This is a genomic window from Pedobacter alluvionis (assembly GCF_003664035.1).
Classification (GTDB): Bacteria; Bacteroidota; Bacteroidia; order Sphingobacteriales; family Sphingobacteriaceae; genus Pedobacter; species Pedobacter alluvionis.
In genome coordinates this window covers 1,095,761-1,152,254 of sequence record NZ_RCCK01000011.1, presented here as the reverse complement: position 1 = coordinate 1,152,254, position 56,494 = coordinate 1,095,761, and the positions used below count along the sequence as shown (strand labels likewise).

Sequence of the window (56,494 nt, the reverse complement as noted above, 5' to 3'; positions counted from 1 at the left end):
TAACAGCTACTGTCGATTTTCCTTTAGCAGGCATTACTTTGGCAATCGCTAAATCAAGATAATTGTTGGTAAAGAACCAGTTTTGGAAAAACCAGTTTAAATCCTGCCCGGAACCTGCATTCATCGAATTAAAATAATCCCATGGAATTGGGTGCTTTCCATTCCAGTTGCTCATATAAGTATGTAATGCTTTTTTGAATAAGTCGTTCCCTAACATATCTTTAAGTGCCAAATATGATAAAGACGCTTTTCCGTAAGAGTTATTTCCATAACCAGCTCCCGAAACCTGGTCTGACATTGAAATTACCGGTTGGTCTTCTTCTGTAGATTTATCGTTAATGTAGTTATCTACCCTAAATTTCTTGTAAAAATCATCAGCAGCTTGCTTGCCATGCTCGGCAATACCAATTAAATATTCGAAGGTAGTGGCCCAGCCTTCATCCATATAGGCGTAACGGGTTTCGTTAATACCCATATAGAAGGGAAAGTAAGTATGTGCCACTTCGTGGTCTTGAACCAACTGGGCAAAAACAGGATCGCCAAATTGAGAATCGTTTACCATCATTGGGTATTCCATATCGGCAAAACCCTGAAAAGCAATCGTTTTTACATAAGGGTAGGGGATGCCCGGCCAATTATTTGAGAACCAGTCTAAAGCATTCAAATTGTATTTAACCGAGTTAACAAAGTCTTTACCGGTGGTAGGATTATATGCTGCCTGAGCGCTCGATCTGCGGTTAGTTTTTTTATCTACAATTACACTCGCGCCATCCCAAACATAGTGGTTGCTTAAGGCAAAAGTAACATCGGTAATGTGGTTAACCGCAAATTTCCAGGTATTCCAGTCTTTTTGCTGTGTTACTTTACCATCTTTCATTTCCTGTTCGGTAGCAATATGGATGACCTCATCGCCGTTATACGATTTCTTTAAACGCGCAGAAATTTCGGGTTGTAACACCTCATCCGGGTTAAGGAAATCGCCTGTGGCATATACGACATAGTTTTTAGGTGCTTTGATCGAGAATTCGTAATCGTTAAAATCGTTGTAAAACTCGGCTCTATCGGTGTGAGGAATGCGGTCCCAACCATTATAATCATCATATACCGATATGCGCGGATAGCTATAAGCTACAAAAAACGAGTTGGGATCAATCTGCCCCTCGCGGCCACTTTCTTTTGATAACGGGTAATCCCACTCTATTTTAACTGTAATTTTCGATTTTGGCAATAAAGGTTTCCTTAGCGGTACATTACCAACTGTTCCCCAGCTTTTGCTATCCACTTTATAGGTTTCGCCATTTATCGAAAAAGCGATAATATTTAGACCCGAACTCAAAAAGTCTTCATTTACAGCGCCACTTCTTGGCGAAGTTGGTTTATGCAGGTTGTTCACAAAGCGGATGGCCAGGTTTTTTAAGGTATCGGAGCTGTTGTTGCTATATAAAATTTCTTCTTTACCGCTAACCACTTTGGTTTCAGCATCTACCTTAATATCCATGTTGTATTTACCATGGTTCTGCCAGTAATTTTGACCAGGTTTTCCATTCATTGAGCGTGTGCCTTTGGCGTATGCCGCTTTGATATTCCGGGGCATATAGAGCTCCTGGGCCGAAGCCATATACCCGCCCAGACTGAGGAGCAGAGCGATAGAAAATAACTTTTTCATTTTTTAAGAATAATTTAAGCTAAATTAAAACTAATGATTGGATTTTAAATGGGTTTATAATTAATGTTACGTTTTTAGTGGTTAAGTCTTAAGGGTAGGTACTGATTCGTATCTGTTCTCAACTGTCCTATTTTGGGTATATTAAGTCCTATTAATCCTTAAATCGTAAAAATCATGATTATTTATTTGCTTTTGTAATTTCCACATTTTATCTTCGTTATAATTGAAGCAAGACTATGTAGCAAACCAACTATATAGTCTTGTTTGTTTTTTATAGCGTTTGAATAAATTAATAGAGCAATGACAGAGGTAACATACTACACCCAAGAGGGGTTAGATAAATTAAAAGAGGAAGTTCATTATTTAACAACCACCGGTCGTCAGCTTATATCTAAAGCAATTGCAGAAGCAAGGGATAAAGGTGATTTATCGGAGAATGCAGAATACGATGCTGCTAAAGAGGCGCAAGGTTTGCATGAAGCTAAAATTTCAAAATTAAAAAATACGCTGGCAAATGCACGTTTAATTGATGAGTCTAAATTGGACTTATCAAAAGTATTGGCATTGTCTATCGTAAAAATAAAAAATGTTAAAAACGGTGCAACCATGACTTACCAGTTGGTGGCAGAAACAGAGGCTGATTTAAAAACCGGAAAAATTTCTGTTAAATCGCCAATTGCGCAAGGTTTATTGGGTAAATCGGTAGGCGAATTTGCCGAAATTGAAGTACCTGCAGGTAAAATGCAGTTCGAAGTGCTCGAAATTTCGAGATAAGCGAATAGCGTTTGGCGGTAAGCGGTTATTAAAACGCCTGTCGCCAAACGCTTAACCCTATACCTTCCACCTTTTAACCTTCCACCTTATGACTATCTTTTCAAAAATCGTTGCAGGCGAAATCCCTGCACATGTTGTAGCCGAAACTGTAGAATATTTAGCCTTTTTAGATGTTCAGCCATTAACTGCAGGGCATGTATTGGTGATTCCTAAAATTGAAACCGACTATATCTTCGATATGGATGAGGATTTATATGTTGGTTTGTGGATGTTCGCTAAGATTGTAGCCAAAGGAGTAAAAATTGCGTTCCCTTGTAAAAAGGTAGGTGTTTCGGTAATCGGACTGGAAGTTCCGCACACACATATCCATTTAATACCGATGAATAGTGTAAGCGATATGAACTTTAGCAAAGAAAAATTAAAGCCAGCCAATGAAGAATTGGCTGAGGCTGCTGAGAAAATTAAGCAGGCTTTATTAGCTGTATAAAAAAGGCCGGCTGTGAAAACATCAGCCGACCATTCTACCCACCTAACTCAATTATTTTTTATTGTGCCGGGGCAACAGTAGCGTTTAGCTGCAACACTGGCCAAACTGAGCCAACTGCGGCATTTGCCGGTTTTATGGTAATACCATTGTTATCGCCTCTTTTTACATCTGATATCCAGTAGTATAAAGGCCATCCTTTATATGTTAACTGTTTTTTGCTAATTGTAGCTACAGTAATTACACCAACATCGGTTTTTGTTATCGCAGAAGGTACATTAAGCACTTCAGATTCATATACTGGCCAAATACCTTCTTGTGTTGCACTCTTGGTGTATGTATTTACACCATTTTTGTCTGGTGCAAAAGCATACAAAGTACGTCCTTTGCTATCGGTTAAATAAATGGTTTTTCCATCACCAACAGCATAAGTACTGGTGTAATTGATATTGTTCCCGGTTAATTGTGCATTAGCCAGCATTAATGAATAATCGGGCTTGGCTACAAACCAGATGCCACCAACACCATCACCTTTAATCTCGCCTTTTGCAGCATCACCAGCGTAATAATAAAGTGGGTAACCACGGTAAGTGCTTTGTTTACGGCCGTCAGCGCGGGTAACCTCGCCAACTTCTGCTTTGTTCAGGTTTAAATCGGTACTGGCATCTGCTGAGTAATAAAGTGGCCAGGCGGTTTCACAACCATCAGTACAGGTTGGCGTACCTGCAGCATCGTTTGCAAAAAAGTATAAGGTTTTGCCGTCTTTGTCGGTTAATACTGATCCGAATTTCGCATCTGTTGCCAGTTGGATACCTTTTTTGTTATTACCCGCGGGTGTAGGGTCTTCTGAATTATTTTTTTTGCAGGACACAAATACCATGGCTACACATACAACAGCCAATAGGTTTCTTTTTAAGTAGATTAGCATAACATTTCGTTTTTAGTTTTAACTTTAATAAAAATTGATATGCTGCTATTACGCCCCCAAGTTGTAAATGGTTGCTTGCATAATGGAGATTTTTAGACCAAAATGAATAATATTAAATATTTTAAAAAAAGTAATTTTTGAAGCAACCTTTCGTTGTTCCTCATCGTAATATATTTTGAAAGGAGAACTTGTGACCGCTAGCCGCGATAGTGAAGGAATTATACAAAAGTACATTCAGGGCTGCATTAGGAATGAAAGAGATAGTCAGAAAGCACTATATAAACATTTCTATAGCTTTGCTATGGGCATTTGTTTGCGTTATACAAACGATCGGTTAGATGCCGCAGGTATATTGAATGATGGATTTTTTAAAGCTTTTAAAAATATAACCAAGTATGAGCCTTCTAAGGCTTTTTTGCCCTGGCTTGGGCGCATAATAACCAATACTGCCATTGATTATTATCGTGCCAATTTAAAATTTGCCGATCACGTAGATATTGAGGATCATGAAAATATTGTGCAGGTAAGTTCTATATACGATAAGCTTGCCTACAATGATTTATTAACCTTAGTTCAAAAGCTCAGTCCGGCATACCGTACCGTTTTTAACCTTTTTGCAATAGATGGTTACAGCCATGAAGAAATTGCAGAAATGCTTGGGATATCGGTAGGTACATCAAAATCTAACCTGTTTAAGGCAAGGCAAAAATTACAGGAAATGTTAAAAGCTACAGATGCGAAAACTTACCAGGTAAGGAATTCGGAAGTAGATAGAAACCTTTTACAGGTAAGGTTAAACACAAATATGCAATGAAAGAGGGAAAAGATATAGATAAATTATTTAAGGATGCATTGGAAAACCCCGACCTGCCTTTTAATGATTTAGATTGGGATAATCTGGAGGAGAGATTGCATCCAACACCAAAAAGGAGGGTTGTGCCCCTAATTTGGTTAACTGCTGTGGCTGGGATAGCCGCAGTTTTGCTGCTGGTGTTTTTATTGGTTAAACCGAAAGCTGATCAGTCTGAGGAGAAGCCACTGGTTAAAACAAAAAGAGAAACAAACAAAAAAGGTGATAAGCCTTTAAATGATAAAGACAATTTAATTAATATGCCAGCAGATGAAACCACTTCTAACGAAAATGGTGGAATAAATTTATTGGCTGAAAATAACAATCAAAACAATGCGGAGAATGCCCAAAAAGGAGCCGAAATAGGATTTAAGAATCAAATTTCGATTAAATCTGTAGAAATGGGTACTAGTAATGCTGTCAACTATTTAGCCAATGTTATTTATAATCCTGAAATAAGTGCTGAAACAAAACCAGTAGAATTTGAAAAACAAAATCTTACAATTGAACCAGTCAAAGGAAAAATACCAAGGATTAAAGATCCAATTTTTAAGAAAAAATCACGGTTTGTGTTGAGCATTCTGGCTGCGCCAGATTTAACCAGCGTGCAGAAATCCGGGCAAAGTAGCTTAAGTGGTGGTTTCGGCATAGAAGCGACTGTAATCCTGACGAAAAAATTAAGTGTTACTACCGGGGCTTCTTACGCAAAGAAAATTTACGATTCGGATTTTAGCTTATATAATCCCAATACAGACTATGTATTCAGCATAAAACCAACAAATATTCATGCCAATTGCGATGTCATTGATATCCCGATCAATTTAAACTATAAAGTTTTTAATGGACGTAGAAATTCTATTTCTGTAAGTACAGGTTTATCCAGTTATTTAATGTTAAAAGAGAAATACAGCTATTCTTATAATGGCGCTTATCAAGGTCCTGAAAATTTCGAAGTAAGAAATCAGAACCAGCATTATTTAGGTATAGCCAATGTAGGTGTGGAGTTTCAGCATAAAATAAATAATAATTTAAGCATAAGCGCTAAACCATTTATGAAAATCCCTTTAACGGATATTGGCTATGGAAACTCTAAATTATCATCAACTGGTGTTGCCGTTTCGGTAAATATGAACCTGTTTAAACGGAACTAATGTTTAATATTTTTAATAGGATCTGGTAAAGGCACAAAACCTGTTTCACCAGGAACGGGTTTGAAACTTTGCTCCAGCCATTTAATTTTGGCTTTTTCAATTAATTCCCTATCCGAGGCAACAAAGTTCCAGTAGATAAAACGTTCTTCAGGAAAAGGTTCGCCTCCGAAAATGTAAACAGTAGTGTTTTCGTGCATGGTAAATTCGCACAGTTTGGCGTCGCTTGCAATTAAAATTAAACGCGGTTCAAAAATATTTCCCTCACTTTCAATAGCACCCTCTAAAATATAAAGCGCACTTTCGCCAAAAAGGTAATTGCCAATGTTTACCTTTTGCTGCCTGGTGCTTTTTAACTCTAAAAAATAGAGCGGACTGTACACCGGAACCGGAGATTTATGACCAAAAGCTTCTCCCGCGATTAATTTAAAACTAACGCCATCTTGGGTCCAGCTTGGAATGTCCGCCCCTTCTACGTGGCAAAACTCAGGTTCCATTTGTTCTAAATCTTTAGGTAAAGCCACCCAAATTTGTAAGCCATGGAGCATTTTATCGGTATGGCGAAGGTATTCAGGGGTTCTTTCCGAATGTACAATGCCACTGCCCGAGGTCATCCAGTTTACCTGTCCGGGTTTAATCACAATATCTGAACCCAAACTATCCTTATGTGTAATCTCGCCCTCAAACAGGAAAGTTAAGGTAGATAAGCCGATATGTGGGTGAGGTGGAACGTCGAGGTTTTCGTGATCGCTCATTGCAGCCGGCCCCATGTGGTCGATAAAAGAAAAAGGACCAACCATGCGTTTCTCTCTGAAAGGCAAAAGCCTGCCAACCATAAAATTGCCAATATTTGCGGGTCTTTCTTCAATAATGAGTTTAATGTTCGACATGTGATGATCAATTTTAAAGAGGTGAATTTAAGGAAAAAGGATGGGATTTAAATTGAAATTCTATTCGTCACATCATTTCAAGCGAACTCGATACCGGATGCAACAGAGTCGATAAATCTGCCTATATAGATCTCTCCATTCCGCGATGCTCCAGTCGAGATGACGAAACTTAAATTATCAAGAAGTGGAATTGTTTTGTAAAGCAATTGCAGAAGCTTTTTGGGGTGTTTTAGTCCCGCTCCCGCTTCTGCCAATTTTGAAGGAAATTGTCATCCCGCTTTGATCGGGTTTAGGTGGCTACTGCATTGCTACTGTCAGAGGTGAAATAAACCCGACCGACAGCGTTATTCCGACTTTTTCAGTCGGGATTAAGCAAAGGGCGGGGCTGGAGCAACCGAAGTATTGCAGGCACTGCTTTTCAAATTATCAAGAAAATTTCCGTGCCCTCTGTATTTTCCGTGGCAAAAAATGCTAATGTCAGATGGTAACATCTGACATCACAAACAAAAAAGCATCTCGAAAGAGATGCTTTTAAAATAAAAAGAAAAATAGGGATATTTATTATACCAATTCCATTAAAGCTTCTTTACTAAAGCCTTTCAGTTCTTCCATGCGGTTATGTTTAATTTTTTCTACCCAGTTTGGATCTGCTAAAAGCGGGCGACCAACGGCTACTAAATCGAAATCGCCACGATCCATTCTGCGTACCAGTTCGTCTAATGAGCTAGGCTGTGAACTCTGCCCTGCGAAAGCACCAAAGAAATCGCCATCCAAACCAACTGAGCCTACTGAGATTGTGGCTTTTCCGGTTACTTTTTTCGCCCAACCTGCAAAATTTAAATCAGAACCTTCAAATTCCGGCTCCCAGAAACGGCGTTGAGAACAATGGAAAATATCAATTCCGGCTTCAGCCAGTGGGGTTAACCATTGTTCCATTTCCTGCTCGTTTTTAGCCAGTTTAAAATCGTAGGCAGCAGGTTTAAATTGTGATAGACGGATAATTAAAGCAAAATCTTCACCAACCCTTTTCCGTACCTCTTTAATTACTTCAACGGCAAAACGGGTACGCTCGGCTAAGGTTTTGCCACCATAAATATCGGTGCGGTTATTTGTACCATCCCAAAAAAACTGATCGATCAGATATTGGTGTGCACCATGTATTTCAACGGTATCAAAACCTAAAGCTTTGGCATCAGCTGCTGCCTGACCAAAAGCTGCAATGGTATCGGCAATAGCCGCATCTGTCATCGGTACACCGTTTTCGAAACCTGGACTGTTAAAAGATGACGGGCCTTCAAATGGAGCACTTGGCAACCAGCCAGACGCATGGTTTGCATGAATACCCTGGTGCCAGATCTGCGGACCCATCTGTCCGCCTGCCTGGTGAACTTCGTTAATTACATGTTGCCAGCCTGCTAAAGCTTCGGTACCGTAAAAATGTGGAATGTTAGGATCGGCGGAAGAAGATGGACGGTTAATTACGGTTCCTTCTGATAAAATTAATCCCACTTCGCCGGCTGCTCTTTTTGCATAATAGCTGGCAACATCGGCCGTTGGTACGCCACCCGGAGAAAATGACCGCGTCATTGGGGCCATTACTATTCTGTTTTTAATATTTAATGTTTTAAGGCTAAAAGGCCTGAATAAACTATCTGTGTTCATATATTTCTAAATTATAATTCGGTATTGATGATTTCGCTTAATTTTTTTAAGCCTTCTTTATTGCGTTTGTAATAAGTCCATTGGCCCAGGCGTGTAGAACTGATTAAATCAGCACGCTGCAAAATAGACAGGTATTCGGAAATGGTACTTTGTGATAAACCACTTTTAAGTTGAATCTGCCCGACACAAACCCCTATATTTTCAAAATCAGCATTTGGCTGTTCCGGAAAATTAAGCTCGGGCTCTTTTAGCCAGCCTAAAATTTGTAAACGTGTTTTGTTCGAAAGGGCTTTGAATATTTCTACCTGATCCATGGTACAAATGTATATCGACTTTTCCCGATATGCCAATTAAAAGAACAAAGTTTACAATTGGATGTAAAACATAGTTATTGCTGAGAAAGAACGATGAAATAATCTTTCCTATTGCAAATTTGCATTAGAGATTGATTCTGCCGATTAAATATCAGTCTAGGGATAAGCTCTGGTGGAGATTTCGAGGTTGTTATGTATGCAGAGCTAATGCTAAAGATTCTTCTTTGCTACCATTGATGTTATTTTACAAATTATTATTAATCAACACTTTAATTACTATAGTATTTCCACCCAGCTAGGCCATAGCACGATATCTCCGTTCTATTTAAATCCGGCCTAACAAATTTTTCGGGCTGCACTGTCCAAGCCAGGCTACTAGCTTCGAAAGAAAAATTTTCAGCCGGCAGTTTTTGTTTCTTTTTGATGCCAAAAAGAAAGAGCCCTTCGGCGGCGGCGAGCCGAGGCAAGACCGAGCCCTGGGACAAGAGAAGACAATTATACGTCACTTATATTGATTTTAAACAATTAATTATCCCTCAGAATGACAAAGATGTATGCAAGGGCAAAAAAACTGCTAAAAAAGAACGGGGATAAATCATACCGACCTATCCCCGTCATCTAAATTAACGCTCTCATATATATAAACAACCAAAAAGGTGATTTATTATATTTGATGTAAAATATTTTTTATTTTTTTGCTGCCGGCTTTTTTGCCGCTGCTTTTACTTTCTTTTCAACTACTGGAGTCTCTTCAACTGCTTCCGCTTTTTTCTTTGCAGGCGCCTTAGCTTTTTTAACTTCTACAATAGGCTCTTCAATTGCTTCCGCTTTCTTTTTAGCAGGTGCTTTTGCTTTTTTAACCTCGGCAGGCGCTTCTTCAGTTACAGCTTCTTTCTTCTTAGCTGGAGCCTTCGCTTTTTTAACTTCGGTAACTGGTATTTCAACAACAGGTTCTTCTTTAACCTCTACTGCTTTCGGAGCATGATCTTGTTGTAGATAGTTTGCCAGGATCTGCCGTAAATATACCTCCGGTTTTGGCATATTGATGATAGTTCCAGGTTCTTTATCCTGAGATTGTTTAATATAAGCTGATTTTATTTTGCCCCAATCTTTAGAGTAGAGTCTGATAAACATCTCTACAAATTGTTCGTCTGTATATTTTTTAGGCAACCTACCCAGCACTGCCTGAATTTTTTCTTCTTTTTTATGTAATACCGCCATCGATTTTATTTTGTACAAAGATAGCCGAATTTTATCATTATCAGTTTTTTGCTTTTTTTGATAGAATGGATGACCCGTAAGGTTAAATTTAACCACTAAAGAGAAGCGGTTATCTCTGCTACGGCCGATTCGATTTTTCTATTCTTAACTAATCGTTCACGATGTTTTAGTCCCCAATCTCTTAATTCATTAATTACTTTATCTAATGATTCGCTGTATGGGGTAAGTTCGTAAGTTACGGTAACCGGAGTGGTAGAGTATACTTTGCGGATCACAAATTCATTTAATTCCAGATCTTTAAGTTCTTTCGATAATATTTTGGGTGTAATTTCTCCAAGCGATTTTTGGATCTCATTAAAACGCTGCGGTCCTTCTTGCAAGGAAATAATCAGGGGAAGTTTCCACTTGCCATTTAACACATAGAGTGCGTCTTTTACGGCATTTAAACTTGCAGTACAGGTTTCTTTACTATGGTATTCTCTTCTTGGTCCCATAATACAAAGATATAAGCTTTCATAAAGGATAGCACTATCCTTAGGGATACCACTATCTTTTAGGTAGTAAAACTACATAAGTTTGCACAAAAAAATAATATGAAAACAAAAACAATCAAAATTATCTACTGGATATCAACCGCTTTAGTTTCGTTAATGATGACTTTCTCAGCCTATTCTTATCTCACTAATGAAACCATTAAACAGGCTTTTCATCACTTGGGCTTTCCTGATTACTTCAGGGTAGAATTAGCCATAGCCAAAATTTTAGGTGCTGTTTTATTACTGTTACCGATAAAAGGGCAATGGAAAGAATGGGTATATGCTGGTTTCGCATTTACATTTGTTTCGGCATTTATTGCACATACGGCATCAGGCGATCCAATCAATAACCGCGTTGGTCCGATTGTATTTTTAGTGGTGTTATTGCTATCCTATTTTACTTATCACAAAGCTAAGGTCAAGTCTGCTTAAATTGAGTGCTGAGAAAATGATTCAGTTTTAAAAGATGTCATTCTTTCTTACTAAAAAAAACATAATGAGCTTTTTAACAAAGTAAATTGAGCCTTAAAGCAAAGCTTTGCCTTGATTATCGACCTACCTTTGATTCATAAAATATAGAAAAATGAGAAAAGTTTGGTTTATAACCGGTAGTTCCCGCGGATTAGGACGTGACCTAACCGCACAGATACTGGCAAAAGGTGATTTGATTGCTGCAACAGCAAGAAATACTGATGCTTTAAAAGGCTTTGTAGAAAAATATAATGATCAGATTCTGCCAATTACATTAGATGTTACCGATTACGATCAGGTTCACTTGGCAGTTGAATCGGCCATAGCACACTTTGGTAAAATAGATGTTTTAGTCAACAATGCCGGTTTTGGTATTGTAGGCGCTGCCGAAGCTTTTACCGAAGATCAGGTTCGCCGCCAGCTCGAAACAAATTTATATGCACCGATAGAAATTACCAGGGCAGTATTGCCATTTATGCGCAAACAACGTTCGGGCAGAATTCTTCAGATCAGCTCAATAGGTGGACGTGTAGGGAATGCCGGGGTGAGTATTTATCAGGCAGCAAAATTTGGCCTTAGTGGTTTTAGTGAAGCGCTGGCGAAAGAAGTAATTGAGTTGGGGATTTATGTAACCAGTGTAGAACCTGGTGGTTTCCGTACTGATTGGGCAGGCGCTTCTATGTCTTATGCACCACATATCGAAGGGTATGAAAATACAGTAGGGAAAAGAGCTGATTTTTTTCAGAGCGGTAATTTTGTGCCGATGGGTGATCCGGAAAAGGCGGCCGGAGCAATGCTGGATCTTGTAGAAAATCCTGAACCACCGGTACACCTGGTATTTGGAAGTGAAGCCATTGGTATGCTTAAACATGCTGATGCTGCCAGAGCTGCGGAAATGGAAAAATGGATGCAGGTAAGTTTATCAACAGATCATGATGAGGCCGAGAATTTTTTATCTACTGATCTGGGTAAATCATTTATAAAGAAATAACTGGTTGTAGCATCATTATAAGCGGAGTGCTACGCAGTCGGGAAATTTATTAAAGATTTATTTGTATTTGTAGTCAATTCATTGTTAGTGAGATAGTTATATTTGTGGTTGTGGATATAAATGCCATTACCAGGACTTATTTGCATTAAGATCCCCGTCTACGGGGATGACGATGTCTCACTATAAAACCTTAAATTTGATCAACATGCCAAATCAAACCAAACGTCCTGAGATCCTGTATTCCTGCTATTCACAAAAAAGTAGCGAGGGCGAACAGTTTATTCCCAATCATTCGGTAGGATTAGTTATTGCAGGTACTTCTGAGATTTTTATCGGTGGTGAGAAATTTGTATTTTCTGATGGCGATTTTAGATTTTTCAGGCGTAACCAACTGGCAAGGTATACTAAGTATCCGCCTGCAGGTGGGGAGTTTAAATCCATCAGCATCAATATTAATCAGGATATTTTGCATAGCATTAGCAACGAATATGATTTACACATGCAAAAGCCTAATCATGATGTTAAGGGTTTAGCACTCGAGGCGAATAGCTTGCTGAAGAATTATATCGATTCGATATGGCCGTATTTAGACGGAAATAACGGGTTTAACCAGGTTTTGGTTGATTTAAAGGTTAAGGAAGTGGTCATAATCTTATTGCAGACCAATCCGGCGCTTAAAGATGTGCTTTTTGATTTCTCGGAGCCTGGAAAAATCGATCTGGAAGCTTATATGAATGCCAATTATAAGTTCAATGTAGATATTAACCGGTTTGCTTATTTAACGGGAAGAAGTTTAGCCACATTTAAAAGAGACTTTGAAAAGATTTTTAACCTTTCGCCGAACCGCTGGCTACAGAAAAAGCGTTTAAATGATGCCTATTATCTTATTACAGAAAAGGGCTGGAAATCATCAGATGTTTACCTCGAGGTCGGTTTTAAAGATTTATCGCATTTCTCTTTTGCATTTAAAAAGGCTTATGGCAGGTCACCATCACAGATTGGTAATTAATTTTCTTCGTTGTACCTGAAGCAAAAAGCACCAACCTTGGAAGATCGATGCTTTTAAATGATTTTTATTAAACCTTTTTTGGAGGAAGATCAAAGGCTATTGCCTCATGCTCAAAATGGCCATTGTGTGCGCCATCGCAAAAAGGTTTATTTTTGGATAAACCACAACGGCAGATCGAAAGAACTTCTCTGCCCTGTAGGCCATAAACGTTTCCGTTTCTATCTACAATTTCGAAATCGCCCTCAATTTTAACAGAGCCGTTATTGTTAATGGTAAGTTTTGTTTTAGACATGTTTTGTTATTTGTCTGGCAAAACTAAGCCATAAAAACCGTAATTTTTTTACTGATTTCTATTTAGAAACATTCTCTCTTGAACCTATAAAGCCTCTTTTTTGATCACGTAGGCAATCATATCGGTCCTGATTTCGAAACCCAGTTTCTGATAAAGCTTGATAGCAGCCTCATTATCGTTCCTCACGTGCAGAAAAGGGATTTCGTTGCGGAGCAATATGCGTTTGATCTGCTCTTGCAGGATCTTAAAGGAATAACCTTTCCCTAAATGATCGGGATGAGTACAAACCGCGCTTACCTCGCGGTAAGGGCTTGGGAAAAAGCGGTGACCAGCCATTGAAGCCAGTTTTCCATCCACGAATATGCCGGTATAATTGCTCAATTCTATGGTTTTGGACAGGAAAGGTCCTGGTTTAGTCAATTCCACAAGATCAATCATCTCGGCAACATGTTCCTGATCAAGATCTGTGAGCTCCGCTCCATCTGTATCAGGAACTTTTACTCCACGGAAAATAAACTGATACATATCAATATGCGTCAATAATTTCCACTGTTCTGGAATTTCGACCGGTGTTTTTGCGAAAAAAACAAAAAGGCTTTCGGGTGGGCTGATCTGGTAAAGAGTATTTAAATTCTCTTGGGAATTATTTTTTAAGCCGGCAAATGCAGTAACATCTTCGGTGTAATACTTTACTGTTTCTACACCTTTTGCCAGGTGCTTATGGCCAGAAGTTAAGGCATGATAAATGGGATTATCCAATACATATTCCATCTGGCAAAGATATTAAATGCTAAATCAGGGGGAGGTAATTTTATTTAAAGGAGTTGAGCCTGACTCATAATTTCTTAGAAATTTCAGTCTCTGTGCGAATTAATCTTTCATAAATAAATAATCATTTTGAGAAAGGCTGAAGTCTTTCGCGATTTCCGAATTTAAACTATATTTAGACAGGTCCTCCAACAAGCTACGATTGATGTTGTTTTGCAAATTATATTAATCAGCACTTTAGCCGCTTTAGTATTTCCCCACAGCTAGGCCATAGCACGATATCTCCGTTATGCTTAAATCCGGCCTAACAAATTTTTCGGGTTGCACTGCCTAAGCCAACCTACTAGCTTCGAAAGAAAAATTTTCAGCCGGCAGTTTTTGTTTCTTTTTGCTGCCAAAAAGAAAGAGCCCTTCGGCGGCGGCGAGCCGAGGCAAGACCGAGCCGTAGGCAAGGGAAACGATTGTAGGTCACTCATTGATTTTTATACAATAAACTACCCCTCATGATGACAACTATATTTATGAGACGGCCTCTTTTAAATGATATAAAAATCTACTAAAGTAACTTTACATCTCAATAGCAATCACACTTACCATGGACTAATTCCCGTTTCAGGCGCATTGTCATCACTAAAAAATTGACCTGTTGGCCCATCTGGTCCTAATGTTGCCGCTTTTACTACTCTTGCTGCTGCATCAGGCACCGTTCCCGGACCAGAGTGATGATTAAAATCTGTAGCAGTATAGCCAGGATCAACCGCATTCACCTTAAAAGGGGTATTGAGCAGGTTATTGGCTAATAGAATGGTATACGCATTAAGTGCAGCTTTCGAAGAAACATAACTGGCTGGCTTTACGCCATAGTATTTCCAGTTCGGATCATTGTGTAGCGTAAGTGAACCTAAACCAGATGTAACGTTCACGATTCTTGGTGCTGCCGATTGCTTTAATAAATCCATAAAAGTTTGGGTGACCGTAATTACGCCAAAAAAATTAGTTTCAAATACCTGCCTGAAGACATTAATATCTGTTTCCAAAGCTGGGTGCATAGTGCCACTAATACCTGCATTATTGATCAATACATCAAGGGCTTTAATTTTCTTTGTGAGTAGCACTCCGGCAGCCTGTATAGATTCGATGTTATCTACATCAATTTCTATAGGCGCTACGTTGTTTAAGCCTTCCAATTTTAACTGGCTTACGGCCTCTTCGCCTTTTTTAATATCTCGGGAGCCTAGATATACGTAATATCCTTGTTGTAATAATTGTCTGGCCGTTTCAAAGCCTATGCTTTTATTTGCTCCTGTAATCAGTGCTGTTTTCATAATTTCAAATGTTTATGGTACAAATGTAGGCGCATTGGTTAGCCCGGATGGAACACATCCAACGGTATTAATGGTACATTTCGCGGATGCTGGCCCTGTAGTCTGCAGGTGTAATGCCCGTTTCGCGTTTAAAGAAGCGGTTAAAATAGGAAGTATCCGAGAAACCCAAATCAAAGGCAATTTCTTTCAAAGGATTTTGAGTATGAAACAACAAACGCTGGGCCTCGAGGATCAATCGTTCGTGGATATGTTTAATTGCAGGTTTCCCACTTTGTATTTTCACCACTTCGCTTAAATGTCCGGCAGAAATATTCAATTTCGAGGCATATTCGCCCACTTCGCGCAGTTCGCGATAACATTCATTTATTTTGGCCTGAAAACTTTTCAATAAAAGTTTATCTGCGGAATGATCACCTCCTTTAAACTGTTCAGTATATAGCCGGCTTAAATAGGTAAGCAGCACAGTAAGGTAGGCGGTAAGCATACGCTGTTGCCATTCGCCGGGCTTTTGATATTCGACATTGATTTTGGCGAGGACGTCCTCAACAAAATTAAGGTCAGCTTCGGTTAGGGCTAATTCATGTCCGTTGTGTAGGTTTTCAATAATCGGTAGTTTACTTAATGAAGCATTTTCCTGGAGGGAAAGAAACTCTTTTGTAAAAGCAATGCCGGTGCTCCACAACTGCTTAAAACCTTCTTTTACAATAATGTGGCTTGGGCCAGAAAAGTAAACGGTGTTATTTTTAAGGATATAAGGCGTCATATCAATCCATTGCCGACTATCTGCATGCCTGATCAAAACAACAAGATAATGATCTTTTCGATGAGGGATAAGCAACTCCGATTGGTTAGGTAAAGTTCCTTCAAATTGATATAGCCTGAAGTTTTTATTGCCCGAAATTTCATCGGCTTCCAGCGTGTAAATAGGTAGTTGTTGATTTTGGTTGAATGTCTGCATGGCTTAATACAAATTGAAAGAAAAATCTAATAGGCACATAAAAATATACGTTGATTTTTTGTAAAACTTCAGGCATTATTTTTTTAGAATGTCGCATTAAAAAAATGATCATACTAATCAAATAATTGGTATGATATGTAATACTAAATTGTAATTGTAGATGTGTTTATGTGTAATTTAAAGATTTATTTGTCATGTCTATTTTTTATTAAAAATAAAGTTCGTATCTATGTGTAAACAAAATCTACCTCAATCGTCCCAAACCTTAAAACCGCTCATCAAAATGGAACACGCACTTTCATCAGTTATTCCAATTATTAGATTTTAATTTAATTTTTAACTGTAAATATCTGTATATCAGTTATTTGATTTGTATTTGCTTAATTATCGTATCTGAAATTTTAATGTGGTGATAACAGGCTAACTCCTCCTATAGGCTTCGGATTTAAACCAAATAAGAATATTTTTATCTGTATTAATTTACATTTTTAATAAACCATAAACTAAACAATTGTGAAAAATTTATTGTCAGTTATTATTCCTGTGCTCGAAGGGATGGAAGAGTCTCCATTGAAGCACCAACTCCTGGCCTATTTCCCTCAACAGGCTGAACATTTTACAACAATCGAAGACAGTTTTGTGAAACTTACGGCAATTCTGCATGATAGGGATCACCTTAAACCTTTTTTTCATAGCTGGAGCCAAACCAATAATAGTGCGGTTACTGTTGCCGGATTGAGTAACCGCATGACGATGCTGATCCATAAAAACATACCTGTGCCAGATGAAGCCCAGCTTTTCAGATCGGTAGCAAGCCTGAACAGGATTGTTGATGAAGACCTGGCTGTTGTTGGCAAAGTATTACATTCCGATCTGTTCTATACCATGGCCACAAATACCTGCGGCGATGATGGATGGTTGTTGAGGCAATACCTTGATCCAAGTGCCCGTGCTTTTAAATATTGGAAAGACCAGAATTCGTTGCGCAATAAAGATTTATTGGTTGGCCTTTTAACCACACTGGTACACGAAATTTATACTCATGGCGAAGTGGAATTTATATTGCCAAAGTTTACGCGTTGGCTGGAAGATGATTTTGGCTTTGACAAAGATACCCTAAAACATACTTTGGCCTGGATAACCGTACACTGTGGGCCAACGGAGAAAAACCATTTCTTTTATGCCGTAAATGCCGTTAATTATTATGTTAAGGCGATGGATGTTAATTTGGCTGATTACGACTTACGCGAAATTGTTGCCGATTATTTGAGTAAAAAAGCAGCAGTAATGGAAACCATTAGCGCTAGTTTAGAACCGGTGATGTCTGATGAAGAAATGGCATAAATTATGACGGGGGAACTTATAGAAGAACAGACGATCTGTAGCAGGGAAACACTGAATGAATTACTGATGAAACACCTCGGCGAAATACCCTGTAATGGTGCCGATTCATTTTCTTCAGTGCCGGTTGCTGTAAACCGTGACGAAATTGTGCGGATGGAGGAACTGTGTCAGGTTTTAAACAAAGCATTAACCGGTGTTGTAAAGGCTTATTTTTCCGATGAAAGGATACGTGTAATCTATAATTTTGATGAGCGCCTGGACAATATTTTGAGCATCGCAAACGCACAGCCTTACGAAGTAGGCATGTACCGCCCCGATTTTTTGCAGGCAGAAGATGGCAGTATTAAAATCTGCGAAATAGGAGCAAGGTATCCAATTAATGGGTGGATGTTGAGTTATTACCTTAACGTGATTTCTGAAGATAGTAGTTTGCCTTTATTGGAGGCTGTTCCTCATCAGCGCGACTTTATTAACACCATTTTTGACCGGTTTAACAATAATGAACCTATCGTGCTGGTGCACGAGAAAGAAAAAGGTACAGAGGTATTTTACCTGTTAAATGAATTCAGTAAACAAGGCTTGAATTATATTTCTGCAAGCCCCGCTCAGCTAAGCTGCCAAAATGGTGAATTAATGCTGCAAGGCAAAGCTGTTAACCAGTTTATATTGGAAATGGACCGGGAAGAACTGCGAAATTTTGATCCTGAAGTATTGAAATTGATCATCAGCAAGGGAAATTATTTTAACGATGTGCGTACGCTGATCTTGGTGCACGATAAGCGTATACTTGCTGTTCTGTATAATGAAGAGATTATGAGAGATTACCTTTCTGAAGAAGAATACCCCTTTTTACGCTCTTTTTTAATCCCTACTTATGCCTTGCATACCGCCGAAAAACGGATGGAGGTAAGCAATTCTTCATTAAACTGGGTATTAAAGCGCAACAGTGGTGGCCGCGGTATCGATATGTATGTGAAAAGTGATTGTGAAGCCGCAGTTTGGGCTGATATTATCGCCAAACAATGGCCTGAATACATGATCCAGCAATACGTGCCCCAACGTTGGTTTAAATACGATACTGGTTCTGAGAAAAGCCTGATCAATTTAGTAGGGATGCTGCTGTGTTACAATAACAGGTCTTTTGGCCCTGGTTTGTTCCGCGGTTCGGCAGAAAGTGTGGTTAATGTTCACCAGGGCAGGGGAGTTATTTTTCCCGCAATGATGTCGACATCATAAAACATGACACATGCCATCGTTTTACCCCTGTTTAATAAAGCTGATTATGTTAGTCAAACGTTAAATTCACTCATCCGGCAAAGTAAACTGCCGGATGAGTTGATTATTGTCGACGACTTAAGTACAGATAATAGTCTTTCTATAGTTCATGATTTTTTGCGTAATCATATTTCCCGCTTCGGTAATTGCAGGATACAGGTGATAGAACTCACCGAGAATAAAGGTCCGGGTAATGCGCGGAATATTGGTTTTGCCGCTACCAATTGTGAGTTAGTCAGTTTTTTAGATGCTGATGACGAATATCATCCAAAGCTGTTGGAAATAGCCTCAAATGCATTTAAAGTGCGTCAGCTCGATTTTATGGTGCTTAATATCGCTTTTATGCCAGGTAATGAGATATATCCAGATCTGGAACCATTAAAAAAGTATCTGGAGCCGCTTGATAAAGAGCTATACCTGATTAAAGATCCTTTGACGGCAGTTAGCGATCCGCATTTTATAATGGGGGTTGGCAGTAACGTAATCGTAAAAAGTAAATGGATCGCCAATACCCAATACCATGCCGAAGCGAAATTAAATGAAGGTATCGATTTTTGGTACCGGGTATTAAAAGGCATACTGAACAAGTTGCCAGGTAAAATAGCCTTGCAAACCGGTGGCTATCTCTATGTTAACGAGGTTCCGGGGAGCCTTTCGCGGAAAAAATATAGCCATTTTAAACAAATCGAATTGCCGCCGGTAATTTCGAGGTATGTAAACAGTAAAGATAAGCACGACCGCCTGTTGATGGGCATGATTGGTGAACGCTGGTACAAACACGCCTTACAAAATTTGCCATCCAATACCCAAAAAGCACGCTTTTTATGGCATTACCGAAGTTTATTACCGAAATATATTGGCTATCTGCTCATCAAAAGATAAATTTTAAAAATGATCTATTCCCTCCTTAATCAATACTATCAGATTGTCAGGCAGTCTGAGCTTTTCAAATCCTATTATCTTAACCACGAAAATTATCAAAATGCCCCCTTAATAGGTAAAAAGGAATTGATTAATCTGTTAAATGATCATTTTGACCTGCATAGCCAGAAAGAAGGTGTTTATTTGGTTCGTTCTGGCGGATCTACCCAAAAACCGTTAGTTTTTCCGGTTGATATTGCAGAAAATCTGGAACAGCGTGCAGCACTTGCCGCCGCATTAAAACAAGCCGGGGTATTTACCCCAAAAACCATTGCACTCAATATGTTTGGTTACATGGATATGTACCGCACAGCTGCTATTATGGACGATCTTTTGGAGCGCTGCAGTGCAACCACACTAGTAGCAAGTGCCAGTTTACCCTACGAAGATGCCTACCAGATGGCTTTAAATTTTAAACCCGATTTATTACTGGGTACACCTTCAAAATTATTCCTTTTTGCGCAATACCTTAAAAAGCATCAGTTTAGTTTGTCCATCACCAATCTTGTGTTTGGTGGCGAGTTTTTGCCGCCCTCACACATCAAACTTTTCGAGGAGGTTTTCGGAACCCGGCAGATCTATTCCTTATACGGTTCTGCAGAAACAGGGATCTGGGCCTGGTGCGATTATAGCCGATCGCCATCTTTGTTCAGGGTAATTGATGGTTTGATTGTTGAAATCCATGCCCCAGATGCTGATGGTTTTGGCAATTTGCTGGTAAGCAATTTGTTCCGGAAGCGTTTCCCCGTTTTTAGATACAATACCGGCGATACCGGTAAATGGCTTGATATTGACGGGCAACTTTACCTGGAGTTAAAAGGGCGTGAACATCGGTCGTTTATGTTTAATGAATGCAATTACGAACTGGATGATTTTAATATTGTTTTGGCAGATGTGGAAAGGTTTCAGATCCAGATTGTTCCTGGAGAAGGACATACAGGGATAAAATTTTTGCTGGTAACCGATTTCATGGATAAGGTCAAAGAACAATATGTTGAACTAAAACTTCGGCAGCTCTATGAAATATTTGGTTACCAGGTGAAAAACTTAGAAGTATTAGCAGGTAGTGATTTAAATCTTTATACCAATGCTACCACGGGTAAAACACCTGTGATTGTAGATCACAGGGTTTGATTGCAACAGTATGGTGAGCACTAATTTTATTTCACTCCAACTCCTGAGTGGCAGACTAAAAGGTTGGTGTTTGCGGGATTTCGACCTTGGGATCATGATCCTTTACCACGATATTAGCAAATGGTGCAGTTTGCCTGAAAGCGACCGTATCTGCAGGTGTATTGGCCACAAAAACAGCTAATTTTCCGTTCGTAAAACTATCATTGTGGATGGTAGAAGGCTTAATGGCTAGTGCCGATCCATCAGCAGGGATCCTGAACGTAGTAAATCTAATTTGAGGGTCGCTCTTTGCTGCATCTTCAACTTTGCGACCCAGTGTAACCTTCGCTTCACAAAAAACTTCTCCATTTATAGTTGGCTTGGGAAGAAAAATATGTGGGAAGGGGTGATGCTCAACAAACAGGCCACCACCACCAATAGGAGAGAGGGCATAATTGCGGATATAATCTGGCAGGGAGGTGGCGTACTCCATACCAAATAAAGTATCTTTAAAACCCAGATAAAATGCTTCTGCCGGTTTCAGCAGTTTTGCACCGTAATAAGCAAGTGTTTCTTCATAATCAGGATGGGTAACATCCAGCACCGGGAAAATGACTGCATTTTCATTCACATATAAGGAGCCGGTAGCGCCAAATACGTTTGATGAGGGATCGAGATTGGGTAGCTTCCCGCCATCTTCACTGCTTACCCAATTGGAATGAACCAATACTGCATTGCCTTCCTTAACGCTGGTATGGCTTTCAGCCAGGGCTTCCAATTGCGCAATCAGCGTTACTTCAGATGGGTTTGTTGCGATTATATTTACACCTGTACCTTCATTCGGTGTTAAAACTACTTTATCGCCCTTTTTAATAGGTCCGTAAATCGCAGTAGTAGTCATCAGGGGAACACCCTCACGGCTTTCTCTGATCACAACGGCATCGTTTAAAAAACGAATGTTGTCTTTGAGGTCTTCATGCGAGATCTTAATCTCCACGGTTTGCCATTTTCTTTGTCCGAGGATTTCTTTTAATTTCTCTTCGGTTACGGGTTTTACATCCGGTGCATAGGATGTTCTGAATACGGAGCTCATGAGTTGCGTTTTAGATGGGGTGTGAGGTGTTAATTTAATTTATTAGATCAGCACAATAATGCCTTGATGTTTTCTGAATAAAATTAAACTTTAAAATGTAATTATAAAATATTGAAGCGTAATTATTGCGAAAAACTATTCTGCTTCAGATATTGTTTTTGGATTTGATTTCGTCGGAAGATTCGATAAAAAGCAAAAATCCCGCTTTATTTATCGTAAAGCGGGATCGTAGCCCAAGCGTTACATTTATCGAACTCTTTACTGCTGACTTAGTGCTTTTGGCTAGTATTATGACCATATAATTTATATTCCCTATTGATAGTTAACAACTCTGCAATTTTCCTTTAATCTTATTATTTGTTAGACAGGCTCATTGTTTTATGTATATTTAAATTAACAATTAGATATATAAATTATGCCCCTCACTAAAGAAATTTACCGCGATGAGTATTCCGAGTATAGAAAAGAAATATTCTACAATGATAAACAACAGATTATAGGGACGTTAGACGTAAATAAGGTGGATGGGGATGAGCATGGCGAGTTAGGTGTGCATGAATACACAGGGGAAAACTATCGTTTGATTAAATATAAAAACGGTACGAAGGCTTATGCTCATTTTATTTCCCAAGGGCATAAGGTATTGGACAAAACAGGTTGGTATTCGATAGAGGAAGCATTTTCCGTTCAGGATTTTAAGTATGAAAATGGAGTACTGATTGCTGTAGATTACCTGAACGAGGATAAGGTAAAGTATTCTCATCGTTATACTTACCAGAATGGTATGAAAGTTTCGGAAACTTCAGTCTCTGCAGATGGTACTGTTACCAAAATTAATTTTACCTATCAGGGCAAGACCATGCTGTTAAAAGCGACATTTATCAATGATCAGTTTTCTGATCAAATAAATTATTTGTACCATCATCAGCATAATCTATTATCAGAAGAGCAAAAATTTTTCAAGCATAATGAAAGTCTCTATTTATCTTCAGAAATAAAATTTTTCTATAATGAGAAAAAGGAACTTGAAAAAACAGAGTATTATGGCAGGTATGATTCAAAACTGCATCTATATAAAATAGAAGAAACGATCCGTAAGGGAAATGAGCGGACTATAAAACATTTTGTCGTTCCGGACGTGGAGATGGTGATGGGGTACTATGACCTGGCGAGCATGCATGATCAGCTAAAAGAAGACAATTTGGAATGGGCTGTTTCCGTATTTAATGCGCAATATATGACAACTGCTAAGCTGCACAGAGTCAAGCTTACGATTGATAGGGTTGACAACCAGGATAACATTGTTGAAACGAAAATGATGCATCCTGAGCAGGATGAGGAGATTGCAAAGTTGATTTGCCGAAATGAGTATAATGATAAGTCGCTTTTAGAGTTTGTGATTTGTTATAGGGTGACTGAGGGTGGGAAAACCGAAGAAATTAGTATCAGGAAGTTTTATTATAAGGATTAAAAAAAGGAAACAACCATTATATTGTGTTTCCTTAAGTAGCCAGGAGGGGAAAATTTCGAGCCTTAGCTTAAAAAGTTGAGAATTTATTGTTTTATTAATGTCGTTCATCGAGCATTCCATTTTTAACTGCATATACTGCTAAGCTCACTGAATTGGACATACCTGATTTTTCCAATAAATTTTTACGGTGCCCCTCCACAGTTTTTATACTGATGAATAATTTCTGTGCAATTTCTGCCGTGGTTAAGCCATTGCAAATGAGTGTCAATACCTCAAGTTCTCTTTTGCTAAGCGGGCTTTCGCCATACTTTAAAGTTGACCTCCTGCCATAATTTTTTTTAACGCCATTTAACATGGCCGCGGTAACAGCATCGGTAAAATAGAATCCGTTGGTATATACGGTTTCAATGGCTTTATATAAGGTTTGTTCATCAATATCTTTGGGTAAATAGCTGCGCGCGCCGGCCTTCATCATATAAAAAATGAAATTATCCGCAGTATGCATGGATAAGGCAATTATTTTTGCATCTGGAAATCTTTCCACAATGTGCTTGCAACCATCTATTCCATCTGTTTCGGGCATTTCAATGTCCATCAGGATAATATCAGGCACCTGCAATTCCATTTCTTCTAACAATTGCGAATAGCTTTCTACTTCGAAAATAAGTTCGAAGTGTTTAACCTGCCCCAAAATTTCCATTAGCCCCAATCTGAACAGTTTGTGATCATCCACTATACCTATTTTAATTGAGTTTAAGGGTTGGTGGATTAGCCTATCTTTGGTCTTTTTCATCATTTAAAGGAATATGTATTTCAATTAATGTACCGGCATCTTTTCCAGATGTTATTTTCAAAGTGGCCTGCATGGCTGCTACCCTTGTTTTTATACTTTTAATACCTATCCCCATCTGTATCGGATCTTCCATTATTGCCGCATCAAAACCACAGCCATCGTCTTTAACTGTAGCCAATATGCGTTCAGGTGTTTGATTTAACATGATTGAAAGATTTTTTGCGTTTGCATGATTGATTACATTATTGATTAATTCCTGCATAATGCGGTATATGGCCAGTTCGTATTCAAAATTAAGTTCAAATTTTGTGTCTAATACCATGTCAATCGCTAAGGTATTGCTCGCAGATAATACCTTTACCTGGTGATGTAATGCATCCGCCAATCCGAATTTTGCCAATACAGATGGGAACAGGTTATTCGCGATCATTCTTACATCACTTATGGTGTTGCTTAATCCATTTTTAATGTTCGAAATCAACTGATGGCTTTCAATATCCGTGTTTGGAAGCCGATTAACGAGCATTTTAATAGCTGAAAGAGAGGAGCCTATTTCGTCGTGCATATCCCGTCCTATCCTTGCCCTTTCTTTTTCCTGAATGCTAATGCTGAAACCAAGTAATTGTCTTTGGTGCTTATCCTTCACTTTTTGTAAACGCCCCTGCTCTTTAAGCAGCCTTCTATGATATATAACAAAAAATGAAATGATCGCAACAGCTAGCAGTAGCATAACCAGAATACTTCCGAATATCAGATGTTGTAATTCAGTTTCTTTGGGATTAAGCATACCGTTAAAGTGTAAAAAATGTATAAAAGTATATTAAATATGGAATGGGTAAACCAGATGAGATTAAAGAAATTAATCGATAACATTTGAATATAATTACTAAAAATGAAGATCACCGAGTTGGCTGAGAAATAAATAAACAGACCAGTTGACAACCAAAACATGGGTTGACGTTCCAATTGTGTTTCTATAAACGAGCTTAGGTTTTTATAATAATAACACAATACAAGCAACAATATCAGCACCCCCTCTGTAAAGTGAGGAAGAGCACTCAGGTCATCATTAGGCGCCATCAGCCAATCGGCAATTACATAAGCGATAAACAATAACGTTACAATAGGTATGAAACGGCTAATTGCCATTTTTTTAAATTCAGATTTATAAATCCTCGCCAGTAATGTAAATTCGATAAGTATAAAAATTGGCCACAAAAAATGATTGCTGATTTTCAGAAAGTACAAAATATGGCCAATGGCTTCTACTAAGAAATCAAAAAAGATTAATAAGGCCAGAGATCGCCATGCCTGGTCCATTTTTTTAAATCGTATAACAGCAACTAAAAATGGTACGATTACCACAACAGACGAATAGATTAAAAACGTTTGAAAAGCACTATTCATAAATGCAAGATTGGATCTTAATTCAAAATTTTATTCTGGCAGTCGCTTTATATATCATAACCGGAATATTTATTGTCCTGATCTTAATATGTACTATTAGAAGGTGGGGTTGGAAGAGAGAGATCGTAAAAAGAGTTTACCTCCTCATCTCCTGTTATACCCTTTGCATCAGGCGGTACGCCAGCCAAAACCAGTCCGAAGGTACGTTTCAACGTAGGTTGTGCATTGAGGTGATCAGCAACATGTTTATGAATAACCGGCAGTATAACTACATCATAACACTCTTTTTGCGTTCCTGGCGGAAATAACGAATACATAAAGTCTGAGAGGACGTAGTTATATCCGGCGAGGTATCCATAGTTTGTCAGAAATAGCTTACTTAATAATTCAGGTGATTTTGGATTGGCATTGCATACCGTTTTCCACTCGCTTATCCATTCTTTGGCAAGGCGGCTCGAAATAAAGTTGCCTATCTCTTGCAAGGGCTTGCTGCGTGCCATCGTAATGGTATCATGATATTGTGGCCTACCGATATGATAAGCCGAACATCTTTGCCCCAGTTGATCGGTAGCATATAGTATGATGGTAAAAGTAGGGAGCTTGATCTTGTAAGGATAATAGTCGTGAACGATCGCAAATCTCGCATGGATGTGCTTAACCCCAACACATGATAGCAAACTTTGTATGGTTGCGTCGTTAAAGTACACCTGTGCCAACATCTGTTCAATACTGCTGTCTTTATCCGCAAAAACTTTCCACGGCATTTCAATGCCCGAAATCTGTTTGGTCCATTCAAGTGTGTATTCTATAAACTGGAGTTCAGAAACAACATTAAAATCTGCTAAGCCCGCAGGATTGGACGAGTTATCTTGATTGTTTATCATGTAAAATAATAAAAACAGGTAAATAAAAATTAATTTTTTATATAATTAATTGTTTTATGAGTAAAGGCAGGAAGACTCTGTTATGTTGAATCATACCCCCTCAAATAATAATCGAAAATACAAATTTGCCATTGCATAAGTGTCTTTATTTATGGGTAAATACGGCATGTAATAATCAATTAATATATTGTATCATTAATATTACTTTGATAGTTCTAAAACGGCGAACAGGGATTTACCCTTGGTGGTGAAGATTAAACCCTCATTTACGAAAACACGTGTTTACGCTCTTTAAATGAGTTTAACGATAACCTTCCTTTGATATACAGAATATCAGTTAAATCAATTCATTAGCAGCACTCATGAATCTACATCGTACGCCACCCTCAAAACTATCTTCTCCAATACCGCCAACAATTACCATAACGGTACGGAAGAAACACCATTTTATTGATTTAATGATGGCCCATATTGAATCAAAATATGACGATGTAAATTTTTGTGTAGTTAAACTGGCTACGTTATTGAAAATGACCGCATCTCAATTAACCCGTAGGGTATTCGAACTTACCGGAAATACACCTGCTAAACTTATACTTCATCACCGCCTGTGCAAGGCTTGTTATTTACTGTTAAATAGTAATGAGCCAGTAAAAAACATTGCACAGTTTACAGGTTTCCGAGCCCAGGCCAGCTTCTGTCGCTCTTTCACGAATGCGTTCAAAATCAGTCCGTCTAAATATCGGGAAACCCAAAATGCTGATCATGATTTAATAACCTATTGGAAAATACCTATTGATATGTCAGACGCTAAAATTTTATTAAATCATGCCGCTCAGCATCAATGGTTAAAAAAGCTTTTGAGCTTTTCTTTATCTGAATGCTTTAATCATAAAGAATCAATACCCAAGCTCGCGAAACTGTTAAACACAACCCCATCCACTTTAAGCCGCAAATTGAAAGAATTATATCCTATCACTTCGGCAAGGTTTATACGGGATTTGAGATTGCAATATGCCTCTGAGCTGCTAGGCAATGCTGATACTATTACGGAGGTTGCGGTAGCTACTGGTTTTTTTGACCATTCACATTTTTGCCGTTGCTTTAAAACTGTTTTTGGAACATTTCCTTCGATGTTTAAAATGAAAAAGAATAGTGAAATGCCAGTGTCATGGCTAAAAAATAAACTGCTAGAAGAAATTGTGAAATGATTGACTGTTTTTTACAAGCCGATTGTATTTTTAGTTAGTAATTTTATATCAAACAATACGACATGGATTCATTACAAATTATATTTCAAAGTATGGCGGTATCAATGGGAATAGCCATGCACAATGCGAGCACCAATCAGCGTAGCGGACAATTAATAGCCAATGCATGCTTGTCTGTTTGCTGCAAAAAAATACTGGAGAGTCAAAGTAGTACATAATCCCTGCTATTAAAGCATCATTTCACCTAATAAAATGAACTAGTTAACGGATACACAATTAAATAATTTATTATGCCTTACACAAGTTTAACCACATCAGACAGTAGCATTACCCCACAGATTATGCAAGACGAAGGGACGATGAAAGCCTTTCAGTCTGTCGCTCAATCAACAGCACTCGCTGTACAGGATGCAGTTGATAATCTCAGAAATGTAAATACCATCAGCTCTACCGCGATTGGTGTTGCCATGGCGCAAATGCTTGCGGTGCCGGCCGATGCAGAACAATATACACCTATTGTAACTGCCGCCCAAGCCTTAGCGACTAGCGCAGCGGCCAACTTTCTGGTGGTGGGGCAAAACGCCGCAACGGTACTCAGCGGATTTCCATCGAAATAAAGTCTTTAACCAAAATTAAGAGCAATGATTAATCTAAACGGAAAACAACTCACTTCTATTGGTGGGCTCAGCACGAAGGCACAGGCGGTACTTTCTATGATTAACGGGGGGCAGAAATGGTTAAGCTTTGGCATCACCGATACCACGGTTAATGGCATCAATGCCGAAAGCGAAAACCAGTTGCTTAAACTGATACAAAATGGTTTAACGGGCGAAAACTATATCCGGTTCAATACGTTCAGGGCGGCTATCGACAAAATACTGTCTTTATCCGAAGCCGATATTGCACAGCTGGCCGCTATTCGGTTAACTGTGAATGACAATGAGGCCAACCTGGCCTTATTGCTGCACCAAAACGATCTGCTCAGCTATGGCGATATAGCAAAAAGTGCGGATATGATTCTTCTGCTTGTTCAGCAACGGCCGGATCTTTTTCAGGCACTTTCTTTTAATGAAATGCTAACGTTAACTGATTTTGTAATGAAACAAAGCGAAGTTAATCCCGAATTGCAGGCACAGTCGACAGCCTTTGCAGCTACAACCGCGGCTACTGTATCCGATTTTGTTAACCTCTCGCTTTTCTATCAGTATGCACAGCAACAGCTACCGGGCGAAAACCTCATACCGCAAACGCAAAGCAGCGAAATCCAGGCCCTGTATGCGCAGTTTGAAGCAGTGGTACAGCCTTATTTGTTTACCCCAACAATAGACATGTTGGCCGACGGCGGAAACCTGTTCCAAGCCATTCCCGAACTGGCCAGGGCAAGTAATTTTATTGGCTATACCACCGCCAGTGCTGCCATGCTTAACCTCATTCAGAATATCACGCTAAACGAACAGGTAGGTGGCGGCTTAAATACAGCCATCCAAAATTACCTGGCCGCAGTAAAAAACCTGATCAGCTTTACAGCGGCATCCGGGAATGAATTGTCGCAGGATGGGGCCACGGCTTCGCTCAAATTTCAATCTGCCCAGGGCATTGCAAATGTTGGCGTGGATCGAAATGGTACCGTATACCTGCTTCCAGATACTAAGATTACTTACTTAAATTAAATAGGAAATTATGGCAAACGATTATATCCTTTCTTCCGTAACCGATGTGCAGCAATTACTTAAGGGTAACGCTGATTCGCAATCGGTAGCAATGCTGAACAATGTAATGGCCGAAACCATAGGTATGGCAATGCACAACGCTGTTACGGCGCAGCACAATGCGCAGATGCTTAATTCGGCAACTACTACCTCTACCTGTGCGCGTATACTTTCGGTAATGGGAGCGAAACCTCCTGCGCCTACACCGCCACCGGCGACAACTCCTGTTGCTCCCAGCCCAGCGACAGGAGTAAACACAACTTCGGCTTCTTCAACAACAGTAGCCGATCCTGCAACAGCTGCTACCGGAAGCGATACGTCTGCGGCTAATAATGGCACCAGTAATTAATATTTAAAGCTAACCCTAAAATGGCAGAAACTGTAAATAGTCAGGTTACCGATTCAATTACCGAATCAAGTCTTGAAGTTATTGGAAATGCGCCGTCTATCGCTATAGGCAATCTATATCAGGCAACGGCCCAGGCATTGGCTAATGCAGCTCATAATGCTACAATAGCGCAGCAGCAGGCCAATATTTTAGGGCAGGCAGTAACCGCCCAGGGTGTGGCACTTATATATTCTATTAAAATTTAATCAATATAAACTCTAAAAAACAACAACTATGGCTTTTCCAACAGCAGTAAACAGCCAGATCACCGATTCGGTGACCCAGGCAAACACACAAGTATTGGGCGTTGCGCCGGCAAGCGCGATGGCTAATCTTTTCCAGGCAACCGCACAAGCCTTGTCTAACGCAGCCCATAATGCAACAACCAGTCAGCAGCAAACTAACATTACGGCGCAGGCGGCAACTACAATGGGGGTAACCACGCTGTATTCTATAGATACAGCATCTGATGCGGTGGGGACTTCCAAGATATTCGCTTAAAAACTAATTCATTATTAATTCACAACTTAAATTAAAACAACAATGGCTTTTCCAACTTCAGTAAACGACCAGATCACCGACTCTGTATCACAGGTAAATACCAAAGTATTGGGTGATTCGCCGGCGATGGCAATGGGTAACCTGTTTATGGCTACCTCACAAGCATTGGCAAACGCGGCACACAATGCTACCTATTCGCAACAGCAAACCAACATTACGGCCCAGGCTGCCACTACATCAGGTATTACCACCTTGTATTCGATAGACACTTCATCAGATGCAGTAGGTACCAGTAAAATTTATCAATAATTAAACTTTAACCTTAAATCTTAAACCGTTATGGCTTTTCCAACAGCAGTAAACGACCAGATCACCGACTCCGTATCACAGGTTAACACCAAGGTATTGGGTGATTCGCCGGCAATGGCAATGGGTAACCTTTTTATGGCTACCTCCCAGGCACTGGCTAATGCGGCACATAATGCAACCACCAGTCAGCAGCAAACCAATATTACGGCCCAGGCCGCTACCACATCGGGCATTACCACCCTGTATTCGATAGATACCGCATCAGATGCGGTAGGTACCAATAAAATTTATCAATAATTAAATTATTAATCCTAAATCTAAACCGTTATGGCTTTTCCAACAGCAGTAAACAGTCAAATTACCGATTCAGTATCTGAAGTAAACACCAAGGTACTGGGCGATGCGCCGGCAATGGCAATGGGTAACCTTTTTATGGCTACCTCCCAAGCACTATCCAATGCGGCTCACAACGCAACCCATACGCAGCAGCAAACCAATGTTACTTCGCAGGCCTCTACCACCTCGGCGGTAACAACCCTGTACTCCATTGATACTTCATCAGACGCCGTAGGTACCAATATGATTTATCAATAACCTAATATTCACTTCAAACTAAATAACAATGGCTTTTCCAACAGCAGTAAACAGTCAGATCACCGATTCGGTGACTCAGGCCAACACCAAAGTATTGGGCGATGCAGCAGCAATAGCGATGGGCAATTTTTTCCAGGCTACTTCGCAAGCTTTGGCCAATGCAGCACACAATGCAACCGCTAGTCAGCAGCAAAGCAATATCACGGCCCAGGCGGCAACTACAATGGGTGTAACCACTTTGTATTCGATAGATACCGCATCTGATGCCGTGGGTACCAAACAAATCTATACTCCCGGCAAAGCGAAGGGATTTTAATTAAACAAAAATTATCTATTAATCTTTAAAACCAACTTATCATGGCTTTTCCAACTTCAGTAAACGATCAGATCACCGACTCTGTAACCCAGGCAAACACCAAAGTATTGGGTGATGCTCCTGCAATTGCAATGGGCAACTTGTACCAGGCTACTGCACAAGCATTGGCTAATGCAGCACACAATGCAACGAGCAGTCAACAGCAAAGTAACATTACCGCGCAGGCAGCTACTACTATGGGTGTAACCATGCTGTATTCAATTGATACCGCATCTGATGCCGTAGGCACTAAACAGATCTTCGGCTCTTAAGCGGTCTTTACACCGGATCCAAAAAGGAACGGAAATGGTTCAAGAGGGCGGTGCCATAAACAGGTACTGCCCTCATTCCAATCACTTAAAAAAAACATTACTATGCAACAGCAAAGCGATTCTCCTAATACAGGGGGCACACCCGTTGTGCCCGATAATCAGCCTGCAGCGGCGCCATCAATGTCACCTTATCAGGCCATGCAGCAACAAATCAGCGATCTTAAATCGCAGATTGCCACCATTCAACAACAGGCTATACAGGCGATGCAATCGCAGGTTGATAGTAGTTTCCAGGCACTTGCCGCAAGTAGTTTGCAAATGGTTAATGACCAGGCACAGCCTCAAGCTGCAACAGCTGTTATACCGGTATCACCACCGTTAATTAACCCTATTCAGCAAGCGATGAATACGGTAAATACCAATGTTGATGCGGCCATGTTGGCTGCCCAGCAAAGTGTACAAAATGCCGAAAGTATTATAAACAATCCAGCGCAGCAAAACGCCGGAAATTAATTCAAAAAGTTATGGAAATAGATTATCAAACTTTTTTAAAGTATTTGAAGGACTGGTGTGAAGAAAGAAGCGATTACATCAAACAGTGTTGGCCCTTGAGAGGTAGTTGGGAGGCTTGGGTTCAAATTGATTTTGCAGCATATATGCACTCAAAATACCCGGATGTGGATATCCTCCGGGAAGCGGAAATTTACAAAATGAGGTTAAATTCGAAGGGAAATAGAAGTTCAAAACAGCCTGCAGTTGATTGGTTGATTAATGGTAATACTGCAGATCCGAGATACCGAATTGCAGTAGAGTTAAAATGTCTCTCCGCGGGACCGCTTGTTAATTCTATAGGAGATCCCCAACAGGTTGATCCATTAAATATCTCGAACCAACCACTCTACCCAGCAATCTATTCTTTAGTTACAGGTGTAAATGAAGATCAGGAAAAACTTAATCAGGATAATATAAATGACAAGAATAGGTATTGTCAAACAGCCGTTGTGGCATTAAACTTTGCGCCTGAAGCTCAAAACTATCTGAAAAATTGTACTGAATTACGCAGTATTTACATAACAACAAATGGCGAGGTGGAAATTTGGGCGCAGCTTTTTTACACTTTGGTTCAGCCAGATTGGGCAAATTCTGCTTTACCTTCTTCTCCAACTGCACAGTTTGGCTTGCCTGGGTCATTTAATTCGTCTGGTCTTTTTGGGTCGCCTTTGCCTGGTTCATCTGTATTAAATCCCATAGACCTTACTTCAGGGACATCCGGGTCGTCGTTGCTTGGTTCATCAGCGTCAAATCCGATGGAAATTACCGAATGATTAACTATAAACTTAAACTTATGACAGCAGATGAATTATTAAATTTTTTTAAATTAAAAGCGCCGCAAACCGTTGATGCGATCAGTACAGGGGCAGGCTGGGAAATTTGGCTTCAGACTGAATTGATTCTGGCACTTAGAGGTGCAAACCAGGGATATAGTGGTGCCCGTGAACTACCTTACCCTTCGCCGTTGAGCAGGTCACGTCTTGACATAGGTATTGGTCACAATCAGGAGTATTACGCTATTGAAATGAAAGTGGAAAGCCCTACCAGGGCCAAGCCTTTTCTGAGCCGTATCTTAAAAGACGTTACTAAAATTGGATATTATGCCGTTCAGGGAAGCCAGGTGAAATTATCCAAATATGTAGTGGGCATTGGTTATGGTGTGGCGGCAAAAGCGCAAATGAAGCAATATTCAATTGACAATGCAGGAAAAGCAGGTTATTCTGAGCAGAGTGGGCTTGGAATCCTTTTAATCGTAGTTTCTTAAGTTTATCTGTAATAGACAGGATTTTGGATACAGCAATATGTACGAAAATGTAAACAAGCTGATTAATTATTTATATTTCTTTTAATTTATCAATCAATCTTATGAGCCCGATTTGTTCCCTGCTAAATGTTATGATTTACCCGATGCTGATTTCGGCCAGCTTTATTGTGGTTACATTAACCATATTTTTTTGTTTAGCGGCTTGGACGTCGTTACTGCGGGAAGAAATTACTAACAATGAGGAATTCCACAGTAACCATAAACAGCTGGAAATTAAACTCGGTAAGACATTAAGCCAACAATATCCTTTCAGTCTGTCCAAAGTACAACTGGGTGTTTGGACAATGGTGATATCATCATCCTATATTTACTTATCACTATTTAAAGGAGATTGTGCTGAAACTGATATTAATAAGACTGCACTGGTGCTTTTGGGAATTTTTTCCGGTACTGCAGTCACATCAAAAATCATAGATAAACGGGAATTAAAAGATCAGCGACCAAGACACCAGAATACTCCATCGAGAGGCTTTTTCACAGATATATTATCAGATGATGCAGGCATCAGTATCCATCGTTTTCAGCATGTAGTATGGACATTGGTGGGTGTTGCCATTTACATTTATAAAATAGGGGAAATTAAAACGGGATGCATTTTGCCGGAGTTGAGTGATACGTTATTGACACTAATGGGCATTAGTAGCGCCACATTTGTGGCTATCCGGTCAAAAGAAAATGATCCTGAGGCTGCACAGAAAACCAATCCTCCTGATGTCAGGCCTGTGGCCAAATCCATTATAACTCCGTATCAGGTACCCACAACTACACAAGCTCTGCCAACGAATACAAATATCGGAAACAATAACTTTTACGGATAACTTTATACCTATTACCATTAAAATATTTATCAAACTTAATCTTAGAATATGCAAACACTTTCAATCGGCTCTGCAGGCAGCGAGGTTTTTATGCTGCAAAGAGCACTCTCTTTTCTTAATTATTCATTGGCCATTGATGGTAACTTTGGTCCGGGTACTCAGGCAGCTGTCAGTCAGTTTCAAAAGGATCATCAATTAAGTGCCGACGGCATTGCCGGGCCTGCCACCTGGGGAGTGTTGGATAATCTGGTACCACAGGGTATGGATATCAGTCATTTTAACAGCGATATCAACTGGGGCCAGTTATCACCACATATTCAGTTTGTTTATTGCAAAGCCAGTCAGGGCGCAGGCTTTAAAGACCCAACGCTATCTCACAATATGGCGACCATCAGGCAACAGAAACTGATATTTGGCGCTTATCATTTTTTAACTTTTCAGGATTCCGCTGCCGTTCAGATGCAGAATTTTTTGTCGTGTGGGATTGATTTTGCTGCTCCGGGCACCTTACCACCGGTGTTGGATATTGAGTGGCAGGTAGGGTCAAATGATGCACAAAGCCAGGCGATGAACCAGTACATCCTGAATAATAAAGATGCCTGTGTTCAGCTGATTCAAGATTGCCTTAACCAACTTTCAGTTGCAACGGGTCGCACCCCGATAATCTATACCGCAAAATCATTCTGGTCGGAATACTTTAATGGCGTCACTTTTCCCAATTACCCATTGTGGGTGCCTTCCTATCAGTCTAAACCTCCGGGGTTATTTGGTTCATGGCAAGAATATACTTTTTGGCAATATTCGGGCGCCGGGATGGTAACAGGTGTGCCCGGGCAGGTTGATCAGGATCTTTTTAACGGAGATAAAACAGCATTAAATGCATTGGCGCTTATCACCAATATTTAATAACAGGTATGAAAAAAATAGCTTATTGCTTGCTAGCAAGTATTTTAATCAGCACAGCGTGCAGTCCGATTATTTCAAATTTCGACCGGTTTGCCTATAAGCAGATTACATCTATCAAGGTAGATGCCCTAAGCTTGATGGATGAAGCCACAACCGATTATGCTAGCCATGCCGCAGAAGTAAAAGCTTTACAATCAGACATTAATAAAGCTATAGAATACAATAAACACCGGCTGCATAATGACATAACGAATAATATGTATGCCTTGCTAAACGATCCAAAAGCGAATTTGCTCGGTGGTTTCCTTGTAAAGTGGCAGAACGATAGGAAGTGTAGTCCGGCCTATATAACTGATAAAAAGAAACAGATAGCCTTTTCGTTCGACCAGATTGCCGACCTGGAAATTAGAAAGATTAAACATTAAAATAATGATTATCGATTTTAGCAATATTTGGCAAATACTGAAACAAGGCATTGCAGGCATGGCAGAAAAGAACCTCAGGGAATATGCTGCTGCGGCAACGTCTGATGGGTATGTGATGGTTAATGAAATGCAGACTGATCTTGAAAGCTGGATAACCGAACTAACTGAAGGATCGATAAGCAAATCTGATTTTGCTGATCTGGTAGCGGGGCAAAAAGACGAACTGAAAATGGAATTGCTTGAACAGGCGGGCCTGTCGGAAATTTTGGTTGACCAGTTTAAGCATGATATCTGTGATTTGATCACTAATACGGTTTTGGCATCGATAGCCTAAGATAGTTAATGAAGCTAATATGTATCAAATAAAGAATGGAACAATGCAATGACTGACGTGAGGATACTGGTTATATATTATCTCCCTGAATAAAAAAAAACTTCGACTAAAGTGCGGCGTATGTGCTTGCATAAAAGATTTTCTGTAACGATATGCGCTGAATTACCAACTTTTTCATTGAGCTTTGATGCAAATTTTGATATCAATAAAAAACCTGCAAATATTTGATTTGCAGGTTTTAACATCATTCAATGTGACTTTGTAGCCCGTAGGGGAATCGAACCCCTGTTTCCAGAATGAAAATCTGGCGTCCTCACCCCTAGACGAACGGGCCATTAAATAATTAGAGTGTCTTTCAACTCTTTGGTAGCGGGGACACGACTCGAACGTGCGACCTTCGGGTTATGAGCCCGACGAGCTACCAACTGCTCCACCCCGCACTCTATAGCTTCAAATTTTCTTTGTTTGAAGGAGTGCAAAGGTATACAATATTTTTGCTTTTCAAAAGGCTTCACTAAATTTTATTATATTTTTAAATTATCTGCTTGATTTTTAGTAGATTATTTTTGCTGTGGCTGATTTTTGTATTGGTCTTGCAAAAGGAAAATAAAGAAAAGAGCTTGCATGTCTCAATTGATCATCAATCTTAATCTCATTGGAATAATTTTGATTTCACATCTCCTGCAAAGCGTTCCCGGTGTAAGTCTTAGTTGTAATAGCATTAAACAATGCTGGTATATATAGGGAATTAATTTTTGTATAATTAATAAGCTATGTATAGCTAACTTATTAATTTTATTTTTTGTATAAATGCTGATGATAGGAGTTAATGGTTATTGAACATTTGAACTGATAATTTAATAAAAATTGCTATACACTAAAATGATAAGCCAATACATTTGAACTGCTAATCAATAGTTAATTTAGCTTTTAGATGCATTAAATTCATCTGATGATAATTTTAATATTCGTAATTACAAGTGTTAGTTAAAAATATATGATTTAGAAGTGTCCAGTTTTACAGCTATAATTATGTAGTATTTGTTTTAATTATTTATATTATAAAATATTTTAAATTTGTATTTTAAAATTACATAACTAGTAAATTATTTATTTGGAAATATTCCTGAGAGAATGCCAAAACGTAATTTTTTATGGAGTGGTAAAATTATGCAGCGTTTGAAAACTGTCCTTTATAGTTTGGCATAAGACAATGTTTTATAATGATAATGCAGATTTAACAATTGCATAAAATCAGCTAACAAGCTACGAGAGAAATACATAGATGAGAACATTTTCAATAGTCAATGCCAAAAGAGATCTTTTGGAAATTGGAACAAAATAAAAGGAAACATTTACAGTTATAGCGTTAGTGAATTGTTTTGTAAGCTTAATCCAAGATATTTAGCCAAAACCTTTAAAAGGCTGGTAATCTCAAATAAAACAGGTTATGGATGATTGAACATATTCAAATACATCATTTACCAATGATAGCCAGGCAGAAATATCAAATATATTTTATTCAACCAAATTGCACACACTAAAAGAAAGGAGGACATTCAAGTAAATAACCTTTATATAATTTATTCAAAATAAGTGACTATCTACCTTTAAAAAACCTAAAAAACAATCATGAAATTTAAAATTTGTGTTATCGCTATTACGCTATTTCTACTACAAGGCTGTGCAAAAGAAAAACAGCAAATTGAAGAAAAGAAAGAAAAACAGCAGATTGAAGAAGATATTGAACCACAGTTAAAAGGGGCGGCATCTATTGATGGTAATACCTATTATCAAACCATTGATGGGCTTGGCTTTTCCAGTGCGTGGTGTGGTACGCTTACTACAGCTAAAAATGATGCACTTTATAATACACTGGGCTTTTCTTTATTGAGGGTTCGTTTCGACCAAAATAATGCATGGACAGATGAAACGAACAATGCCGCTGCGGCGCATGCCCGGGGCGCTAAAGTATTAGGCTGCCCCTGGAAAATACCTACCGCTTACCGGTCGGGCAATACCATTCCATCTAACCAGTATGTTAATTTCTGCAATTGGCTGGGTAGTGCTGCTTCGGCCATAAAATGTGATTTTGTGTCTATAAAGAATGAGCCTGATGGCTCTTCGGAAGATGGGAATTTGGATGGATCTCAGATACGTGATATTATTAAAGCTGGCGGATCAAATATTGGCAAACCCATTGTTTGTGCTGATGCTATTAATTTTAACGATACCTATACTGACCCAACACTGAACGATGCAACCGCTGCGGCTAAAATTTCTTATGTTTCCGGACATCTTTACGGTGGTGGTAATTATGTGCACCAAAATGCACTTAATAAAGGAAAACGCATTTGGATGACAGAATACTATGTTGAAAATAGCCGCGACAATATGGATAACTGTTTAGTTTTAGCTAAAAACATTAATGATTGTATGAACAACCAATTTAGTGCTTACTACTTTTGGTGGGTTAATGACAATGATGCAAGCGTTAACCTGGTTAATCAAAGTGGTGCAATTTACAAAGCGGGCTATACTGGTGGTCAGTTTGCCAAATGGATAAGACCAGGAAAACAAAGAATTGCCTGTACCTATAATCCTACCCCTAACATTTATTTAACAGCCTATAGGGGAGGTGGATTGGTAATTGTGGCTGTTAATACAGGCACTACGGCTGTAAGCCAGTCTTTTTCGGTTGCTAATGTTAGTGGTGTTGCTTCGTTGAATATTCATCGCACATCGAGTAATGAAAACATGTCTTCGATAGGATCAGTTGCTGTTTCAGGTAATGGATTTACGTATACGCTTCCTGCTAAAAGTATTACTACCTTTCACCAATTTTAACCGGTAGTATGGCTTTATTGCTTAGGCCACTAAATGCCGCATACAACCTTCAGGGGCAGGAAGCTTTATTGTTTCTTGCCCCTGATATTTCCATAAAGATTTAAGAAAAAGCAAATTTTTATTCATGACGGTATATGGGCGGATTTTTATCTTAATATGTTTATGAAGCTTATCCGCAATGGTTTTTTAGTATTGCTGGCAATACTGGCGTGCGGTTATTATGCCGTTGGGCAAACTTATAATGATGCGGTCCCCATTAGCTTTGCAGCCGGAATTAAGCCCTTAGAAAATTACGAAACTTTAAGTGGCAGTAGCAAAGGGAGAGCGGAGTTGCTGAGCCATAACGCATTGCAAGATTCGGCAGGTATAAAAAATCAGCTGGCCAGAACTTTTACTTTACACTGAATCCATTCTTTGGCGTCACACATCCTGTCCGCAAAATCTTCTTTTGGTAGCCAATTATGCTTTTTAGTATGCCTGTAAAGTTAAAAAGGCTGTAAATCTATGATTTACAGCCTTTTTAAAAGTTTTGATGTAATAAGTGTAGCCCGTAGGGGAATCGAACCCCTGTTTCCAGAATGAAAATCTGGCGTCCTCACCCCTAGACGAACGGGCCATTAAATAATCAGAGTGTCTTTCAACTCTTTTGGTAGCGGGGACACGACTCGAACGTGCGACCTTCGGGTTATGAGCCCGACGAGCTACCAACTGCTCCACCCCGCACTCTATACAACTCGTTTTTTCTTTGAATTAAATCCTTAACTCTGTTTCCGAATTGGAATGCAAAGATATAATTCGTTTCTTTGTGCTGCAAATTTTTTTTTAAAAATATTTTAATGGCGCATAAAGCAGGTTTTGTTAGTATAATAGGTAAACCAAATGTAGGTAAATCTACCCTCATGAATGTGCTTGTAGGCGAGCGGCTTAGCATTATCACTCCTAAGGCACAAACCACAAGGCATCGCATTTTAGGGATCGTAAATGAAGAAGAATATCAGATCGTTTTCTCTGATACACCGGGTATAATTAAGCCAAAATACAGTTTACAAGAGAGTATGATGAGCTTTGTAAACGGATCTTTAACCGATGCAGACGTACTTTTATTCGTAACCGACATCAACGAAGGGCACGATGAGGAAGACGTTATGGATAAAATTCTGAATCGTAATATCCCAACAATTGTACTCATTAATAAAATCGATAAAGCATTACAGGAACAGGTTGATGAGAAGATTGCCTACTGGCAGGAGAAGCTAAATCCGGTTGCTATTTATGCCATTTCGGCTTTACATAAACACAATGTAGACGGATTATTGGATCGCGTGCTCGAAATGCTGCCAGAACATCCGCCATATTACGACAAAGAAGATTTAACCGATCGTTCAGAACGTTTCTTTGTTTCAGAGATTATCCGCGAAAAAATCTTCCTTAATTATCAGAAAGAAATTCCTTACAGTACCGAAGTTATTGTAAAGAGTTTTAAAGAAGAGGAAATGAAAAATGGCAAAGGTGCTTTGATCAGGATTACTGCAGAAATTGTGGTCGAACGCGATTCGCAAAAAAATATTTTAATCGGTACAGGTGGGAGTATGTTAAAAAAGGTGGGTACTGAAGCACGCTTAGAAATTGAAAAATTTTTAGATAATAAGGTTTTTTTAGAAATGTTTGTAAAAGTAATTCCAGACTGGAGAAGTAAAAAGAATTACTTAAAAAGCTTCGGTTACGATAATTAACCGTACCTTTGCAGCCCGAAATGAATCGGTTAGTAGTTGATAGTCAATGGCTGATAGCCAAATAGTTTGAGCAGCTTGCCTGAACACCACGACCATTAACTATAAGCCATTAACTATCAAAAGAACACCCATGAGTAATATTATAGCCATCGTAGGCAGGCCAAACGTAGGCAAGAGTACCCTTTTTAACAGATTAACAGAAAGCCGTAAGGCAATTGTAGATGATATCAGCGGCGTAACCCGCGACAGGCATTATGGAGTAGGTGAGTGGACCGACAGACAATTTACCGTAATTGATACTGGTGGTTATGTAGCCAACTCAGAAGATGTTTACGAAGCGGCAATCCGCGAGCAGGTAATGATTGCTATCGAAGAAGCCAGTGTATTAATCTTTATGGTTGATGTAACTACAGGTATTACCGATTTAGATGATGATATTGCCCAGGTACTGCGCAGAAGTAATAAACCCGTTTATGTTTGTGCAAATAAAGTAGATAATACTGCTTTGTATAACGAAATCCATACTTTTTATGGTTTCGGATTAGGCGAAGTATATGCATTATCATCAATGACTGGTTCCGGAACAGGAGAGTTATTGGATGAGGTGGTTAAAAATTTCGAAGATATTCCGGAAGAAGAAAATCAACTGCCTAAAATTACCATCGCAGGTCGTCCTAATGTTGGTAAATCATCTTTGGTTAATGCATTAATTGGCAAAGAACGTAATATCGTTACCGCAAATGCAGGTACCACCCGCGATTCAATTAAAATCCATTATAACCAGTTCGGTCATGAGTTTATGCTGATCGATACTGCCGGATTACGTAAAAAAACAAAGGTTAAAGAAAACCTGGAGTTTTATTCGGTAATGCGTACCATTAAAGCTTTAGAAGAAGCTGATGTTGTGGTATTAATGATCGATGCCGTAGAAGGAATCGAAAGTCAGGATATTAATATTTTCCACCTGGCCGAGAAAAACAAAAAAGGTATTGTAATTCTGGTTAACAAATGGGATTTAATTGAAAAAAATACGCAAACGATGAAAGCTTTTGAAGAGCAGATTCATGAGCGTATTCGCCCGTTTACCGATGTGCCGATCGTTTTCACTTCCGTAATAAATAAGCAACGTATTTTTAAAGCAATTGAAGCCGCTTTAGAAGTTTATAAAAACCGTAGCAAGAAAATTCCTACATCTAAATTGAATGATGTAATGTTGCCGCTGATTGAGAAATTCCCACCGCCAGCGTTAAAAGGAAAACACATTAAGATTAAATATATTACTCAGATTAATGCAACCTCACCAATGTTTGCCTTTTTCTGTAACTTGCCACAGTATATTAAAGATCCGTATAAACGTTTTATCGAGAATAAATTGAGAGAAAACTTCGATTTTTCCGGTGCACCGATCCAGATTTATTTCAGACAGAAATAAGTTAAGGTTTAGGGCTTGAAGGTATAAGGCTAAGGTCCGAATTCCCATAATTAAAAACAGGGTTGTTTCTTAAAGAAGCAGCCCTGTTTTTTTTCTATTCATGTCATTCTGAACGCAGTGAAGAATCTTTCTGTTGTTTATAGTGTACTTGAGTGAATTTACCAACGTTCATATCGTTAAAGCTTGGATGGCAGTGTTTTGTAGGCCAGGGATTCCTCACTGCGTTCAGAATGACAGCAGCTACTTTTTTGTTCGTCGGGATTTGTAATCTCGTCGCACTGTTCTGTGGATTTGCAATCCACAAAAGGCTAATGCTAAACATGGGATTGCAAATCCCTTACTAACGAGATAAAATTTACCCCTACCTTTGCTTCATGCAATTACAAGTACAAAACAGCCAGTCAGCTGATATCGACACCATTTTCGAGTTTTACGATATGGCTATAGCTTATCAAAAGAAAGTGTTTAACAAGCACTGGCAGGGCTTTAGCAGAGAAATGGTGCAAACCGAAATTGATGAAAACCGTCAGTATAAAATTCTTGTAGATGGTGTGGTAGTCTGTGTATTTGCCGTTACATTTAACGATCAGTTAATTTGGGGAGAACGGGATCACGATGCGATTTATATCCACAGGATTGTAACCCATCCCGCATTCAGGGGTTATTCTTTTGTGAGGGAAATTATCAAATGGGCTAAAGTTTTTGCTGCAAAGAACGATATTAAATTTATCAGAATGGACACCTGGGCGGATAATGAAAAACTGCTCGAATATTACACGGGTTGTGGTTTTGATTATGTTGGTGAAGTAACTATGGAAAAAACCGAAGGGTTGCCGAAACACTATGAAGGAATCAGCTTAAGTTTGTTTGAGGTTGTATTGTAAGTGATCTTAATGTTATAGCTATACAGATAGCTCTTTTTATAGTTTGATGTGGTTAAGTGTTAATATTTTACAATGGTCTTCGTTTGTAGCGAGGATGATATACGCGAGGATTATTCCGTGATTTTCCGTGTCTCCGTGGCAAATTAATATAGCTGCAAAAAAAAACTAAACAATGTCTTAGCAGAAGGCTAAGACTAGTGGCATTGGTAGCAAAACTTATTTCAACTCAATTTTCCAGCTTAACATATCATCTACTTCACCAATATGGATAAAGTTGTTTTTTTCTAAAATGGAATAAGAGGCCACATTGTCTTTAGTCGTGGTTGCATAAACCGATTTCACTTTAGGTTGCTCCCTGGCCCATTCTATTAATCTGCCAACAGCTTCGGTCATAAAGCCCTTGCTTCTAAATTCCTCATAAGTGCCATAACCTATTTCGATTTCGCCATTTGGATCTGGTTCGCCAACAAAACAAATATCACCGACCATCCGATGGTCGGGTTTGGATATGATGGTCCATAAAGTATGGTATAGATAATCTTTGTCCTTATCAAAAACGTTAGGTAAAATTGTTTGTTCCAAAGCCTCTTGAAGTGAAGGAGAAATGTTTTTTTTGGTTGGTAGAAGGCCAAATTCTTGTTCTAAAGAGTGATCATCTTTAATATATTTTAAAAGCTGATCGTGCGTTAATGGTTTTAAAATGAGGCGTTCGGTTTCTATCATGCTTGAGTTTGTTATATAGACTAATATAAAATTTTGGGCTTTGAATAAGCTAAATTTTACAATAAGCTTTTATTAAAAAAACGTCTTATTTTTTCGAAATACCAAACATTACTAATAAACCTTTATTACCTGACCTGATAAGATGCCCAGTACACTTTTCTCATACGCTTTAACCACTTTCTCCATGCTAACAGGAATTTCCCCGGGAAAAGAATCGAAATATGCAGGAGAGTCTTCAACCACGTTAGGGCTAATGGCATTTATACGAACACCATTTTCAAGTTCTGGAGCTGCAGCCAAAACAAATGCATTTAAACCTCCATTTACGGTGCTCAATGCTGATCCTGCAGCAACCGGATTTTCGGCTAATATCCCGGAAGTTAATGTAAATGAACCGCCTTTATTAATGTAACGCTGACCGATAAGCACCAGGTTAATTTGTCCCAATAATTTATCCAGTAAACCACGCTTAAATACTTCACCCGTCATCTGATTTAGAGGTGCAAAGTGAGCTTTACCGCTCGTACTGATCAGGGCATCGAAAGCGCCAATCTGCTCAAACATATTTTTAATCGATGTTTCATTGGTAATGTCAACCTGGATATCACCCTTGGTATTTCCTACGCGGATGATCTCGTGTTTTTGCGCAAAAGCTTCGGTTACCTTTTTGCCCAGTGTGCCTGTTGCGCCTACAATTATTATTTTCATTTAAAACCCTTTAATGTATGAGTATCATTAATATCGTTTTAAACATCAGAGGTTATCGAAATGTTTGTATATCGTCAATCCTGTAATACCATTTCGGCTTCAAGGTCAGCAATTAATTGATCGATATGCGATTGCATTACGTTAGGCATGCAGATGATGTGCGAATTTCCCTGTTCTGCTGCCAGCTGCCATTTTTTACAGATTGTTGCAGATGGAGTAGGGAAGTTTACAGTGATGGCACTTGGATTTCGCCACGCCGTAATACCAATCTCTTTAAGTCTGTTTTCCGCATAAGCTGCAGTTGCTAAACTGTGCATGGCCCTGCTCTTTAAGCCTGCTATCCCCAAACGTTTAATGGTGTGCCATAAAAATAGAGGGCTATGACCATTTCTGGATCCGGTAATGGTGGTATCAATACTTCCGATGTAAGCCACCGAACGTGCAATCCGATCGCGGTTCGATTTTTTGGCCACCACGACCCCACAAGGCATGGGTGAACCAAAAAACTTATGGCCGCTAATGGCAATGCTGTCTGCCCCATCTTCAAAATCGAATGCTGGTCTTGGCTCAATTAATGCGCTGTAGGTGCCAGAAAGTGCTGCATCAGCATGAATATAATAATGTTGGATAGCCAGTTTTTTTAAGATGGCTTTAATTTTGGCTACATCATCACGTGCTTCGGTCATGGTGGTGCCAATATTGGCCATAATAATAACAGGCATATGGCGGTTCATTCTGATCGTGTGCTCAAGGTCTTCATAATCAATTTCTCCGTTATCTTGTGTCCGGATAACGATGTTTGACATATTGAGTAAATGCAGGTTCTTTTGCACACTATAATGTGTAGCTTCAGAATAATAAACCATTCCTTTTGGATGTAACTCACGGGCAAGGTATAAGCCGTAGAGATTACCCTCTGAGCCACCATTGGTTACATAACCCCACCAGTTATCTGCAGGCGCACGGAAAAGTTCAGCAAAAAACTGGACTACTTCTTTTTCCAACTCACGCGAGCCAACGCCATAGGTGGAAGTGACAAAAGGGTCGCCCAGGTTGTTCATCGGGTATTTTAGGAAATCCGAAAGTGCCTGGTAATCAAAATCTTTCGATACGGGATAACCTAAGAATAACTCGGTTTGTTCCTTAACCTTTTCTAAAAGGTTATTCAATACTTGTTGATCTTCTGCAGTTAATCTTGCTTCCATAAAATGATATAATCCGGAGGCAAAGTTAAATAAACAAAATATAGTGTTATTTATTTCTTTTAAATTGAAATATTATTTTGATTTTAATTATTTTTTCGAAATTTAGAATTTATTTCGAGGGTTGCTTCTGCCTCAAAAACGTATAAAATATGGCTATTGAAGGTTAAGGAGTGCTTGTCTTACTGCATTATCGGTTTGGTTTGCTGCTTTGTAGTAACCCACATCGCCCAAATAATAGCGACAAAGCAAAGCTTTAAGGTCATTTAAAATCACATTTTTCGAATTGTACAATTGAAAACGATCTATTGTTATGTTTTTGCGTTGAAGAAATCCGATAAAGTCCTTAAAGTCGTTATCGTTTATGGTGAAGATATTGATATTCTGTTCTACAAAACTGGCGCTGTATTTATTGGTCAGTACATTAAATACGTAATCAGAAAGTATTTTCTTGCTCACTAAATTACTGTAAAACTTATTGTAGCCATTTGTATCCAATTTCACAAATATATCTGGCTGGATACCGCCAATTGGTTTAACTTTTTTGTTCGACGGAATATTTACGCCTTCAGTTTTCTCAATAGAATCCTGGAAAGAGGTCCGGTCTCCGGTAAGCTCTCCGTCCGTCATCCGTTCGTCTAATTCATGTTTATAAGCATCGTAGCCTTTCTTATACGATTTTTGGATACTCCGGCCAGATGGGGTATAATATCTTGCAATGGTTAAGTTTAGTGCAGAACCATCGCCAAAAGCAAATTGTTCTTGTACCAAGCCTTTTCCAAAAGAGCGGCGGCCAACAATAATCCCGCGTCCCAAATCCTGGATGGCTCCAGCTACAATTTCACTGGCTGATGCGGTATTTTCATTAATAAGTACAGCGAGTTTGCCGTTTTGAAAGGCCCCTGTACCAGTAGAGAAATAATCGGTACGTGGCTCATGTTTACCCTGTGTATACACAATGAGTTTATTCTCGCCCAGGAACTGATCGGCCAGACCTGTTGCTGCTGTAAAATAACCACCCCCATTATCGCGCAGGTCAAGAATCAGTTTTTTCATGCCCTTTGCTTTCAGGTTATTGGCTGCAGCAGAAAAATCGTTGTCAGTATTGGCGCCAAACTTACTGATCCGAACATAACCAGTTTCGTTATTAATCATATAGGCCGCATCAATACTGCTTACGTTTACTTTACCACGGGTAACCATAATTCGGTTACTTTGTGGCGCTCCCGGGTGTAAAAGCACTACACTCACGCCAGTTCCCGATTTACCTTTAAAACGGCCTGTAAGTTGATCTTTGGGTAGGTTCCGGCCACTTACTACTGCGGTATCAATACTCAGGATCTTATCGCCCAATTTAATTCCCGCCTGGTACGCTGGCCCGTCTTTAACTACACCGGTAACCATCATGGTATCGTTAAGCATGTAATATTCTATGCCTACGCCTTCAAAATTTCCTTCCAGGTTATCGGTCATATCTTGCGCATCCGCTGGCGGCAGGTAAACACTATGCGGATCGAGTTGGTGTAAAACACTATCGATAGGTAAGTTTTGAAGCGAATCGGTATTGATGTCATCAACGTAGTTGCCGTTGATGATGTGTAAGATTTCGTTTAATTTTTCGTCGCTGTTACTGGCTAGTTGAGGACTTTTTTTAACGCCAAAGCCTTGATCTTTAATGAATTTTATGCCCAAAAACATCCCCACTATTAAAATTACAGAATAGCTTACAGCGATCAATATGTTGTTGCGGGTGTTTTTTTTCATTGGCGTTACCGCAAATTTATGAAAATTAGCGGGTTGATATATTTTTTAACTGCATTTTCATGTCTTTTGTTTCTAATATTTAACATTAATTAATGCAATGAAGTGATTGGTTAAAATTTATGTAAGATTTTTTGAATTTATAGCGTAGTTTTTAAAAAGAATTTACCGAATTTTATCAAAATTAAATTTATGAATAGAGTTACCGAGCAAGAATCTAACTATGACCACATTGATCAGATGTCGGTGTTAGAAGTTTTGCAGGGCATTAATAACGAAGATAAAACGGTAGCATTTGCAGTCGAAAAATCTTTGCCTCAAATCGAGAAATTAACATCGGCCATTGCCGGGCGAATGAAAAAAGGTGGTCGTCTTTTTTACATAGGTGCAGGCACAAGTGGTCGTTTAGGTGTTGTAGATGCTTCAGAATGCCCGCCTACTTATGGTGTGCCTTTTGACTGGGTTGTAGGGATTATTGCCGGCGGAGACACAGCGATTAGAAGAGCGGTAGAATTTGCTGAAGATGATGCCGAACAAGCCTGGAAAGATCTTCAGGAATTTGACATTAACGAAAAAGATTGTTTAGTTGGCCTGGCAGCGTCAGGTACTACGCCGTATGTAATCGGTGGATTAAACACGGCACGTAAGCATGGTATTTTAACAGGTTGTATTGTTTGTAATGCAGGCGGACCTATTGCTGCAGAATCGGATTTTCCGGTGGAAGTGGTGGTTGGCCCTGAATTTATTACAGGCTCCACCCGCATGAAATCCGGTACAGCGCAGAAAATGGTATTAAATATGTTAAGCACTACTGTTATGGTTCAGCTGGGGCGCGTAGTTGGCAATAAAATGGTCGATATGCAGTTAACTAACCATAAATTGGTCGATCGAGGTACACAAATGGTTGCCGATGAACTGAATATTGGTTATGATGAAGCCGCTGAGTTGTTAACCCGTTATGGAAGTGTGCGAAAAGCAGTTGAAGCAGGGCACTAATAAATGAGAGAAGGATGGATTGAGTGAATGAAAGAATTAGTGAGTGATAACATGTAAGAGTAGCATTAATCATTCCCTCATTCAAAACTCGCTCATTCAATAATTAAAAATTATGCACGAAATTGAGCCTTATTACCAGTGGAGAGATGATTATATTTCGGCAGAAGATGAGCGTTCGCCATTTTACAATACCGAATATTCGGAACTTTACTTCGATAAGCAGATTTATAACTTTTTACTGCACCCACAATGGGACGAGTTTGGTTCGAATACGTTATACATGAAGGTATTATATGCTGATTATGACCGCAGTTATGCCATTATAGAGTTTATAGGCGAGTGGAATGATGCCATTAACAACGACATTATGCTGATGAAGCGCGATATTTTAGAGCTGATGATGGATGAAGGCATTAATAAGTTTATCCTGATCGGCGAAAATATACTGAATTTCCATGCCTCTGATGATAGTTATTACGAAGAATGGTTTCAGGAAGTAGAAGATGGCTGGATTGTTGGGGTGAATTTTCAGGAACACGTCATCACTGAGTTTCGCGATAATAACATCGATTATTACATTAACTTTGGTGGTGCATTTGATGACTTGCCTTGGCGAACATTAAAACCACTGCAGTTCTTTAAAAAAGTTGAAGAATTGCTGACAAAAAGATTAAACTAAATATTTATTTTTATATAGTTAAATACACAAAATTTAAAATGGAACAACAAAATTATCAATATCAGGACAACAGTGTTTTTGTACAGGAAAAATCTGTTTCTAAAAAATTCTTTGCAAACGTTTTCTTATGGATGTTTGTGGCGTTGAGTTTATCAACTGTAGCAGCTTATTTATTTGGTACCAATGAGCAGTTAATGCAATACCTTTTAAATATTAATCCGGCAACTGGTAAAGTGAGCATGTCGATTTTCGGTTATGTAGCGATGTTTGCACCACTCGGATTGGTTTTATTAATGGGATTCGGTTTAAGCAGATTGTCATTGCCAGCATTAATTGGCGTTTTTGTGCTTTATTCATTATTAACTGGAGTGAGTTTAAGTTTTATCTTGTTAACCTATACTTCAGGTTCAGTAGTGAGCTGTTTTGCAGGAGCTGCCGGAATATTTGGAATTATGGCATTTATGGGCTACACCACCAATATCGATCTAAGTAAATTTGGGCCTATTTTAATGGTTGGGGTAATTGGTTTAATAATTGCCAGTGTAATAAATATGTTTGTTCAAAGCGAACACTTCAGTTTGTTTATGGCATTCATTGGTATTGCAATATTTACGGCATTAACGGCTTATGATGTGCAAAAAATCAAAAGAATTGGCGAAGGGATTGAAGCTAGCGGTGAACAGGTTCTTCAGATTGAATCTAAAAAAATGGCAATTGTAGCAGCATTGTCTTTATACCTGGATTTCTTAAATATCTTCCTTTTCTTATTGCGCATTTTCGGAAGCAGAAAGTAATCACTAACAGAACAATATTCTTAAGGCCGCGCAGTTTTGCGTGGCCTTTGTAATTTTATTTGGTGCCAAAGCGATAATTTTTGGAATTGATGTTGCTTTGTTGCACTTTTGTATGCTTATTAAGAAAGACGGAGGGATTAGACCCAACGAAGTCTTAGCAACCTGTAACCATACAAGGTGCTAAATTCTATTCTGCAAATAGCGGAAACAGATAAGTTTAGGATTACGATTCACGTACCAACTTTTTAAATAAGCTATTTAAGTATCAGGTATAAAGTATCAAGTATCAATCAAATCTGGTTCGGTACTATGCTTATTATCTGCGGTTAGGACGCATATCAGGAATTTTGATACTTGCTACTAGCCACTTGCTACTATAACAAATGAGCATAAGAGAAGAATTAGAAAAACGTATTTTGGTGATTGACGGTGCAATGGGCACTATGATTCAGCGATATACCTTAACCGAAGAAGATTTTAGAGGGGAGCGATTTAAAAACCATCCCTGTGATGTAAAAGGCAATAATGATTTGCTTAACATCACACGTCCGGATATTATTAAAACAATACACCTGGAGTATCTGGCCGCTGGTGCCGATATTATTGAGACCAATACGTTCAGTACACAGCGTATTTCCATGGCCGATTACCAGATGGAAGACCTTTCTTACGAAATGAGTTTTGAAGGTGCACGCGTGGCAAAAGAAGCTGTAAACGAGTTCATGGCTGCAAATCCAGACCGTAAATGTTTTGTTGCCGGTGCCATTGGCCCAACCAACCGTACCCTTTCCATGTCGCCGAATGTAAACGACCCTGGTTTTAGGGCAGTTTATTTTGATGAGCTGGAAGCAGCTTATTATGAACAGGTGCGCGGTTTGATAGATGGTGGTTCTGATGTATTATTAATCGAAACCATTTTCGATACTTTAAATGCTAAAGTGGCTATTGTAGCCATAAAAAAATACGAAGAGGTAATTGGCCGTAAACTGGAGATCATGATTTCTGGTACCATTACCGATGCTTCCGGTAGAACGCTTTCAGGTCAAACTGCTGAGGCTTTTTTGAACTCTGTAATGCATGCAAAACCATTAAGTATCGGTTTTAACTGTGCTTTGGGGGCTAAAGAAATGCGTCCGCATATTGAAGAGCTTGCTGCAAAAGCAGGCTGTTATGTTTCAGCCTATCCAAATGCGGGTTTACCAAATGAGTTTGGTGCTTACGATGAGCAACCGCACGAAACCGCACATCTGGTTGATGACTTTATTGCCTCTGGTTTTGTGAACATTGTTGGAGGCTGCTGTGGTACCACGCCAGATCATATTGGCTGTATTGCTAAAAATGCCCGAAAAGCTGAGCCCCGTAAAATACCAGTGCTTGAGCCTTATATGCGTTTAAGCGGATTGGAGCCTGTAACCATCACCCCGGATAGTATTTTTGTAAATATTGGAGAAAGAACCAATATTACCGGATCTCCAAAATTCTCCAAACTGATTTTGGGTGGCGATTATGAAGCAGCATTGGCCGTTGCTTTGCAACAGGTTGAAGGCGGTGCACAGGTAATCGACGTAAACATGGATGAAGGGATGCTGGATTCGGAAGCAGCAATGACCAAATTTTTAAACCTCATCGCCTCTGAACCCGATATTGCCAAATTGCCAATCATGGTCGATTCATCCAAATGGTCGGTTATTGAAAATGGTTTAAAATGCCTGCAGGGAAAAGGAATTGTAAACTCTATTTCCTTGAAAGAAGGGGAAGATAAATTCCGCGAAAGCGCCCGCAAAATTATGCAATACGGCGCTGCCGTAGTAGTAATGGCTTTTGATGAGCAGGGACAGGCCGATAATTATGAGCGTAGAAAGGAAATCTGCAAAAGGAGTTATGATATTCTGGTACACGAAATCGGTTTCCCTCCAGAGGATATTATTTTCGATCCAAATATTTTAACCGTTGCAACCGGATTGGAAGAGCATAATAATTATGCTGTCGATTTTATCAATGCCACCCGTTGGATCAAAGAAAACCTGCCTCACGCCAAAGTAAGTGGCGGGGTTTCGAACATCTCATTCTCTTTTAGAGGGAATAATACCGTTCGAGAGGCGATGCACTCTGCATTCCTTTATCATGCCATTCAGGCCGGTTTAGATATGGGTATCGTAAACGCGGGAATGTTAGAGGTTTATCAGGAAATTCCGCCCGAATTGTTAGAGAGGGTAGAAGATGTGCTTTTAAACCGAAGAGACGATGCTACGGAGCGATTGGTAGAATATGCCGATACCGTAAAATCAAAAGGTAAAGAGGTTGTTAAAGACGAAGAGTGGAGAAAAGGTCCTGTTGAAGAAAGGTTATCACATTCACTGGTAAAAGGAATTGTAGAGTACCTAGATGATGACGTGGAAGAAGCCAGGCAAAAATATGCCCGCCCGATTCAGGTAATCGAAGGTCCACTAATGGACGGGATGAACATTGTCGGTGATTTATTTGGTGCAGGAAAAATGTTTTTGCCTCAGGTGGTAAAATCGGCAAGGGTAATGAAAAAGGCGGTAGCCTATCTATTACCGTTTATTGAGCAAGAGAAACTGGATAATCCCGATCAGGATCAGAATTCATCTGCCGGAAGAGTATTAATGGCTACGGTTAAAGGCGATGTGCACGATATTGGTAAAAACATTGTGGGGGTAGTATTGGCTTGTAATAACTTCGAAATTGTAGATATGGGTGTGATGGTTCCGGCGCAGGAAATCATCAAAAAAGCCAAAGAAATAAAAGCTGATATTATTGGTTTAAGTGGTTTAATTACACCATCATTGGATGAAATGGTTCACTTTGCCAAAGAAATGGAACGTGAAGGTTTTACCATTCCCTTGATCATCGGTGGCGCAACTACTTCCAGGATCCATGCTGCAGTAAAAGTAGCGCCAAATTACTCTGGACCAGCTATCCATGTGTTGGATGCTTCCAGAAGTGTTACCGTTTGTAGTACCTTGATGAATCCTGAAACGAGAGATGATTATATTGCAGGCATCAGGGCTGAATATGACAAAGCCCGCGAGGCACATTTAAATAAACGATCTGATAAACGTTTTAAAACTTTAGAAGAAGCACGTACGAATAAATTTAAGATTGATTTTCAACCCAATCTACCTGTTCCGGAATTTACAGGTACAAGGGTTTTCGATAATTATCCCTTAGAAGAACTTGTTCCATATATCGATTGGACACCGTTTTTCCATACCTGGGAGCTCCGCGGAAGTTATCCGAAAATTTTCGATGATAAAAATGTTGGTGATGAAGCAAAGAAACTTTTTGATGATGCACAGACTTTATTAAAACGCATCCTCGATGAGAAACTATTAACAGCAAGAGCTGTAATCGGCTTTTGGCCAGCAAATGCGGTAGGAGACGATATTGTCTTAGAAGTCCGGAGTCCGGAGTCCGAAGTCGCAAGTCTGCCTGTCGACTCTGGACTCAAGACTGAAGACTCAAGACTAATTACGATCCATACCCTTCGCCAGCAGGCCGAAAAAGTAGATGGGCAGCCTTATTATGCTTTGTCTGATTTCATTGCACCGAAAGAAAGTGGTATTCAGGATTATTTTGGTGGTTTTGCTGTAACCGCAGGTATTGGGATTGATGAACTGGTAAATGAGTTCGAGGCCAATTATGATGATTACAACAGTATCATGGCCAAAGCACTGGCCGATCGTTTAGCTGAAGCTTTCGCAGAACGCTTGCATGAACGTGTGCGTAAAGAATACTGGGGATATGCACAGGATGAAAACCTGAGCAATCAGGAATTGATTAAGGAAGAGTACGCAGGTATCCGTCCGGCGCCAGGTTATCCTGCCTGCCCGGAGCATACCGAAAAGGGTACTTTATTCCAGTTACTTGATGCGGAGAATAAAATCGGATTACACTTAACCGAAAGTTATGCCATGTATCCAACAGCGGCAGTAAGCGGGTTTTATTTCGCACATCCCGATTCGAGGTATTTTGGATTGGGAAAAATTACCAAAGATCAGATTGAAGATTACGCCATCAGAAAGAATATGCCAATTGAAGAAGTGGAGCGGTGGTTAAGTCCAAATTTAGCTTATTAATATTATCGATTTGTCATCCTGATCCGATAGCTATCGGATGCAACGAAGGATCTCTAATCGAAGAACATATAATTTTGATGTTTGCAGTCGTCAGAAATAAGAACTGCTACAATGTTAGAGATGCTTCATTAGCATTCAGCATGACAACCAAACCAGGTTATGAAGATTACAGACCATATAAAAAACGCGAAGGGTAAAACCTTATTCTCTTTTGAATTATTGCCGCCTGTTAAAGGGCAAAGCATACAATGGATTTATGATGCGATAGAACCACTATTGGAGTTTAATCCTCCTTTTATTGATGTAACCTCGCTCCGCGAGGATTACATTTATAAAGAACAGGCAAATGGTTTGCTACAAAAGGTATCTTACCGTAAACGTCCCGGTACTATTGCCATCTGTGCAGCCATTATCCATAAATATAAAGTTGATGCCGTTCCGCATCTTATTTGCGGTGGATTTACCAAAGAAGAAACCGAAAATGCATTGATCGATCTACAGTTTTTGGGGATTGATAACGTTTTGGCTTTGCGTGGCGATGCCCGTAAGGCAGATGGGAATTTTGTGCCAACTCCAGGCGGACATTGTTACGCTACTGACCTGATTGAGCACATCAAGAACCATAACGAAGGTAAATTTCTGCATGAAGATGTAGAAACTTTTAAAAGTGATTTTTGTATCGGTGTTGCTGGTTATCCGGAAAAACATTTTGAGGCCCCTAATATGAGCACGGATTTCAAATACCTTAAAAAGAAGGTAGAAGCAGGTGCGGAGTTTATCGTAACGCAAATGTTCTTCGACAACCAGAAATATTTCGATTTTGTAAAGAAATGTAGGGAAAATGATATCAATATTCCAATTATACCAGGCTTAAAGCCCATTAGTACTTTATCGCAATTGAATGTATTGCCTAAAATATTTCATATTGATTTACCTGATGAGTTAACGGATGCACTATCGCACGCTAAAAACAATAATGAGGCAAAAGAAATTGGCACAGAAGCCATGATCAAACAATGTAAAGAACTGATCGATTTTGGGGCTCCGGTGCTTCACTTTTATACGATGGGCCGTCCTGAACAAACCAAAAAGATCGCGAAAGCTATTTTTTAATAAAAGACCACGCAGTTTTCTAAAACTTGCGTGGTCTGATCCAAACCATAATTGGAAGCTAGCCTTGCTCTCGTAAACTTGTGGATAGTATCTGGCCAATATTTCAAATTCTTACAGAACTTTAACCTTAAAATTATTGTTTTAAAGCTGAGCAGCTTTATATTTGCGACAATGAAATTGAATGCTTTTAAATATGTGGTCGTTATCTGTGTTACTTTAGCCTTATTTTTTAAGGTAAGTAATATGATCTTGTATTTAAGCTATTCTACCGATAATGTTGAAGTTTTATCTACAAACGATGACGCGACAGAGAAGGAAGAAAAGAAAGTAGAAACCGAATATGTAGTACAACAGATTGTGTTTCATGAAACGTTATATTTTCCGCTTCAAACTTCAAAAAAGATACTCATTCCTGGTCATTTTTTCCAGTTGGCATACTTCCCTGAAGTTCTAACTCCACCACCCTCCGTATAAACATATTTTGGTGTTTATTTTTTCTGCAATTCCTGTGGAATAAAGAGTCTATTTTAAAATTTCAAAATTAATATATATGAAACGAGCAATTTCATTTGCAGTGTTATTAATCGCTGCTTCTTTAAAAATCAGTGCACAGGAAGTTGTGCAAAATAATGTTAAGCCAGTAGAAAATGCCCTTATTCAGGTGACCAAGTTGCAACCGGTAAGTTTTAATTACGATAAAGCCTGGGCCGAGAAACTAAAGCTATCTGCCAAACCGCAATATGGTTTTGTAGGCGCTGAAGCTAAAAACGCTTTTCCTGAAATTGTTTCTGTACAGGCAAAAAGTTATGCGTCAGGCAAAAATGCATTTAAAAATGCTACCATTACCAAGGTAGATTACGAGAGTTTAGTTCCGCTTTTGGTCGCCAGTATTAAGGAGCAACAGCAACAGATTGAAGCACTTCAGCGGGAGCTGAAAACACTAAAATCACAACAAAGTGCTAAATAATGATGAATCCCGATTAAAATCGGGATTTTTTTATTTCAAGTTGATCCGGATTTGTAATCCGGAATTGTATTTTTCTTTTTAGTTAAGGATTACAAATCCTTAGTTCAAAAGACGGGATTGCAAATCCCGACTAACCATATATTTGTTTTCGGGTGTTGGTCCGGATTTGTAATCCGGACTGATTACCCCAGATTTATAATCTGGCTTATAAATTTCTAATCATAAATAAACAACCTTTAATAATCCTAAACCGCCAGCATAGTTTACAG

The 56,494-nt window shown here is 39.2% G+C and carries 64 protein-coding genes, 4 tRNA genes and 1 riboswitch (2 of these 69 cut by a window edge); of the genes, 43 read left to right on the top strand and 25 right to left on the bottom strand.

Features of this window, described 5'->3' with window-relative positions:
- On the bottom strand, positions 1-1,666 hold the 5' portion of the coding sequence (locus BCL90_RS12850) for a M1 family metallopeptidase (protein WP_121284352.1). The gene continues 215 nt to the left of window position 1, outside the view; the window shows 1,666 of its 1,881 coding nt (coding positions 1-1,666); it begins with the start codon at positions 1,664-1,666; its stop codon lies off the left edge, out of view.
- 300 nt (positions 1,667-1,966) lie between these two features.
- Between BCL90_RS12850 and greA the strand changes: the two genes are divergently transcribed.
- The gene (gene greA, locus BCL90_RS12845) at positions 1,967-2,440 is read left to right on the top strand and encodes a transcription elongation factor GreA (RefSeq protein WP_029276724.1); all 474 of its coding nucleotides are present in this window, start codon (positions 1,967-1,969) and stop codon (positions 2,438-2,440) included.
- 88 nt (positions 2,441-2,528) lie between these two features.
- Entirely contained in the window at positions 2,529-2,927 is a 399-nt protein-coding gene (locus BCL90_RS12840; RefSeq protein ID WP_121284351.1) for an HIT family protein, read from the top strand.
- 58 nt (positions 2,928-2,985) lie between these two features.
- Here BCL90_RS12840 and BCL90_RS12835 read toward each other — a convergent pair whose 3' ends face one another.
- On the bottom strand, positions 2,986-3,852 hold the full coding sequence (locus BCL90_RS12835) for a hypothetical protein (RefSeq protein WP_121284350.1): 867 nt from the start codon (positions 3,850-3,852) through the stop codon (positions 2,986-2,988).
- 175 nt (positions 3,853-4,027) lie between these two features.
- Here BCL90_RS12835 and BCL90_RS12830 point away from each other — a divergent pair, with 175 nt between their 5' ends.
- Together BCL90_RS12830 and BCL90_RS12825 are read left to right on the top strand one after the other, a co-directional pair.
- Positions 4,028-4,666, top strand: coding sequence for an RNA polymerase sigma factor (locus BCL90_RS12830; RefSeq protein WP_227256214.1), 639 nt, complete (start codon positions 4,028-4,030; stop codon positions 4,664-4,666).
- Positions 4,663-5,853 carry a hypothetical protein gene (locus BCL90_RS12825; RefSeq protein ID WP_121284348.1) on the top strand — a complete coding sequence of 397 codons (1,191 nt, stop codon included), beginning with the start codon at positions 4,663-4,665 and terminating at the stop codon, positions 5,851-5,853. Before BCL90_RS12830 ends, BCL90_RS12825 begins: the two co-directional genes overlap by 4 nt.
- Here the strand turns inward: BCL90_RS12825 and BCL90_RS12820 are convergent.
- The 5 genes from BCL90_RS12820 to BCL90_RS12800 form a co-directional block, all read right to left on the bottom strand.
- A complete protein-coding gene (locus BCL90_RS12820) occupies positions 5,850-6,740 on the bottom strand; it encodes a pirin family protein (RefSeq protein WP_121284347.1) in 891 nt (296 codons plus the stop codon). The two genes, BCL90_RS12825 and BCL90_RS12820, sit on opposite strands and share 4 nt — an antisense overlap.
- Before the next feature lie 561 nt (positions 6,741-7,301).
- On the bottom strand, positions 7,302-8,402 hold the full coding sequence (locus tag BCL90_RS12815) for an NADH:flavin oxidoreductase (RefSeq protein ID WP_121284346.1): 1,101 nt from the start codon (positions 8,400-8,402) through the stop codon (positions 7,302-7,304).
- Between the two features lie 11 nt (positions 8,403-8,413).
- A complete protein-coding gene (locus BCL90_RS12810) occupies positions 8,414-8,716 on the bottom strand; it encodes an ArsR/SmtB family transcription factor (protein ID WP_121284345.1) in 303 nt (100 codons plus the stop codon).
- 687 nt (positions 8,717-9,403) lie between these two features.
- Positions 9,404-10,033 (bottom strand): hypothetical protein, encoded by a 630-nt coding sequence (locus tag BCL90_RS25915; RefSeq protein ID WP_208647484.1) that lies wholly within the window; start codon positions 10,031-10,033, stop codon positions 9,404-9,406.
- The gene (locus BCL90_RS12800) at positions 10,033-10,431 is read right to left on the bottom strand and encodes a winged helix-turn-helix transcriptional regulator (RefSeq protein ID WP_121284344.1); all 399 of its coding nucleotides are present in this window, start codon (positions 10,429-10,431) and stop codon (positions 10,033-10,035) included. The genes BCL90_RS25915 and BCL90_RS12800 overlap by 1 nt, the downstream gene beginning before the upstream one ends.
- 99 nt (positions 10,432-10,530) lie before the next feature.
- On the opposite strand from BCL90_RS12800, the gene BCL90_RS12795 reads away from it, so the two are divergent.
- The 3 genes from BCL90_RS12795 to BCL90_RS12785 all read left to right on the top strand — a co-directional run bounded on the left by BCL90_RS12795 (position 10,531) and on the right by BCL90_RS12785 (position 12,944).
- Positions 10,531-10,905 carry a DoxX family protein gene (locus tag BCL90_RS12795; RefSeq protein WP_121284343.1) on the top strand — a complete coding sequence of 125 codons (375 nt, stop codon included), beginning with the start codon at positions 10,531-10,533 and terminating at the stop codon, positions 10,903-10,905.
- A gap of 151 nt (positions 10,906-11,056) precedes the next feature.
- Complete coding sequence (locus tag BCL90_RS12790) at positions 11,057-11,935, top strand: oxidoreductase (RefSeq protein WP_121284342.1); 879 nt, start codon at positions 11,057-11,059, stop codon at positions 11,933-11,935.
- 205 nt (positions 11,936-12,140) lie between these two features.
- On the top strand, positions 12,141-12,944 hold the full coding sequence (locus tag BCL90_RS12785; protein ID WP_121284618.1) for a helix-turn-helix domain-containing protein: 804 nt from the start codon (positions 12,141-12,143) through the stop codon (positions 12,942-12,944).
- Between the two features lie 67 nt (positions 12,945-13,011).
- Here BCL90_RS12785 and BCL90_RS12780 read toward each other — a convergent pair whose 3' ends face one another.
- The 4 genes from BCL90_RS12780 to BCL90_RS12765 all read right to left on the bottom strand — a co-directional run bounded on the left by BCL90_RS12780 (position 13,012) and on the right by BCL90_RS12765 (position 16,287).
- The gene (locus tag BCL90_RS12780) at positions 13,012-13,236 is read right to left on the bottom strand and encodes a CDGSH iron-sulfur domain-containing protein (protein ID WP_010600649.1); all 225 of its coding nucleotides are present in this window, start codon (positions 13,234-13,236) and stop codon (positions 13,012-13,014) included.
- Positions 13,237-13,320: 84 nt separating this feature from the next.
- The gene (locus BCL90_RS12775) at positions 13,321-14,007 is read right to left on the bottom strand and encodes a GNAT family N-acetyltransferase (RefSeq protein ID WP_121284341.1); all 687 of its coding nucleotides are present in this window, start codon (positions 14,005-14,007) and stop codon (positions 13,321-13,323) included.
- 587 nt (positions 14,008-14,594) lie between these two features.
- On the bottom strand, positions 14,595-15,329 hold the full coding sequence (locus BCL90_RS12770) for an SDR family oxidoreductase (protein ID WP_121284340.1): 735 nt from the start codon (positions 15,327-15,329) through the stop codon (positions 14,595-14,597).
- Positions 15,330-15,396: 67 nt separating this feature from the next.
- A complete protein-coding gene (locus tag BCL90_RS12765) occupies positions 15,397-16,287 on the bottom strand; it encodes an AraC family transcriptional regulator (RefSeq protein ID WP_121284339.1) in 891 nt (296 codons plus the stop codon).
- 513 nt (positions 16,288-16,800) lie between these two features.
- On the opposite strand from BCL90_RS12765, the gene BCL90_RS12760 reads away from it, so the two are divergent.
- From BCL90_RS12760 to BCL90_RS12745, 4 genes are read left to right on the top strand one after another with little or no spacing between them, the layout of a single operon-like run.
- Positions 16,801-17,631, top strand: coding sequence for a hypothetical protein (locus tag BCL90_RS12760; protein ID WP_208529782.1), 831 nt, complete (start codon positions 16,801-16,803; stop codon positions 17,629-17,631).
- A gap of 3 nt (positions 17,632-17,634) precedes the next feature.
- Entirely contained in the window at positions 17,635-18,867 is a 1,233-nt protein-coding gene (locus BCL90_RS12755) for a hypothetical protein (RefSeq protein ID WP_121284337.1), read from the top strand.
- A 3-nt stretch (positions 18,868-18,870) separates the two neighbouring features.
- Positions 18,871-19,788, top strand: coding sequence for a glycosyltransferase family 2 protein (locus BCL90_RS12750; protein WP_121284336.1), 918 nt, complete (start codon positions 18,871-18,873; stop codon positions 19,786-19,788).
- A 9-nt stretch (positions 19,789-19,797) separates the two neighbouring features.
- Entirely contained in the window at positions 19,798-20,961 is a 1,164-nt protein-coding gene (locus BCL90_RS12745) for an AMP-binding protein (RefSeq protein ID WP_121284335.1), read from the top strand.
- Between the two features lie 55 nt (positions 20,962-21,016).
- On the opposite strand, the gene BCL90_RS12740 is transcribed toward BCL90_RS12745, so the two are convergent.
- The gene (locus BCL90_RS12740) at positions 21,017-22,033 is read right to left on the bottom strand and encodes a hypothetical protein (RefSeq protein WP_121284334.1); all 1,017 of its coding nucleotides are present in this window, start codon (positions 22,031-22,033) and stop codon (positions 21,017-21,019) included.
- A 415-nt stretch (positions 22,034-22,448) separates the two neighbouring features.
- On the opposite strand from BCL90_RS12740, the gene BCL90_RS12735 reads away from it, so the two are divergent.
- A complete protein-coding gene (locus tag BCL90_RS12735) occupies positions 22,449-23,504 on the top strand; it encodes a hypothetical protein (RefSeq protein WP_121284333.1) in 1,056 nt (351 codons plus the stop codon).
- Positions 23,505-23,598: 94 nt separating this feature from the next.
- Here BCL90_RS12735 and BCL90_RS12730 read toward each other — a convergent pair whose 3' ends face one another.
- The 4 genes from BCL90_RS12730 to BCL90_RS12715 all read right to left on the bottom strand — a co-directional run bounded on the left by BCL90_RS12730 (position 23,599) and on the right by BCL90_RS12715 (position 26,588).
- Positions 23,599-24,297: a response regulator transcription factor gene (locus BCL90_RS12730; protein WP_166792100.1), complete on the bottom strand. Its 699-nt coding sequence runs from the start codon at positions 24,295-24,297 to the stop codon at positions 23,599-23,601.
- Positions 24,278-25,084 (bottom strand): sensor histidine kinase, encoded by an 807-nt coding sequence (locus tag BCL90_RS12725; protein ID WP_121284331.1) that lies wholly within the window; start codon positions 25,082-25,084, stop codon positions 24,278-24,280. The genes BCL90_RS12730 and BCL90_RS12725 overlap by 20 nt, the downstream gene beginning before the upstream one ends.
- A complete protein-coding gene (locus BCL90_RS12720; RefSeq protein WP_121284330.1) occupies positions 25,048-25,704 on the bottom strand; it encodes a hypothetical protein in 657 nt (218 codons plus the stop codon). The genes BCL90_RS12725 and BCL90_RS12720 overlap by 37 nt, the downstream gene beginning before the upstream one ends.
- Before the next feature lie 83 nt (positions 25,705-25,787).
- The gene (locus BCL90_RS12715) at positions 25,788-26,588 is read right to left on the bottom strand and encodes a hypothetical protein (protein WP_121284329.1); all 801 of its coding nucleotides are present in this window, start codon (positions 26,586-26,588) and stop codon (positions 25,788-25,790) included.
- Positions 26,589-26,950: 362 nt separating this feature from the next.
- Here BCL90_RS12715 and BCL90_RS12710 point away from each other — a divergent pair, with 362 nt between their 5' ends.
- From BCL90_RS12710 to BCL90_RS12620, 19 genes are all read left to right on the top strand, one after another.
- Positions 26,951-27,799, top strand: coding sequence for a helix-turn-helix transcriptional regulator (locus BCL90_RS12710; RefSeq protein WP_121284328.1), 849 nt, complete (start codon positions 26,951-26,953; stop codon positions 27,797-27,799).
- Between the two features lie 62 nt (positions 27,800-27,861).
- A complete protein-coding gene (locus tag BCL90_RS26250; RefSeq protein WP_090502886.1) occupies positions 27,862-28,017 on the top strand; it encodes a RebB family R body protein in 156 nt (51 codons plus the stop codon).
- 72 nt (positions 28,018-28,089) lie between these two features.
- On the top strand, positions 28,090-28,416 hold the full coding sequence (locus tag BCL90_RS12700; protein WP_090502885.1) for a hypothetical protein: 327 nt from the start codon (positions 28,090-28,092) through the stop codon (positions 28,414-28,416).
- Between the two features lie 24 nt (positions 28,417-28,440).
- Entirely contained in the window at positions 28,441-29,469 is a 1,029-nt protein-coding gene (locus BCL90_RS12695) for a hypothetical protein (protein ID WP_121284327.1), read from the top strand.
- A gap of 10 nt (positions 29,470-29,479) precedes the next feature.
- Positions 29,480-29,857: a RebB family R body protein gene (locus BCL90_RS12690; protein ID WP_121284326.1), complete on the top strand. Its 378-nt coding sequence runs from the start codon at positions 29,480-29,482 to the stop codon at positions 29,855-29,857.
- Positions 29,858-29,877: 20 nt separating this feature from the next.
- Entirely contained in the window at positions 29,878-30,102 is a 225-nt protein-coding gene (locus tag BCL90_RS12685) for a RebB family R body protein (protein ID WP_090502879.1), read from the top strand.
- A 28-nt stretch (positions 30,103-30,130) separates the two neighbouring features.
- A complete protein-coding gene (locus BCL90_RS12680) occupies positions 30,131-30,397 on the top strand; it encodes a RebB family R body protein (protein ID WP_090502877.1) in 267 nt (88 codons plus the stop codon).
- Positions 30,398-30,439: 42 nt separating this feature from the next.
- On the top strand, positions 30,440-30,706 hold the full coding sequence (locus tag BCL90_RS12675) for a RebB family R body protein (protein ID WP_121284325.1): 267 nt from the start codon (positions 30,440-30,442) through the stop codon (positions 30,704-30,706).
- A 30-nt stretch (positions 30,707-30,736) separates the two neighbouring features.
- Positions 30,737-31,003 (top strand): RebB family R body protein, encoded by a 267-nt coding sequence (locus BCL90_RS12670; RefSeq protein WP_121284324.1) that lies wholly within the window; start codon positions 30,737-30,739, stop codon positions 31,001-31,003.
- 30 nt (positions 31,004-31,033) lie between these two features.
- On the top strand, positions 31,034-31,300 hold the full coding sequence (locus tag BCL90_RS12665) for a RebB family R body protein (RefSeq protein WP_121284323.1): 267 nt from the start codon (positions 31,034-31,036) through the stop codon (positions 31,298-31,300).
- Positions 31,301-31,328: 28 nt separating this feature from the next.
- Positions 31,329-31,616 carry a RebB family R body protein gene (locus tag BCL90_RS12660; protein ID WP_121284322.1) on the top strand — a complete coding sequence of 96 codons (288 nt, stop codon included), beginning with the start codon at positions 31,329-31,331 and terminating at the stop codon, positions 31,614-31,616.
- Positions 31,617-31,657: 41 nt separating this feature from the next.
- On the top strand, positions 31,658-31,927 hold the full coding sequence (locus BCL90_RS12655) for a RebB family R body protein (protein WP_029287502.1): 270 nt from the start codon (positions 31,658-31,660) through the stop codon (positions 31,925-31,927).
- 102 nt (positions 31,928-32,029) lie between these two features.
- Positions 32,030-32,440 carry a hypothetical protein gene (locus BCL90_RS12650; RefSeq protein WP_121284321.1) on the top strand — a complete coding sequence of 137 codons (411 nt, stop codon included), beginning with the start codon at positions 32,030-32,032 and terminating at the stop codon, positions 32,438-32,440.
- Between the two features lie 11 nt (positions 32,441-32,451).
- Positions 32,452-33,252: a hypothetical protein gene (locus BCL90_RS12645; RefSeq protein WP_121284320.1), complete on the top strand. Its 801-nt coding sequence runs from the start codon at positions 32,452-32,454 to the stop codon at positions 33,250-33,252.
- 20 nt (positions 33,253-33,272) lie between these two features.
- Entirely contained in the window at positions 33,273-33,743 is a 471-nt protein-coding gene (locus tag BCL90_RS12640) for a hypothetical protein (protein ID WP_134380391.1), read from the top strand.
- Between the two features lie 101 nt (positions 33,744-33,844).
- Complete coding sequence (locus tag BCL90_RS12635) at positions 33,845-34,621, top strand: hypothetical protein (protein ID WP_134380394.1); 777 nt, start codon at positions 33,845-33,847, stop codon at positions 34,619-34,621.
- Between the two features lie 48 nt (positions 34,622-34,669).
- Positions 34,670-35,527 (top strand): GH25 family lysozyme, encoded by an 858-nt coding sequence (locus tag BCL90_RS12630; protein ID WP_121284317.1) that lies wholly within the window; start codon positions 34,670-34,672, stop codon positions 35,525-35,527.
- Positions 35,528-35,535: 8 nt separating this feature from the next.
- Complete coding sequence (locus tag BCL90_RS12625; protein ID WP_121284316.1) at positions 35,536-35,952, top strand: hypothetical protein; 417 nt, start codon at positions 35,536-35,538, stop codon at positions 35,950-35,952.
- A gap of 4 nt (positions 35,953-35,956) precedes the next feature.
- Positions 35,957-36,286, top strand: coding sequence for a hypothetical protein (locus BCL90_RS12620; protein ID WP_121284315.1), 330 nt, complete (start codon positions 35,957-35,959; stop codon positions 36,284-36,286).
- Between the two features lie 262 nt (positions 36,287-36,548).
- Here BCL90_RS12620 and BCL90_RS12615 read toward each other — a convergent pair.
- Positions 36,549-36,620: transfer RNA gene (locus tag BCL90_RS12615), tRNA-Glu, on the bottom strand.
- Positions 36,621-36,650: 30 nt separating this feature from the next.
- Positions 36,651-36,726, bottom strand: a tRNA-Met gene (locus BCL90_RS12610).
- A 1,192-nt stretch (positions 36,727-37,918) separates the two neighbouring features.
- On the opposite strand from BCL90_RS12610, the gene BCL90_RS12605 reads away from it, so the two are divergent.
- Positions 37,919-39,133 (top strand): glycoside hydrolase, encoded by a 1,215-nt coding sequence (locus tag BCL90_RS12605; RefSeq protein ID WP_121284314.1) that lies wholly within the window; start codon positions 37,919-37,921, stop codon positions 39,131-39,133.
- Positions 39,134-39,289: 156 nt separating this feature from the next.
- Positions 39,290-39,538, top strand: coding sequence for a hypothetical protein (locus tag BCL90_RS12600; RefSeq protein ID WP_166792101.1), 249 nt, complete (start codon positions 39,290-39,292; stop codon positions 39,536-39,538).
- 139 nt (positions 39,539-39,677) lie between these two features.
- On the opposite strand, the gene BCL90_RS12595 is transcribed toward BCL90_RS12600, so the two are convergent.
- A tRNA-Glu gene (locus tag BCL90_RS12595) sits at positions 39,678-39,749 on the bottom strand.
- Positions 39,750-39,780: 31 nt separating this feature from the next.
- Positions 39,781-39,856: transfer RNA gene (locus BCL90_RS12590), tRNA-Met, on the bottom strand.
- 113 nt (positions 39,857-39,969) lie between these two features.
- Between BCL90_RS12590 and era the strand changes: the two genes are divergently transcribed.
- The 3 genes from era (at position 39,970) to BCL90_RS12570 (ending at position 43,182) form a co-directional block, all read left to right on the top strand.
- Positions 39,970-40,866 carry a GTPase Era gene (era, locus tag BCL90_RS12585; RefSeq protein ID WP_121284312.1) on the top strand — a complete coding sequence of 299 codons (897 nt, stop codon included), beginning with the start codon at positions 39,970-39,972 and terminating at the stop codon, positions 40,864-40,866.
- Between the two features lie 130 nt (positions 40,867-40,996).
- Positions 40,997-42,298: a ribosome biogenesis GTPase Der gene (gene der, locus BCL90_RS12580; protein ID WP_121284311.1), complete on the top strand. Its 1,302-nt coding sequence runs from the start codon at positions 40,997-40,999 to the stop codon at positions 42,296-42,298.
- Positions 42,299-42,672: 374 nt separating this feature from the next.
- The gene (locus BCL90_RS12570) at positions 42,673-43,182 is read left to right on the top strand and encodes a GNAT family N-acetyltransferase (RefSeq protein ID WP_121284309.1); all 510 of its coding nucleotides are present in this window, start codon (positions 42,673-42,675) and stop codon (positions 43,180-43,182) included.
- A 216-nt stretch (positions 43,183-43,398) separates the two neighbouring features.
- Here BCL90_RS12570 and BCL90_RS12565 read toward each other — a convergent pair whose 3' ends face one another.
- The 4 genes from BCL90_RS12565 to BCL90_RS12550 form a co-directional block, all read right to left on the bottom strand.
- Positions 43,399-43,905: a GNAT family N-acetyltransferase gene (locus BCL90_RS12565; protein ID WP_121284308.1), complete on the bottom strand. Its 507-nt coding sequence runs from the start codon at positions 43,903-43,905 to the stop codon at positions 43,399-43,401.
- 111 nt (positions 43,906-44,016) lie between these two features.
- A complete protein-coding gene (locus BCL90_RS12560; RefSeq protein WP_121284307.1) occupies positions 44,017-44,613 on the bottom strand; it encodes a short chain dehydrogenase in 597 nt (198 codons plus the stop codon).
- Between the two features lie 74 nt (positions 44,614-44,687).
- Positions 44,688-45,818, bottom strand: coding sequence for a histidine decarboxylase (locus BCL90_RS12555; protein WP_121284306.1), 1,131 nt, complete (start codon positions 45,816-45,818; stop codon positions 44,688-44,690).
- Positions 45,819-45,971: 153 nt separating this feature from the next.
- A complete protein-coding gene (locus tag BCL90_RS12550) occupies positions 45,972-47,579 on the bottom strand; it encodes a S41 family peptidase (RefSeq protein WP_121284305.1) in 1,608 nt (535 codons plus the stop codon).
- Between the two features lie 189 nt (positions 47,580-47,768).
- Here BCL90_RS12550 and murQ point away from each other — a divergent pair, with 189 nt between their 5' ends.
- From murQ to BCL90_RS12515, 7 genes are all read left to right on the top strand, one after another.
- On the top strand, positions 47,769-48,572 hold the full coding sequence (gene murQ, locus BCL90_RS12545) for an N-acetylmuramic acid 6-phosphate etherase (RefSeq protein ID WP_121284304.1): 804 nt from the start codon (positions 47,769-47,771) through the stop codon (positions 48,570-48,572).
- 112 nt (positions 48,573-48,684) lie between these two features.
- Positions 48,685-49,251 carry a hypothetical protein gene (locus tag BCL90_RS12540; protein WP_121284303.1) on the top strand — a complete coding sequence of 189 codons (567 nt, stop codon included), beginning with the start codon at positions 48,685-48,687 and terminating at the stop codon, positions 49,249-49,251.
- A 38-nt stretch (positions 49,252-49,289) separates the two neighbouring features.
- Positions 49,290-50,045, top strand: a complete 756-nt coding sequence (locus tag BCL90_RS12535; RefSeq protein ID WP_121284302.1) for a Bax inhibitor-1/YccA family protein — start codon at positions 49,290-49,292, stop codon at positions 50,043-50,045.
- A 113-nt stretch (positions 50,046-50,158) separates the two neighbouring features.
- A riboswitch (SAM riboswitch) is annotated at positions 50,159-50,263 on the top strand.
- A gap of 165 nt (positions 50,264-50,428) precedes the next feature.
- The gene (gene metH, locus BCL90_RS12530) at positions 50,429-54,145 is read left to right on the top strand and encodes a methionine synthase (protein WP_121284301.1); all 3,717 of its coding nucleotides are present in this window, start codon (positions 50,429-50,431) and stop codon (positions 54,143-54,145) included.
- Positions 54,146-54,304: 159 nt separating this feature from the next.
- Complete coding sequence (gene metF / locus BCL90_RS12525) at positions 54,305-55,258, top strand: methylenetetrahydrofolate reductase [NAD(P)H] (RefSeq protein WP_121284300.1); 954 nt, start codon at positions 54,305-54,307, stop codon at positions 55,256-55,258.
- A 171-nt stretch (positions 55,259-55,429) separates the two neighbouring features.
- Positions 55,430-55,732 (top strand): hypothetical protein, encoded by a 303-nt coding sequence (locus BCL90_RS12520; protein WP_121284299.1) that lies wholly within the window; start codon positions 55,430-55,432, stop codon positions 55,730-55,732.
- Between the two features lie 76 nt (positions 55,733-55,808).
- Positions 55,809-56,225, top strand: a complete 417-nt coding sequence (locus tag BCL90_RS12515) for a tail fiber domain-containing protein (RefSeq protein ID WP_121284298.1) — start codon at positions 55,809-55,811, stop codon at positions 56,223-56,225.
- Positions 56,226-56,444: 219 nt separating this feature from the next.
- Here the strand turns inward: BCL90_RS12515 and BCL90_RS12510 are convergent, their stop codons facing one another.
- Positions 56,445-56,494, bottom strand: partial view of an REP-associated tyrosine transposase gene (locus tag BCL90_RS12510; RefSeq protein WP_121284297.1) — the end only. The gene runs 493 nt beyond the window's last position; only the last 50 of its 543 coding nucleotides appear in the window; the start codon falls outside the window, past its right edge; it ends in the stop codon at positions 56,445-56,447.

Bases quoted from the DNA above. Each gene is read 5' to 3' on its own strand.
- greA (WP_029276724.1), top strand. From the start codon at position 1,967: ATGACAGAGGTAACATACTACACCCAAGAGGGGTTAGATAAATTAAAA.
- BCL90_RS12840 (WP_121284351.1), top strand. From the start codon at position 2,529: ATGACTATCTTTTCAAAAATCGTTGCAGGCGAAATCCCTGCACATGTT.
- BCL90_RS12835 (WP_121284350.1), bottom strand. From the start codon at position 3,852: ATGCTAATCTACTTAAAAAGAAACCTATTGGCTGTTGTATGTGTAGCC.
- BCL90_RS12825 (WP_121284348.1), top strand. From the start codon at position 4,663: ATGAAAGAGGGAAAAGATATAGATAAATTATTTAAGGATGCATTGGAA.
- BCL90_RS12820 (WP_121284347.1), bottom strand. From the start codon at position 6,740: ATGTCGAACATTAAACTCATTATTGAAGAAAGACCCGCAAATATTGGC.
- BCL90_RS12815 (WP_121284346.1), bottom strand. From the start codon at position 8,402: ATGAACACAGATAGTTTATTCAGGCCTTTTAGCCTTAAAACATTAAAT.
- BCL90_RS12810 (WP_121284345.1), bottom strand. From the start codon at position 8,716: ATGGATCAGGTAGAAATATTCAAAGCCCTTTCGAACAAAACACGTTTA.
- BCL90_RS12800 (WP_121284344.1), bottom strand. From the start codon at position 10,431: ATGGGACCAAGAAGAGAATACCATAGTAAAGAAACCTGTACTGCAAGT.
- BCL90_RS12795 (WP_121284343.1), top strand. From the start codon at position 10,531: ATGAAAACAAAAACAATCAAAATTATCTACTGGATATCAACCGCTTTA.
- BCL90_RS12790 (WP_121284342.1), top strand. From the start codon at position 11,057: ATGAGAAAAGTTTGGTTTATAACCGGTAGTTCCCGCGGATTAGGACGT.
- BCL90_RS12785 (WP_121284618.1), top strand. From the start codon at position 12,141: ATGCCAAATCAAACCAAACGTCCTGAGATCCTGTATTCCTGCTATTCA.
- BCL90_RS12780 (WP_010600649.1), bottom strand. From the start codon at position 13,236: ATGTCTAAAACAAAACTTACCATTAACAATAACGGCTCTGTTAAAATT.
- BCL90_RS12775 (WP_121284341.1), bottom strand. From the start codon at position 14,007: ATGGAATATGTATTGGATAATCCCATTTATCATGCCTTAACTTCTGGC.
- BCL90_RS12770 (WP_121284340.1), bottom strand. From the start codon at position 15,329: ATGAAAACAGCACTGATTACAGGAGCAAATAAAAGCATAGGCTTTGAA.
- BCL90_RS12765 (WP_121284339.1), bottom strand. From the start codon at position 16,287: ATGCAGACATTCAACCAAAATCAACAACTACCTATTTACACGCTGGAA.
- BCL90_RS12755 (WP_121284337.1), top strand. From the start codon at position 17,635: ATGACGGGGGAACTTATAGAAGAACAGACGATCTGTAGCAGGGAAACA.
- BCL90_RS12750 (WP_121284336.1), top strand. From the start codon at position 18,871: ATGACACATGCCATCGTTTTACCCCTGTTTAATAAAGCTGATTATGTT.
- BCL90_RS12745 (WP_121284335.1), top strand. From the start codon at position 19,798: ATGATCTATTCCCTCCTTAATCAATACTATCAGATTGTCAGGCAGTCT.
- BCL90_RS12740 (WP_121284334.1), bottom strand. From the start codon at position 22,033: ATGAGCTCCGTATTCAGAACATCCTATGCACCGGATGTAAAACCCGTA.
- BCL90_RS12735 (WP_121284333.1), top strand. From the start codon at position 22,449: ATGCCCCTCACTAAAGAAATTTACCGCGATGAGTATTCCGAGTATAGA.
- BCL90_RS12730 (WP_166792100.1), bottom strand. From the start codon at position 24,297: ATGAAAAAGACCAAAGATAGGCTAATCCACCAACCCTTAAACTCAATT.
- BCL90_RS12725 (WP_121284331.1), bottom strand. From the start codon at position 25,084: ATGCTTAATCCCAAAGAAACTGAATTACAACATCTGATATTCGGAAGT.
- BCL90_RS12720 (WP_121284330.1), bottom strand. From the start codon at position 25,704: ATGAATAGTGCTTTTCAAACGTTTTTAATCTATTCGTCTGTTGTGGTA.
- BCL90_RS12715 (WP_121284329.1), bottom strand. From the start codon at position 26,588: ATGATAAACAATCAAGATAACTCGTCCAATCCTGCGGGCTTAGCAGAT.
- BCL90_RS12710 (WP_121284328.1), top strand. From the start codon at position 26,951: ATGAATCTACATCGTACGCCACCCTCAAAACTATCTTCTCCAATACCG.
- BCL90_RS26250 (WP_090502886.1), top strand. From the start codon at position 27,862: ATGGATTCATTACAAATTATATTTCAAAGTATGGCGGTATCAATGGGA.
- BCL90_RS12700 (WP_090502885.1), top strand. From the start codon at position 28,090: ATGCCTTACACAAGTTTAACCACATCAGACAGTAGCATTACCCCACAG.
- BCL90_RS12695 (WP_121284327.1), top strand. From the start codon at position 28,441: ATGATTAATCTAAACGGAAAACAACTCACTTCTATTGGTGGGCTCAGC.
- BCL90_RS12690 (WP_121284326.1), top strand. From the start codon at position 29,480: ATGGCAAACGATTATATCCTTTCTTCCGTAACCGATGTGCAGCAATTA.
- BCL90_RS12685 (WP_090502879.1), top strand. From the start codon at position 29,878: ATGGCAGAAACTGTAAATAGTCAGGTTACCGATTCAATTACCGAATCA.
- BCL90_RS12680 (WP_090502877.1), top strand. From the start codon at position 30,131: ATGGCTTTTCCAACAGCAGTAAACAGCCAGATCACCGATTCGGTGACC.
- BCL90_RS12675 (WP_121284325.1), top strand. From the start codon at position 30,440: ATGGCTTTTCCAACTTCAGTAAACGACCAGATCACCGACTCTGTATCA.
- BCL90_RS12670 (WP_121284324.1), top strand. From the start codon at position 30,737: ATGGCTTTTCCAACAGCAGTAAACGACCAGATCACCGACTCCGTATCA.
- BCL90_RS12665 (WP_121284323.1), top strand. From the start codon at position 31,034: ATGGCTTTTCCAACAGCAGTAAACAGTCAAATTACCGATTCAGTATCT.
- BCL90_RS12660 (WP_121284322.1), top strand. From the start codon at position 31,329: ATGGCTTTTCCAACAGCAGTAAACAGTCAGATCACCGATTCGGTGACT.
- BCL90_RS12655 (WP_029287502.1), top strand. From the start codon at position 31,658: ATGGCTTTTCCAACTTCAGTAAACGATCAGATCACCGACTCTGTAACC.
- BCL90_RS12650 (WP_121284321.1), top strand. From the start codon at position 32,030: ATGCAACAGCAAAGCGATTCTCCTAATACAGGGGGCACACCCGTTGTG.
- BCL90_RS12645 (WP_121284320.1), top strand. From the start codon at position 32,452: ATGGAAATAGATTATCAAACTTTTTTAAAGTATTTGAAGGACTGGTGT.
- BCL90_RS12640 (WP_134380391.1), top strand. From the start codon at position 33,273: ATGACAGCAGATGAATTATTAAATTTTTTTAAATTAAAAGCGCCGCAA.
- BCL90_RS12635 (WP_134380394.1), top strand. From the start codon at position 33,845: ATGAGCCCGATTTGTTCCCTGCTAAATGTTATGATTTACCCGATGCTG.
- BCL90_RS12630 (WP_121284317.1), top strand. From the start codon at position 34,670: ATGCAAACACTTTCAATCGGCTCTGCAGGCAGCGAGGTTTTTATGCTG.
- BCL90_RS12625 (WP_121284316.1), top strand. From the start codon at position 35,536: ATGAAAAAAATAGCTTATTGCTTGCTAGCAAGTATTTTAATCAGCACA.
- BCL90_RS12620 (WP_121284315.1), top strand. From the start codon at position 35,957: ATGATTATCGATTTTAGCAATATTTGGCAAATACTGAAACAAGGCATT.
- BCL90_RS12605 (WP_121284314.1), top strand. From the start codon at position 37,919: ATGAAATTTAAAATTTGTGTTATCGCTATTACGCTATTTCTACTACAA.
- BCL90_RS12600 (WP_166792101.1), top strand. From the start codon at position 39,290: ATGTTTATGAAGCTTATCCGCAATGGTTTTTTAGTATTGCTGGCAATA.
- era (WP_121284312.1), top strand. From the start codon at position 39,970: ATGGCGCATAAAGCAGGTTTTGTTAGTATAATAGGTAAACCAAATGTA.
- der (WP_121284311.1), top strand. From the start codon at position 40,997: ATGAGTAATATTATAGCCATCGTAGGCAGGCCAAACGTAGGCAAGAGT.
- BCL90_RS12570 (WP_121284309.1), top strand. From the start codon at position 42,673: ATGCAATTACAAGTACAAAACAGCCAGTCAGCTGATATCGACACCATT.
- BCL90_RS12565 (WP_121284308.1), bottom strand. From the start codon at position 43,905: ATGATAGAAACCGAACGCCTCATTTTAAAACCATTAACGCACGATCAG.
- BCL90_RS12560 (WP_121284307.1), bottom strand. From the start codon at position 44,613: ATGAAAATAATAATTGTAGGCGCAACAGGCACACTGGGCAAAAAGGTA.
- BCL90_RS12555 (WP_121284306.1), bottom strand. From the start codon at position 45,818: ATGGAAGCAAGATTAACTGCAGAAGATCAACAAGTATTGAATAACCTT.
- BCL90_RS12550 (WP_121284305.1), bottom strand. From the start codon at position 47,579: ATGAAAAAAAACACCCGCAACAACATATTGATCGCTGTAAGCTATTCT.
- murQ (WP_121284304.1), top strand. From the start codon at position 47,769: ATGAATAGAGTTACCGAGCAAGAATCTAACTATGACCACATTGATCAG.
- BCL90_RS12540 (WP_121284303.1), top strand. From the start codon at position 48,685: ATGCACGAAATTGAGCCTTATTACCAGTGGAGAGATGATTATATTTCG.
- BCL90_RS12535 (WP_121284302.1), top strand. From the start codon at position 49,290: ATGGAACAACAAAATTATCAATATCAGGACAACAGTGTTTTTGTACAG.
- metH (WP_121284301.1), top strand. From the start codon at position 50,429: ATGAGCATAAGAGAAGAATTAGAAAAACGTATTTTGGTGATTGACGGT.
- metF (WP_121284300.1), top strand. From the start codon at position 54,305: ATGAAGATTACAGACCATATAAAAAACGCGAAGGGTAAAACCTTATTC.
- BCL90_RS12520 (WP_121284299.1), top strand. From the start codon at position 55,430: ATGAAATTGAATGCTTTTAAATATGTGGTCGTTATCTGTGTTACTTTA.
- BCL90_RS12515 (WP_121284298.1), top strand. From the start codon at position 55,809: ATGAAACGAGCAATTTCATTTGCAGTGTTATTAATCGCTGCTTCTTTA.